This is a genomic window from Vibrio splendidus (assembly GCF_002873455.1).
GTDB lineage: Bacteria > Pseudomonadota > Gammaproteobacteria > Enterobacterales > Vibrionaceae > Vibrio > Vibrio splendidus_J.
The window spans coordinates 346,029-403,699 of record NZ_MCUN01000054.1 but is presented as its reverse complement, the minus strand read 5'-3'; the positions used below and the strand labels follow the sequence as shown (position 1 = coordinate 403,699).

51 protein-coding genes (2 of these 51 cut by a window edge) are annotated in these 57,671 nt (G+C 43.8%); 20 read left to right on the top strand and 31 right to left on the bottom strand.

What is annotated here, in order from left to right; translation table 11 throughout:
• Together BCU75_RS23955 and BCU75_RS23950 are read right to left on the bottom strand one after the other, a co-directional pair.
• Positions 1 to 1,144: the 5' portion of an ATP-dependent DNA helicase gene (locus BCU75_RS23955; RefSeq protein WP_102475282.1), read on the bottom strand. Its footprint begins 785 nt before the window's first position; 1,144 of the gene's 1,929 nt are visible here — the first part of the coding sequence; the start codon lies at positions 1,142 to 1,144; the stop codon falls past the left edge of the window.
• Between the two features lie 156 nt (positions 1,145 to 1,300).
• Positions 1,301 to 1,504 carry a hypothetical protein gene (locus tag BCU75_RS23950; protein WP_102475281.1) on the bottom strand — a complete coding sequence of 68 codons (204 nt, stop codon included), beginning with the start codon at positions 1,502 to 1,504 and terminating at the stop codon, positions 1,301 to 1,303.
• A 282-nt stretch (positions 1,505 to 1,786) separates the two neighbouring features.
• Here BCU75_RS23950 and purU point away from each other — a divergent pair, with 282 nt between their 5' ends.
• Positions 1,787 to 2,620 (top strand): formyltetrahydrofolate deformylase, encoded by an 834-nt coding sequence (gene purU, locus BCU75_RS23945; protein WP_017093523.1) that lies wholly within the window; start codon positions 1,787 to 1,789, stop codon positions 2,618 to 2,620.
• Between the two features lie 308 nt (positions 2,621 to 2,928).
• Here the strand turns inward: purU and BCU75_RS23940 are convergent, their stop codons facing one another.
• On the bottom strand, positions 2,929 to 3,525 hold the full coding sequence (locus BCU75_RS23940; RefSeq protein ID WP_102314876.1) for a VOC family protein: 597 nt from the start codon (positions 3,523 to 3,525) through the stop codon (positions 2,929 to 2,931).
• A 350-nt stretch (positions 3,526 to 3,875) separates the two neighbouring features.
• Between BCU75_RS23940 and argS the strand changes: the two genes are divergently transcribed.
• Both argS and BCU75_RS23930 read left to right on the top strand, forming a co-directional pair.
• The gene (gene argS, locus BCU75_RS23935; RefSeq protein WP_102475280.1) at positions 3,876 to 5,609 is read left to right on the top strand and encodes an arginine--tRNA ligase; all 1,734 of its coding nucleotides are present in this window, start codon (positions 3,876 to 3,878) and stop codon (positions 5,607 to 5,609) included.
• A 110-nt stretch (positions 5,610 to 5,719) separates the two neighbouring features.
• Complete coding sequence (locus BCU75_RS23930; RefSeq protein ID WP_065110960.1) at positions 5,720 to 6,148, top strand: HIT family protein; 429 nt, start codon at positions 5,720 to 5,722, stop codon at positions 6,146 to 6,148.
• A gap of 136 nt (positions 6,149 to 6,284) precedes the next feature.
• Here BCU75_RS23930 and BCU75_RS23925 read toward each other — a convergent pair whose 3' ends face one another.
• The 5 genes from BCU75_RS23925 to znuA form a co-directional block, all read right to left on the bottom strand.
• The gene (locus BCU75_RS23925; RefSeq protein WP_102475279.1) at positions 6,285 to 6,515 is read right to left on the bottom strand and encodes a FeoC-like transcriptional regulator; all 231 of its coding nucleotides are present in this window, start codon (positions 6,513 to 6,515) and stop codon (positions 6,285 to 6,287) included.
• Positions 6,512 to 8,785, bottom strand: a complete 2,274-nt coding sequence (gene feoB, locus BCU75_RS23920; protein ID WP_102475278.1) for a Fe(2+) transporter permease subunit FeoB — start codon at positions 8,783 to 8,785, stop codon at positions 6,512 to 6,514. Before feoB ends, BCU75_RS23925 begins: the two co-directional genes overlap by 4 nt.
• Entirely contained in the window at positions 8,786 to 9,007 is a 222-nt protein-coding gene (locus tag BCU75_RS23915; RefSeq protein ID WP_004734203.1) for a FeoA family protein, read from the bottom strand.
• A 595-nt stretch (positions 9,008 to 9,602) separates the two neighbouring features.
• Positions 9,603 to 12,965 (bottom strand): helix-turn-helix domain-containing protein, encoded by a 3,363-nt coding sequence (locus tag BCU75_RS23910; protein ID WP_241905405.1) that lies wholly within the window; start codon positions 12,963 to 12,965, stop codon positions 9,603 to 9,605.
• A gap of 268 nt (positions 12,966 to 13,233) precedes the next feature.
• A complete protein-coding gene (gene znuA, locus BCU75_RS23905) occupies positions 13,234 to 14,118 on the bottom strand; it encodes a zinc ABC transporter substrate-binding protein ZnuA (RefSeq protein WP_076674355.1) in 885 nt (294 codons plus the stop codon).
• An 83-nt stretch (positions 14,119 to 14,201) separates the two neighbouring features.
• On the opposite strand from znuA, the gene znuC reads away from it, so the two are divergent.
• The gene (gene znuC, locus BCU75_RS23900; protein ID WP_102464437.1) at positions 14,202 to 14,981 is read left to right on the top strand and encodes a zinc ABC transporter ATP-binding protein ZnuC; all 780 of its coding nucleotides are present in this window, start codon (positions 14,202 to 14,204) and stop codon (positions 14,979 to 14,981) included.
• On the top strand, positions 14,981 to 15,766 hold the full coding sequence (znuB, locus tag BCU75_RS23895; protein ID WP_102475276.1) for a zinc ABC transporter permease subunit ZnuB: 786 nt from the start codon (positions 14,981 to 14,983) through the stop codon (positions 15,764 to 15,766). Before znuC ends, znuB begins: the two co-directional genes overlap by 1 nt.
• A gap of 174 nt (positions 15,767 to 15,940) precedes the next feature.
• On the opposite strand, the gene sucD is transcribed toward znuB, so the two are convergent.
• The 8 genes from sucD to sdhC form a co-directional block, all read right to left on the bottom strand.
• Positions 15,941 to 16,813 carry a succinate--CoA ligase subunit alpha gene (gene sucD, locus BCU75_RS23890; protein ID WP_004734209.1) on the bottom strand — a complete coding sequence of 291 codons (873 nt, stop codon included), beginning with the start codon at positions 16,811 to 16,813 and terminating at the stop codon, positions 15,941 to 15,943.
• Entirely contained in the window at positions 16,813 to 17,979 is a 1,167-nt protein-coding gene (gene sucC / locus BCU75_RS23885; protein WP_004734210.1) for an ADP-forming succinate--CoA ligase subunit beta, read from the bottom strand. The genes sucD and sucC overlap by 1 nt, the downstream gene beginning before the upstream one ends.
• Positions 17,980 to 18,185: 206 nt before the next feature.
• The gene (odhB, locus tag BCU75_RS23880) at positions 18,186 to 19,394 is read right to left on the bottom strand and encodes a 2-oxoglutarate dehydrogenase complex dihydrolipoyllysine-residue succinyltransferase (protein WP_102475275.1); all 1,209 of its coding nucleotides are present in this window, start codon (positions 19,392 to 19,394) and stop codon (positions 18,186 to 18,188) included.
• A gap of 21 nt (positions 19,395 to 19,415) precedes the next feature.
• A complete protein-coding gene (sucA, locus tag BCU75_RS23875) occupies positions 19,416 to 22,235 on the bottom strand; it encodes a 2-oxoglutarate dehydrogenase E1 component (protein ID WP_102464435.1) in 2,820 nt (939 codons plus the stop codon).
• Between the two features lie 97 nt (positions 22,236 to 22,332).
• On the bottom strand, positions 22,333 to 23,046 hold the full coding sequence (locus BCU75_RS23870) for a succinate dehydrogenase iron-sulfur subunit (protein ID WP_004734213.1): 714 nt from the start codon (positions 23,044 to 23,046) through the stop codon (positions 22,333 to 22,335).
• A 12-nt stretch (positions 23,047 to 23,058) separates the two neighbouring features.
• Positions 23,059 to 24,825 carry a succinate dehydrogenase flavoprotein subunit gene (gene sdhA / locus BCU75_RS23865; RefSeq protein WP_102464434.1) on the bottom strand — a complete coding sequence of 589 codons (1,767 nt, stop codon included), beginning with the start codon at positions 24,823 to 24,825 and terminating at the stop codon, positions 23,059 to 23,061.
• Positions 24,826 to 25,173 (bottom strand): succinate dehydrogenase, hydrophobic membrane anchor protein, encoded by a 348-nt coding sequence (sdhD, locus tag BCU75_RS23860; protein WP_004734215.1) that lies wholly within the window; start codon positions 25,171 to 25,173, stop codon positions 24,826 to 24,828.
• Positions 25,167 to 25,559, bottom strand: a complete 393-nt coding sequence (sdhC, locus tag BCU75_RS23855) for a succinate dehydrogenase cytochrome b556 subunit (protein WP_012604532.1) — start codon at positions 25,557 to 25,559, stop codon at positions 25,167 to 25,169. The genes sdhD and sdhC overlap by 7 nt, the downstream gene beginning before the upstream one ends.
• 417 nt (positions 25,560 to 25,976) lie before the next feature.
• On the opposite strand from sdhC, the gene BCU75_RS23850 reads away from it, so the two are divergent.
• Positions 25,977 to 27,266 carry a citrate synthase gene (locus BCU75_RS23850; RefSeq protein ID WP_017073143.1) on the top strand — a complete coding sequence of 430 codons (1,290 nt, stop codon included), beginning with the start codon at positions 25,977 to 25,979 and terminating at the stop codon, positions 27,264 to 27,266.
• A gap of 137 nt (positions 27,267 to 27,403) precedes the next feature.
• On the opposite strand, the gene BCU75_RS23845 is transcribed toward BCU75_RS23850, so the two are convergent.
• A complete protein-coding gene (locus tag BCU75_RS23845; protein ID WP_102475274.1) occupies positions 27,404 to 28,162 on the bottom strand; it encodes a Nif3-like dinuclear metal center hexameric protein in 759 nt (252 codons plus the stop codon).
• Positions 28,163 to 28,328: 166 nt separating this feature from the next.
• Between BCU75_RS23845 and BCU75_RS23840 the strand changes: the two genes are divergently transcribed.
• On the top strand, positions 28,329 to 29,087 hold the full coding sequence (locus BCU75_RS23840) for a DUF1853 family protein (protein ID WP_102475273.1): 759 nt from the start codon (positions 28,329 to 28,331) through the stop codon (positions 29,085 to 29,087).
• A 139-nt stretch (positions 29,088 to 29,226) separates the two neighbouring features.
• On the opposite strand, the gene pgm is transcribed toward BCU75_RS23840, so the two are convergent.
• Both pgm and seqA read right to left on the bottom strand, forming a co-directional pair.
• Positions 29,227 to 30,873, bottom strand: coding sequence for a phosphoglucomutase (alpha-D-glucose-1,6-bisphosphate-dependent) (gene pgm / locus BCU75_RS23835; protein WP_102464431.1), 1,647 nt, complete (start codon positions 30,871 to 30,873; stop codon positions 29,227 to 29,229).
• Positions 30,874 to 30,965: 92 nt separating this feature from the next.
• On the bottom strand, positions 30,966 to 31,505 hold the full coding sequence (gene seqA, locus BCU75_RS23830) for a replication initiation negative regulator SeqA (protein WP_004734221.1): 540 nt from the start codon (positions 31,503 to 31,505) through the stop codon (positions 30,966 to 30,968).
• A gap of 93 nt (positions 31,506 to 31,598) precedes the next feature.
• Between seqA and BCU75_RS23825 the strand changes: the two genes are divergently transcribed.
• From BCU75_RS23825 to fldA, 3 genes are all read left to right on the top strand, one after another.
• Positions 31,599 to 32,360 carry an alpha/beta fold hydrolase gene (locus tag BCU75_RS23825; protein WP_102464429.1) on the top strand — a complete coding sequence of 254 codons (762 nt, stop codon included), beginning with the start codon at positions 31,599 to 31,601 and terminating at the stop codon, positions 32,358 to 32,360.
• A 108-nt stretch (positions 32,361 to 32,468) separates the two neighbouring features.
• The gene (locus tag BCU75_RS23820) at positions 32,469 to 32,687 is read left to right on the top strand and encodes a DUF2788 domain-containing protein (RefSeq protein WP_017106123.1); all 219 of its coding nucleotides are present in this window, start codon (positions 32,469 to 32,471) and stop codon (positions 32,685 to 32,687) included.
• Between the two features lie 57 nt (positions 32,688 to 32,744).
• Positions 32,745 to 33,278: a flavodoxin FldA gene (gene fldA, locus BCU75_RS23815; RefSeq protein ID WP_009847329.1), complete on the top strand. Its 534-nt coding sequence runs from the start codon at positions 32,745 to 32,747 to the stop codon at positions 33,276 to 33,278.
• A 95-nt stretch (positions 33,279 to 33,373) separates the two neighbouring features.
• On the opposite strand, the gene BCU75_RS23810 is transcribed toward fldA, so the two are convergent.
• Complete coding sequence (locus BCU75_RS23810; protein WP_102475272.1) at positions 33,374 to 33,880, bottom strand: DUF4442 domain-containing protein; 507 nt, start codon at positions 33,878 to 33,880, stop codon at positions 33,374 to 33,376.
• A 207-nt stretch (positions 33,881 to 34,087) separates the two neighbouring features.
• Between BCU75_RS23810 and fcrX the strand changes: the two genes are divergently transcribed.
• Positions 34,088 to 34,537 (top strand): ferric iron uptake transcriptional regulator FcrX, encoded by a 450-nt coding sequence (gene fcrX, locus BCU75_RS23805; RefSeq protein ID WP_102475271.1) that lies wholly within the window; start codon positions 34,088 to 34,090, stop codon positions 34,535 to 34,537.
• Positions 34,538 to 34,736: 199 nt separating this feature from the next.
• Here fcrX and glnS read toward each other — a convergent pair whose 3' ends face one another.
• Positions 34,737 to 36,404 (bottom strand): glutamine--tRNA ligase, encoded by a 1,668-nt coding sequence (glnS, locus tag BCU75_RS23800; protein ID WP_102475270.1) that lies wholly within the window; start codon positions 36,402 to 36,404, stop codon positions 34,737 to 34,739.
• Between the two features lie 302 nt (positions 36,405 to 36,706).
• Positions 36,707 to 38,266: an N-acetylglucosamine-specific PTS transporter subunit IIBC gene (gene nagE / locus BCU75_RS23795; protein WP_102464427.1), complete on the bottom strand. Its 1,560-nt coding sequence runs from the start codon at positions 38,264 to 38,266 to the stop codon at positions 36,707 to 36,709.
• A gap of 475 nt (positions 38,267 to 38,741) precedes the next feature.
• Between nagE and nagA the strand changes: the two genes are divergently transcribed.
• The 4 genes from nagA (at position 38,742) to asnB (ending at position 44,671) form a co-directional block, all read left to right on the top strand.
• Entirely contained in the window at positions 38,742 to 39,878 is a 1,137-nt protein-coding gene (gene nagA, locus BCU75_RS23790) for an N-acetylglucosamine-6-phosphate deacetylase (RefSeq protein ID WP_102475269.1), read from the top strand.
• A 2-nt stretch (positions 39,879 to 39,880) separates the two neighbouring features.
• The gene (gene nagC / locus BCU75_RS23785) at positions 39,881 to 41,095 is read left to right on the top strand and encodes a DNA-binding transcriptional regulator NagC (RefSeq protein ID WP_076674333.1); all 1,215 of its coding nucleotides are present in this window, start codon (positions 39,881 to 39,883) and stop codon (positions 41,093 to 41,095) included.
• 84 nt (positions 41,096 to 41,179) lie between these two features.
• The gene (locus BCU75_RS23780; RefSeq protein ID WP_102475268.1) at positions 41,180 to 42,766 is read left to right on the top strand and encodes a cation:proton antiporter family protein; all 1,587 of its coding nucleotides are present in this window, start codon (positions 41,180 to 41,182) and stop codon (positions 42,764 to 42,766) included.
• A gap of 234 nt (positions 42,767 to 43,000) precedes the next feature.
• Entirely contained in the window at positions 43,001 to 44,671 is a 1,671-nt protein-coding gene (gene asnB, locus BCU75_RS23775; RefSeq protein WP_076674330.1) for an asparagine synthase B, read from the top strand.
• Positions 44,672 to 44,761: 90 nt separating this feature from the next.
• Here the strand turns inward: asnB and rfaH are convergent, their stop codons facing one another.
• Positions 44,762 to 45,268: a transcription/translation regulatory transformer protein RfaH gene (gene rfaH, locus BCU75_RS23770; RefSeq protein WP_076674329.1), complete on the bottom strand. Its 507-nt coding sequence runs from the start codon at positions 45,266 to 45,268 to the stop codon at positions 44,762 to 44,764.
• Positions 45,269 to 45,770: 502 nt separating this feature from the next.
• Here rfaH and BCU75_RS23765 point away from each other — a divergent pair.
• On the top strand, positions 45,771 to 47,168 hold the full coding sequence (locus tag BCU75_RS23765; protein ID WP_076674327.1) for a peptide MFS transporter: 1,398 nt from the start codon (positions 45,771 to 45,773) through the stop codon (positions 47,166 to 47,168).
• 92 nt (positions 47,169 to 47,260) lie between these two features.
• Here the strand turns inward: BCU75_RS23765 and hemH are convergent, their stop codons facing one another.
• From hemH to htpG, 3 genes are all read right to left on the bottom strand, one after another.
• The gene (gene hemH / locus BCU75_RS23760; protein ID WP_102475267.1) at positions 47,261 to 48,223 is read right to left on the bottom strand and encodes a ferrochelatase; all 963 of its coding nucleotides are present in this window, start codon (positions 48,221 to 48,223) and stop codon (positions 47,261 to 47,263) included.
• A gap of 277 nt (positions 48,224 to 48,500) precedes the next feature.
• Entirely contained in the window at positions 48,501 to 49,145 is a 645-nt protein-coding gene (adk, locus tag BCU75_RS23755; RefSeq protein WP_009847341.1) for an adenylate kinase, read from the bottom strand.
• Positions 49,146 to 49,533: 388 nt separating this feature from the next.
• Positions 49,534 to 51,438, bottom strand: a complete 1,905-nt coding sequence (gene htpG, locus BCU75_RS23750; RefSeq protein ID WP_102475266.1) for a molecular chaperone HtpG — start codon at positions 51,436 to 51,438, stop codon at positions 49,534 to 49,536.
• 270 nt (positions 51,439 to 51,708) lie between these two features.
• Here htpG and BCU75_RS23745 point away from each other — a divergent pair, with 270 nt between their 5' ends.
• The 3 genes from BCU75_RS23745 to BCU75_RS23735 all read left to right on the top strand — a co-directional run bounded on the left by BCU75_RS23745 (position 51,709) and on the right by BCU75_RS23735 (position 53,637).
• Entirely contained in the window at positions 51,709 to 52,644 is a 936-nt protein-coding gene (locus BCU75_RS23745) for a winged helix-turn-helix domain-containing protein (RefSeq protein ID WP_102475265.1), read from the top strand.
• A gap of 1 nt (position 52,645) precedes the next feature.
• Positions 52,646 to 53,161, top strand: a complete 516-nt coding sequence (locus BCU75_RS23740) for a regulatory protein ToxS (RefSeq protein ID WP_076674321.1) — start codon at positions 52,646 to 52,648, stop codon at positions 53,159 to 53,161.
• Positions 53,162 to 53,310: 149 nt separating this feature from the next.
• Complete coding sequence (locus BCU75_RS23735; RefSeq protein ID WP_076674319.1) at positions 53,311 to 53,637, top strand: SelT/SelW/SelH family protein; 327 nt, start codon at positions 53,311 to 53,313, stop codon at positions 53,635 to 53,637.
• Positions 53,638 to 53,709: 72 nt separating this feature from the next.
• Here the strand turns inward: BCU75_RS23735 and yfcE are convergent, their stop codons facing one another.
• Genes yfcE through BCU75_RS23710 form a run of 5 tightly spaced genes read right to left on the bottom strand, consistent with a single transcriptional unit; the run spans position 53,710 to position 56,572 of the window.
• Positions 53,710 to 54,255 carry a phosphodiesterase gene (gene yfcE, locus BCU75_RS23730; protein WP_076674318.1) on the bottom strand — a complete coding sequence of 182 codons (546 nt, stop codon included), beginning with the start codon at positions 54,253 to 54,255 and terminating at the stop codon, positions 53,710 to 53,712.
• 47 nt (positions 54,256 to 54,302) lie between these two features.
• Complete coding sequence (locus BCU75_RS23725; protein WP_076674316.1) at positions 54,303 to 54,710, bottom strand: CBS domain-containing protein; 408 nt, start codon at positions 54,708 to 54,710, stop codon at positions 54,303 to 54,305.
• A complete protein-coding gene (locus BCU75_RS23720) occupies positions 54,707 to 55,057 on the bottom strand; it encodes a P-II family nitrogen regulator (RefSeq protein WP_054547637.1) in 351 nt (116 codons plus the stop codon). The genes BCU75_RS23725 and BCU75_RS23720 overlap by 4 nt, the downstream gene beginning before the upstream one ends.
• The gene (locus BCU75_RS23715) at positions 55,047 to 55,841 is read right to left on the bottom strand and encodes a DUF1538 domain-containing protein (protein WP_102467362.1); all 795 of its coding nucleotides are present in this window, start codon (positions 55,839 to 55,841) and stop codon (positions 55,047 to 55,049) included. The genes BCU75_RS23720 and BCU75_RS23715 overlap by 11 nt, the downstream gene beginning before the upstream one ends.
• A complete protein-coding gene (locus BCU75_RS23710) occupies positions 55,838 to 56,572 on the bottom strand; it encodes a DUF1538 domain-containing protein (RefSeq protein ID WP_102475264.1) in 735 nt (244 codons plus the stop codon). Before BCU75_RS23710 ends, BCU75_RS23715 begins: the two co-directional genes overlap by 4 nt.
• 300 nt (positions 56,573 to 56,872) lie before the next feature.
• On the opposite strand from BCU75_RS23710, the gene BCU75_RS23705 reads away from it, so the two are divergent.
• Positions 56,873 to 57,671: the 5' portion of a TIGR01777 family oxidoreductase gene (locus BCU75_RS23705; RefSeq protein ID WP_102475263.1), read on the top strand. Its footprint extends 116 nt past the window's final position; 799 of the gene's 915 nt are visible here — the first part of the coding sequence; its start codon is at positions 56,873 to 56,875; its stop codon lies beyond the right edge, outside the window.

The window sequence follows — 57,671 nt, the reverse complement described above, 5'->3', positions numbered from 1 at the left end:
CGGCAACCGAAAGAGGCGTGATGTGCAAAGCAAATTGTCGTGGCGTTGTGTCATACCAATAGGAATAACCGGTAATCGACACATCACACACACGTTCGATACGCGACTTAATCATGGTTGCACGTTCGAAAGCCGTGTCTAACAACTGGCTTCGACCCAATGCTAATTTCAATACATCGACGGCCAGTTGCAACGCATCTTGTAAACGAACCAACTCTCTCGCGATCGACTCTGACTTCAACGCTTCACGCCAATTACCGCGAAACCCTGTGTCGCCGAGAACAATACGTAGGTCAGCAGCTGATTGAATTAGCCTCTCACCAACTTTTTGCAACTGACGCATGTCTTTGGCTTCAGTGCGGTAAGCAATTTCAATGTCTTTAGCTAGTTCTTGGATTTGTCGGCTTGATACTGATTGTCCAAAGTACTGACTGGCGATATCTGGAAGTTGATGCGCTTCATCGAAGATAAACACATCAGCCTCTGGAATAAGCTCACCAAACCCGGTTTCTTTAATCGCTAAATCAGCTAAGAACAAGTGGTGGTTTACTACGACAACATCGGAATCCATCGCTTTTTTACGCGCTTTCAGCACAAAGCAATCCGTGTAGCTTGGGCATTCTTTACCTAAGCAGTTGTCGTTAGTTGAGGTAATGGTTGGAATAACCGGACTATCTTCAGCAATATCATCGCAATCGCCTAAGTCACCAGTTTGAGTCGCCGAAGACCAGCTGCGCACTTTCACCAACTGAGCTAACAATGTTGGATCAGTATGAGTGCCATGACTTTCGATCATCTGGCGGCTCAAGCGGTCTAAACACAAATAGTTTGAACGACCTTTCAGCAGAGCAACCTGACCATAAAAACCAAGCGCATCGACCATTAATGGTAAATCACGATGAAATAGCTGCTCTTGAAGGTTTTTTGACCCCGTACTGATGATGGTTTTCTTGCCACTCAGCAGCGCTGGCACGAGGTAAGCAAACGTCTTACCGGTACCCGTCCCTGCCTCAACAACCAATTGGCTTTGTTGCTGGATAGCTTGTGAGACCGCTTCAGCCATGTCCAATTGAGCTTGTCGTGGTTGAAATCCTGGGATCGCTTTACCCAGAGCACCATCAGCAGAAAACGTTTTAGATATCATAGAGTACGTGGTTTAGAAAAATAGAAGGCGAATTATGGCAGGTTTAGAGAGCCGGTGCGAATCAGAAATGACTGCACACCGGAGGTGTCTATCGAATAGAACATGGTAGGCTAAGCCTTATTAACCAGCCTAGCCCGAAACAAATCAAAGGGTTGTTTAACTACTGCGATTCAAATACCGAGATAACCAAGGCGCACCAGAAAAACCGGAATCACTTGGTTGCATAGCTTTAGCAGCATCAGTCGGCGAAGCTTTGCTTTCCCACATTTCATCAAGAACGTTGCCGTCCACCTGAACATCACCAACTAATGAATTTACACGCTTACAATACAACTTTTTCGCTAGTAACTCTTTATCCATAAATGATCACCTATGCATGGCTGAAATGTTGGCTCGCTCTAGTGGAACTTGACCGAGAATATCGGTTAAAACCGTCAGAAATCTAACCTCTACCTAAATTTATTAAGCCTCTCTATTTATTAATCCCCTAAATGAACGGTAGATTTTGTTGAAACCAAATTGATAATAGATTAATTATAACGGTGATATTGCGGCTCAGTTCACCGTTCGACGGCCTGCATTAAATTTGAAGAATCCCGATTGCATATAAAAAAGTGCAACATTCATGGAAGTAAGATGCAAATGGAAAGAAAAACTTTATTAACACATTGTACTGACGCCCCAGGCCTCATCTCAAAGATCACCAACATTTGTTACAAGCACCAACTCAATATTATTCACAACAATGAGTTCGTTGATAACACTAGTGGTCACTTCTTTATGCGTACCGAGCTAGAGGGTTACTTCAATGACGAAACCTTGCTTGCCGATTTAGACCAAGCATTGCCAGAGAATGCGAAACGTAAGCTGATGGGCTCTTCTCGTAAGCGTGTCGTGATACTCGTGACTAAAGAAGCTCACTGCCTCGGCGATATTCTGATGAAGAACTTTGATGGCAGCTTAGATGTCGAAATCGCAGCGGTGGTTGGCAACTACGATACTCTGCAAAGCTTAACCGAGCGTTTTGATATTCCTTATCATCATGTTTCTCACGAAGGATTAAACCGTGAAGAACATGAGAAGAAGATGCTTGAAGTGATTGACCAGTACGAGGCGGACTATCTGGTGCTTGCTAAATACATGCGAGTGCTGACTCCGGGGTTTGTTGAGAAGTACAACCACAAAATTATCAACATTCACCACAGCTTCTTACCAGCATTCATTGGTGCTAAACCATACCAGCAAGCTTATGAGCGCGGCGTAAAAATCATTGGTGCAACCGCGCACTTCGTGACAAACGATCTCGATGAAGGCCCAATCATCAAGCAAGACGTGATTCCAGTGGATCACAACTTCAGCGCAAAAGACATGGCTCAAGCCGGTCGTGACGTAGAGAAAAACGTATTGAGTAAGGCTCTAAACAAAGTGATCAACGATCATGTGTTTGTTTACGGCAACAAGACTGTAATTCTGTAAGTCGGGGATTCGATTTACAGTAAGACTTTCAGTTAGAACCCAATAAAAAACGCGCAACAGGGTTAACCCGTTGCGCGTTTTTTGTATCTGGTTATTAGACTAGCTTTTAAAGATTCCCAACTACACTCCTTCGTCGCTATCGGGAATGACGAATTTGGCAAGAACCCTCTAACTGTAGACTCTGACATACGCCCTCGAACGCTCAGTTAGCCTCTAAAACTCGACTCTGGCAAACACCATCAAACACCCCGTCATTCCGACGAGCCTAGGCGAGATCAGGAATCTATCCCAGCAATTATCTACTCAAATTAAGCTTGTTCAGACTCTACAATCTTCTTCAAAGAGTGTGGATGCAACTTGATGCAAATCCCTTGATGCTTAAAAGCTACCGTTGGGTTATTCAAACGCTCACCCTCACCTTTTGGGCTCGAGAGTTTTATCTTAACGCCTTGCTCAGCCAAGGTTTCAAACTTAGCAGCAAACTGCGGGTACGTTTCTTTGAGGTCCGCTAGATACTCATCAGCCGTTTGCGCGTGAGAAGGAATCACAAACTCGACATGTTCCCAATCTTGGCTTGGGTAAATTTTGCCTTCTGCAGGGTACGGAAGCTCTAAACACTCAATCTTCCAACCAAGACTTTGCAATGGTTCATCGAAAGCCAACACAACAATTGGACGACCGTTAATCATCGCTTCTGAAATCGTAGAACCGTATTCAGACCATGCTTGATGTGCTGATTTCGCAAGCTCAGTTTCATTGATTCTTAATGCAATATGATCCGCTTGAGCAAAGCTTAAATCTAAACCCAATGTATTTCCTAGGTTCTCAATTTTCGCCATAAACGTATCAAGGCGCGCAATCATTTGTTGTGGTTCTAGTTCAGCTTGCTTCAGGCTCATGGTCATTGTCTATGTTCTCCAAATAATGGCTGCATGGTATCAGTTTTACTTTCAGCAACAAGCGTTGCTTTTACAAAAAAACGTTCAAAAAGTACGGTGTCTTACTTTCCTAAATAGACAAACCTGGCTTGGTCAAAGTCGATTGTCAAAAACCCCTTAGGAAATGTTAATTTTCTATCAATTCGACCTATAAGAAACCCCACAAAATTGGTATGATTAACGCCATTTTTGTGAACTTAAACAGAGTCTGTTGTTCATTTCGGCATTAAATCGTTAACTCGAAGCATAATTAACCAAATTTAATACCCACGAAATAACGGCCACTCTTATTCATCCTTGAATTGAAGGAAACGCGTGTGAATATCCAAGCACTGATTAATGACAAAGTATCTCAGGCTCTAGAAGCCGCTGGCGCACCTGCAGGCTCTCCTGCGGCTGTTCGCCAATCTGCAAAACCACAATTTGGTGACTACCAAGCAAACGGCGTTATGGGCGTTGCTAAACGACTAGGCACTAACCCTCGAGAATTTGCTCAAAAAGTATTGGACGTTCTAAACCTAGACGGTATCGCTTCTAAAGTTGAAATCGCAGGTCCAGGTTTCCTAAACATCTTCCTAGATGAAGCATTCCTAGCACAACAAGCAGACGCAGCATTGGCTGACTCTCGTCTTGGTGTTACAGCGGCTGAAGCACAAACAATTGTTGCTGACTACTCAGCACCGAACGTTGCAAAAGAAATGCACGTTGGTCACCTACGTTCAACGATCATCGGTGATGCTGTTGTTCGTACATTAGAGTTCTTAGGCCACAAAGTTATCCGTGCTAACCACATTGGTGACTGGGGTACTCAATTCGGTATGCTTATCGCAAACCTTGAGCGCATCCAAGCTGAAACTGGCGAAGTTTCAATGGAACTTTCAGATCTTGAGCAGTTCTACCGTGAATCTAAAAAGCTTTACGACGAAGACGAAGAATTCGCAGTGAAAGCACGTGGCTACGTAGTGAAACTGCAAAGCGGTGACGAATACTGCGCTGAAATGTGGAAAAAGCTGGTTGACGTAACCATGGTTCAAAACCAACGTAACTACGATCGCCTGAACGTATCACTGACACGTGATGATATAATGGGTGAAAGTATGTACAACCATATGCTTTCAAACATCGTTTCTGACCTGCAAGCACAAGGCCTAGCAAAAGAGTCTGACGGCGCACAAGTTGTATTCCTAGACGAATACAAAAACAAAGATGGCGACCCGATGGGCGTTATCGTGCAAAAACGTGACGGTGGCTTCCTATACACCACCACCGATATTGCCTGTGCTAAATACCGTTTTGAAGAGTTGGGCGCAGACCGCGTACTTTACTTCATTGACTCTCGTCAGCACCAACACCTAATGCAAGCTTGGACTATTGTCCGTAAAGCGGGTTATGTTCCTGAGTCTGTATCTCTTGAGCACCACGCGTTCGGCATGATGCTAGGTAAAGATGGTAAGCCATTTAAAACTCGTGCAGGCGGTACAGTACGTCTTGCTGATCTTCTGGACGAAGCAGAAGTACGCGCAACTCAGCTGATTGAATCTAAAAACCCTGAGCTAGCAGAAGACGAGAAGAAAACCATCGCGAACACAGTTGCAATGGCGGCTGTTAAATACGCAGATCTTTCTAAACACCGTACAACTGATTACGTGTTCGATTGGGAAAACATGCTAGCATTTGAAGGCAACACAGCACCGTACATGCAGTACGCGTACACTCGTGTTGCTTCAATCTTTGCTAAAGCAGGGATTTCTATGGACTCTCTTGAAGGTGAAATCAAAATCACTGAAGAGAAAGAAAAAGCACTTATCGCAAAACTTCTACAATTTGAAGAAGCGGTACAGTCTGTTGCTCGTGAAGGTCAACCGCACATCATGTGTAGCTACCTGTTCGAACTTGCTGGTCAATTTTCTAGCTTCTACGAAGCATGCCCTATTCTTGTGGCTGAAGATGAAACCGTTAAACAGAGCCGCCTGAAGCTTGCTGCACTAACAGCGAAGACAATCAAGCAAGGTCTGTCGCTTCTAGGTATCGAAACTCTAGAGCGCATGTAAGCGATTCGAGATTCGAGATTCGAGATAATTAGAAAGGTTGATGTGAGAGCATCAACCTTTTGTTTTATCTAACGTATACTGAATTCAAGAAATCGAAATGGATAATAATAATGAGCTTTGAACTTCACCCACAGTTAGCAAAAGACACCACGCTTATCGGCGAATTTCCACTAAGCTTGGCGCTGCTAAGCAAAGACAGCGCAGTGCCTTGGGTTATCTTGGTACCAAAACGTGCCAACCTAAAAGAACTGCACCATCTACCAATGAAAGAACAACAGCAGTTCTTGCTTGAGTCTCAAGCGGTAAGCCAAGCATTAGAAGCTACGTTTCAACCAGACAAGTTAAACCTAGGCGCATTGGGTAACATGGTGCCACAGCTGCACATTCACCATATTGCAAGGTTCAAAGACGACATCGCGTGGCCAGGCCCAGTATGGGGCAACACCAAAGGCGAACAACGAACTGAAGAAGAACAAGCAGCAATTCATACTCGTATTCAAAACGTATTATCGCTGAGCTCTATCTTCAAGAAAGCGTAATTCGAGTTCATCTCATTGAGTTTTCAAGCAAGGCTGTCCGGAAAAGACACATAACAAAAAGCCGCTCACCTAAAATAGGTGAACGGCTTTTTTATTGTCTATCTCGCCGTTTTCAACGAGAGTATGAAGCTCTGAACTACATCATCACATTGAGTGACAGGCCATCTTGTTTACTGATGGTGTAACGAATACGTGTTGTATGACCCTGCTTGTTGGTGTCGACCAAGCGAGATATCTTACCTTTCTTGACCCACACTCCCAGCATCGCATCGACACCGTCTTCACTCATTCCAAACTTAGAGGCGAGTTCACTACGAGCAGCAACACCTTCGTTATCAATATATTGATGAAGTTCAGTTAAAATCATACGACTTGCACCTCTAGCGCTTTTTGCTTGCTGCCGATTTTCTTGAAGATGCGATACGTCACCACAAAACCACCGGCAATTGCCACCATCCACACAGCACTACTCACTGGGTGTACCGCGAAGTTTGCTGCTTGGTAATAGAAGGTTGCACCGAAGTAGCCAAGAGCCATTGTCCATACCGCAATGAAGCGGGCAAACGTCTGACCAAACTCACGTACATAAGCGCCCATCGCAGCAACACAAGGTGTGTAAAGCAGGATAAGAATCAAGTAAGCAAACGCAGCGTGGCCTGATACAAACTTGTCTTTCAAGTTACCAAAGATCGAAGTATCAACCTCTTGTTCTGCAGCCACAGAGCTTGAGTCAGACAAATCGCCCACTTCAATACCTAATGGATCTGAATAGCTCAAACCCGCTAGATTTTCAGGGATGGTCATGACGGCTTCTTGCAAACTTGCTGCTAAATCAAATTCAGCCGCTTCTTCGTCTGATGGCGTTGTGTACAAGCTGTTTAATGTACCAACAACTGCTTCTTTAGCGAAGATACCCGTAATAATACCAACCGTTGCAGGCCAGTTTTCTTCAGTAATGCCAATCGGTTGGAACACTGGAGTTACAACTTGAGCCGCTTTAGATAGCACTGAGCTTTCGCTGTCTTCGTTACCAAAACTGCCGTCCATACCTAAAGAGTTCAAGAAACTCAGAATTGCCACAACCATTACGATGGTTTTACCTGCGCCAAGCACGAAACGTTTCAGCTTCTGCCAAGTTTTCAGCATCACGTTTTGCACGGTCGGCAACTCGTAATCCGGCATTTCCATAACCAAGCTATCACTGCTACCAGGATAGATAGTATTTTTAAGGAATAAACCCGTAAATACAGAAGCGACAATACCCATGATGTACAGAGCGAAGACTACATTTTGCCCAGCACCTGGGAAGAACGCAGCTGCGAACAGTGCATATACTGGTAGACGAGCACCACATGACATAAACGGCGCCATTGATGCAGCCAGTTTACGCTCACGCTCTTGGTCAAGAGTACGTGTTGCCATAATTGAGGGAACGTTACAGCCAAAACCAAGTACCAACGGAACAAACGCTTTGCCCGGTAAACCAATCTTCTGCATCACTTTATCAAGTACAAATGCAGCACGAGCCATGTAACCTGAGCTTTCTAGTACCGCTAAGAATAGGTAAAGCGCGGCAATAACCGGAATAAAGGTCGCTACCGTTTGAATACCACCGCCGATACCATCGGCAAGAATGGTTACTAGCCAAACAGGCAAATGGTCATCTAATAAGTGGTGTCCACCATCAACTAATATAGCTCCAACACCAATATCAAAGAAGTCGATAAACGCACTACCGATATTGATAGAGAACATGAACATTAGGTACATGATGACGAAGAAGAAAGGAATGCCGACCCATTTATTCAAAATGAATTGGTCTGCTTTCTCAGTAAAGTTACGGCTGAGTTTACCTTCGCTGCGACGAACACGTTTACAAAGGTCATGTAAGAAAGTGTATTTGGCGTCAGCAACAGCAAGGTCAATATCGAAATCAGCACCAAGACGCACACTGTCAATTTGAGTGCGAGTTTGTGGAGCCAGTCCATTCAATACCAAATAATCATTTTCTAAAGCACGAATCGCTAGTGCTCTATGCGACACATCAGCATCATCAAATTGTGACTCAACAGAAGGGATAAGAGTTTCTAACGCGGCATCGTAATCAATAGAGATAGGGTCAAGACTCACACCTTGAACAAGGAGTTTATGCAGACGCTCTTTAAAGCGTGCAACTTGGTCTTTGTCGTTTGCAGACAAGCTTAAAACTGGACAGCCAAGCTCTTTCTCTAGCGCTTTAAGGTTAATCACCTGACGCTCACGCTTTAATACATCCATCTTGTTCAATACAACGATCATTGGGCGACCCAACTCTCGTAATTGTAATGTCATGTATAAGCTTCGTTCTAGACAGCTCGCATCGACAACATTGATGATGACATCTGCAGGGTGAGTTAGCACAGCACGAGACGCGATAGATTCATCAATGCTGTTCGCATCATTACCACTGTCTAGTGCGTAGATACCCGGTAAATCCGTTAGCTGAAACTGATCACCAGCGTGCGAATACAAACCCGTCTTCTTTTCTACGGTTACACCAACCCAGTTACCAACGTGCTGCTTGGCACCAGTTAATGCGTTAAATAATGTTGTTTTACCACTATTTGGGTTACCAACAGTAAGAACTTGATAATCCATTTAGATAACCTCGATTTGTTCTGCAATGCTTTCACGAATGGCGATAGAAACACCTCTCACCTCAACTTGAAGGGGGTCACCCATAGGTGCACGGCGGATAAGCGTTACCTCGGTTTTTGGCAACATACCCATAACCATAAGTTTTTTTCTTACGTCTGGTGTTAAGCCTGTTAGTGCAACAATAGAAGCCGCCTTTCCTTGCTCTAGTTGTGAGAGTTTCATAAGTACCCGATTCGTGACTGATAATGAGAAAGATTGTTATTACCGCCATGATACACATACATTCCCACAATTCCATTGTGTGAAATCAATGTTTTCGAAAATATATACTCGTAAATTTCGTTAAAAACGTTTACGTCAAAAACGTTACTTTCAACAAGCAACGAGAACTACCTCACTAGTACCAATCAAGAGATATGGAAATAAATCTCTATATATCAATAAGTTGAAATAATGTCGGTTTTCTAATGGCTATCTGTCGTTAATTTTATAAGTAAAATAAGTGGGCAAACGTATAGTTACTCCATCGAAGAGAAACTACTTCTCTTTAATTTTATTCCAGAGGTGGTGTGGCTTGCCATATCACTCCGGCAGCAAGCGAAGGTGTCCTTGGCACCCGTGGTATAGTCCCCCCGGCTATACCACGATATTTTTTTCTTCCTTTTGTTTATCCCCAAATATTGTCAAACTCTCAAAGCAGCCATATCAATCTCGCATCTCGTATCTCGTATCTCGTAGAAGCATAAAAAAGCCCCGACACGAATGTCGAGGCTAAACTATCTTTATTTATGTGGAAGTAGAGTAAATCCGCAGCTAGCTACTCTTCGCTGTTTTCAGCAAACTTAGATGGTGACATACCAAAATGGTGCTTAAACCTTTGACTGAAATAGGAAGGGTCATTGAAACCAGAATCAAACGCGACGTCTGAGATCTTCTCTCCCGCAAGTAACCGCTCGCACGCATGCTCTAAGCGAACTTCATTCAAATGCTCTTTAAAGGTCTTGTCATAAGCCGATTTAAAGCGTCTCTGTAAGCTTCTCTCAGACATGAACAAGTACTTAGCAGCAGTTGCAGTGCTAAACTCTGCGTCAGCGTAGTTTTCACTCACAAGCTGCGACACTCTGTTTTTCCACTCTTGTTCAGCACTCAATCTTTGCTGCTCTGGCGTTGAGGCGGCAAGCTTAATGGTTTCAATCTGCTCAATTGTGCTGGCTTCCAGATTATCCAGTACTTGGTATTCAATCGGCCACGAAAGCTGAACCTTATTTTGATAGTCAGAAACAAAGGCGTTCAGCTCACCACCATTCTGATTCATCAATAGAGGTAATTTTTCGATGTTTAGATCAGTCGATTTTCCGGTGTTGTCACTCATGCTTGATGCCAGTTTAGGGAAAGGCATCCCATGATCTCGAATCGTAACTACAAGGTGTTCCTTCACTTCTTCAACCAGAACTACCATGTTTTGTGACTTAAAGTTTCTCTTTATGATGCTCGCGACCAAATTGTTCAAAATAATATCGAGATTAAAATACAGTAATGATACGTGTCGTTGTTTAGTATCAACTCTAATATCCAGTTCGATACCAGCTTTGGCTAAATCATCTTGCCAAGCTTTGAGTACCGCTTCCAAGATCAAAATTATATCGTAACAGACCTTCCCCTCTCCTTGAGGTGTATTGCTCAACTGAGCCAAGCCCTTTTTCAACGTTAAGATTGGCGACTTGCCTTGCTCATCATTCCAATTCGGGAGCATCACAGCAATATGATTCACTTCAGAAGAGAGTTCATTTGCTGTGTGAGACACAAGCGCATTCTTAACGAGTAGCTGCTTTTTAAGCTGTTGATTGGTCGTCAACAGAATGCGACTTTGATGCCTCAGTTGATCCGTTTTTAATGCAACTTGCGCTTTTAGGTGTCTGTTGGCAAAAGTGACATAACGAGAACGCCAAAAGACCAAGATAGTCACAACACCAATCAACAACATCAGAGAGCTTGCTGCAGCCCAACTGGTAAGATACCAAGGCTCCGCGATTGAGAAGCTTTGATTCGTTGACACAAAGCGATAATGCGAGTCCTTAATGGGTTTAACTTCCAGTGTGTAGTCTCCAGGAAGAAGGTGGTCGAGCGTTAACAAACCGCCTTCAAATTCACTCCAAGATTCATCGTCGTTCAGGCGGTACTCCATCGCAGGGGCAAAAGTCGCAGGTAGGATACCCAACTTAAAACTCATAGATGAACCATAAGGGATTTCATCTAAATCAGCTGTCTTACCACCAAGTGATACCGTTTGCTGATCGACACTGATCTTACTCAACAATGCGCGACTATGAGGTGTTGTTGATACCAATAACTCATCAGATAACGCACTGACTACACCATACTTTGAACCAAAAATAAGCCTCGTAGATTGGCTCTCTTCACTGTAAAACAGAGCACATGCACCTGCCGCCAGTTCATTGGTGATCAAGCCAAATGGTGAACCGATGTGTTTATGCAGCTGTCCATCCAGTCCGTAATAGCTGATACCCTTCGAAGAACCTAACCACACACCATTGTCATCGCTTATTAAGCAATTTGGGCTAATATTATCTTCAACAAGTGTGATCTCTTGAATAACAGAGCTGTCATAAGAGATTCGATACACGCCATAACTGCTCGCAAACCATTGAGCCCCATCCTTCGCATTTTCAATATCGACCACTTTGCCAAATCGTTCGCTTGAGCGACTAAAGCTAATTCGTTTATCGCTAAAAGAGTAGAAACCGTGGTCGGTGCCTATATAAATACGACCTTGTAATCCTATATTGAGAGCGGTGATTTTTGCTGGCAAAAACTTATCAACTAACCAATCTGTACCGTACCCTGTCAGCTTCATGGTTTCGATAGATAACGAATAAAGGTTTTGCCCCGATGTTATCCAAAGCACGTTATCAGCTTGAAGCGCAAAGTTCTCAACGTGAACCCCCTTAATCGGCCTTGGTAAACCGAGAGCTTCAGGCTCTAATGTACTGGTATTAAAGCTAATAATACCTTCTTTAGTAGCCAACCAAATGGAAGAGCCAAAGATCTCAAAGTCCAGTACCGAGTTAGAGTAAACACGAATTGGATTCTCTTTGCTTTGAGTGTCGACCAAATAGAGACCCATTGAGGAAGCAACCCAAGATAATTGTTCACTAACAGGCTGTACTTTGTTTATCACCACACTACTCGAGTGCATACCCATTCCCGTCAATGGCGTTCTTGAGAATGTCTTACTGAACAGTGAGAAATATCGGATACCGTTATTTGTCGCGACCCACATCCCCCCAGCATGGTCGTTGATTAACGAATATATTTTCTCTCCCGGTAACGAGAAATCTTGATTAGCGGCTTGTTCGAATCGTGTAATTTGACCCGTAATGAAGTTATAACTGATGAGCCCATGCTCTGTGCCAATCCAATATTGATCTGAAGTTTCAGCAAGCGAGAGAACGTGCGACCCTTTTATTTTGTTTTCTTTATCTGGATTCGCGAGATCAACAATTACCGCCCCATTTAAAGTACCAATCACTAACTCTCGTCTAGCATTAGAAAAATAAACCGTCTCAATATGGTGCTTATCTGATGCTGCGATGTGGGTAAACTCTTTCTCCTCGGAAAGGTAAGCACCAGAACTGGTCGCGAGTACCCATTTCGACAATACCCACTCCGCATCGTTAATCGTAATATCGCTGCTATTGTTGTATCGATACAGTTTGAGTAGTGAGTAAGTTGCAAACTCTAAAGAATGAGTATTGTATGTATAAAAATTACTACCATCGGTGACCCAAATATAATCACCTGATGAGCCGATATTCGCGATCTCAGCGCCAGGGCTTAAGCTAAACGCAAGCTCATTGCCAATACCTGGGCTATGTCGGTAAACCTCATTATCAAAAAATGTCCAAAACTCATCGTTAAGAAACGCAACTTTTTCTGAAGAAAATTGCAGAAGGCTACCCTTTCGCGGAAATAGGGTCCGGCCATCATAAAAGAGTACTTTTCCATGGACATCATGAACCCAGAGCCCACCGCCGGCACCTAAGTACAAGTTTTTAGCCGCAAGAAAGTTTCCTTGCGCTTGAACGGGCAAAGGATAAAAAACGGAGGGTGATGTATTTACCGCGAGAGCGCTAAATGAAATGCTCATTAACATGAACATTTTGAAGATAATTCGATACAACTTTTCATCCTGAACAGCAACAACACATAAAATTTTGGTATCTACAACGTCTTATCGCTGCTTAACCAAAAGCTGAGTTTTTTTGTGCTTATTATTATCTTTCTATTTTAGCTGAAATTAACAAAGGAGAAAGGAGGTTTGCTATTTGTTGAAAGGTTTTATCTTAGCGGTCACGAAAATGCCGCAAAAAGCGGCATAATTCATAAATTAACGAGAGCAAAGTGTCGTTAGGAATACTGGTTATTAATTACTTAGCACTCAAACAGCTTGTGTAGCTATCCGTAAGTTGCTGAAGAAAATCGAAATAACTTCCACTCTTCACTTCAACCTGTGAACCGATAGGATCAAGTTGCCCTTGTTTCACGTTGCTTCCGCGAGTCACTGATTCAATCACAGCCGGTGTAAATTGAGGCTCTGCAAATACACATTGAACATTTTCACTGACCAAAGTTTTCTTGATAGCTATCAGGCTTTTTGCACCCGGTTTACGCTCTGGGCTCACCGTAAAGTGACCTAAGTTATTTAACTCAAACTCTTGTTCGAAGTAGCCATACGCATCATGGAATACGTAATAGCCTTTGTCTTTCACTGGCGCAAGTTGTTCATTAATTGATTTCTGCTTTTCTTTCAAAGCAATCAAGAATGAATCTAGGTTCTCTTGATACGCCATTGCGTTATCAGGATCAGATTCAATCAGCTTAGCTGAAATGTATTTTGCCGCTACTTCAACTTGGTCGATACCCAACCAAAAGTGTGGGTCATGGCTACCATGATGGTGTCCTTCATGAGCATCGTGGTCTTCATGTCCAAACTCTCTCAAGTTGATTCCAGGAATCTCACTGATCTTGATAACGTTTTCCTTTGAACCAATCACCTTAGTCAAAAATGCTTCTAGGTCAGGACCGAACCAAATAACCATATCAGCACTATGAACTTTTTTGACATCCGATGGTTTGAGGGCATAGTCATGCGGCGAAGCATTACTGTTCATCAAAACATCTGGCTCACTAACGCCTTGCGTTAATTCTGTCACAATCATTTGAATCGGTTTAAAGCTTGTTAGAATAGTATTGGCACTTGCGACACTTGGCGCTAAAAGCAAAGTAGCAAGTATAAAAGATGAACGTGACATAATCCCTCGATAATAGAAAAGTAGCTTAGGCTTGAGGTAAATGTTACATTATAACATTAGCGAATTGCAAATGAGTTCTATTCATGGATAACTTAATCCAACTAGATTCTGTGAGCGTCGAATTTGACGGTCGGAAAGTTCTAGACAACATCTCTCTAAATATAGAGCGCGGCAGAATCACCACCCTCATTGGGCCAAACGGTGCAGGAAAGTCGACATTAGTAAAAGTGGTACTGGGTTTACAAACCAAATTTTCAGGCACAATAAAAAAATCAAAAAAACTGAGAATTGGCTATGTACCACAAAAATTAAAGCTCAATGATTCACTGCCTCTCAACGTAGAACGCTTTCTCAAGCTCACTGGCAAATTTAGCCAACAAGAGATCCTTGAAGCCTTGAAGCTCGTTGGTGCTGAACATCTGCAAAAGAGCAACATGCACCAGCTGTCTGGTGGTGAAAACCAACGTGTACTGATTGCCCGTTCATTACTAAGAAGACCTGATCTATTGGTTCTTGATGAACCCGCTCAAGGCGTTGACGTGCAAGGCCAAATAGACTTGTATGATCTGATTGATAACATTCGTCACCGCTTCAGCTGTGCTGTATTCATGGTTTCACACGATCTGCACTTGGTTATGGCAAAAACAGACGATGTAATCTGCTTGCACCACCATATCTGCTGTTCAGGTGCACCTGCAGACATAAAACATCACCCTTCGTATATTGCACTCTTTGGCACCGCGACCCAAGAAACACTAGCGTTTTACCATCACCAACATGATCATCACCATCATGATCTCGCTGGCGAGCCTGTCACTGGCGGCGCGCATGAATGTTCAAACCACAAACACGGGCACCACTAATGATTGAGTTTCTTCTTCCCTCTATTTTGGCGGGTTTGGGTATTGCGCTAATTGCAGGTCCATTAGGGTCTTTCGTGGTGTGGCGCAAGATGGCTTACTTTGGTGACACGCTTGCTCACGCTTCTTTGATGGGTTTGGCTCTAGGTTTTCTATTCAACATCAACTTGTATTTTGCTCTGCTGATTTGTTGTTTAATGCTGGCCGTGTTGCTAGTAACGTTACAAAAGCAAAAACTTGTCGCGACCGATACCCTACTCGGTATATTGGCGCACAGTGCACTCTCTTTAGGTCTTGTTGCTGTCAGCTTCTTAGACAATATTCGTGTCGACCTAATGAGCTATTTATTTGGTGACTTGCTTGCAGTGTCTCCGACTGATTTGGTATTCATCTATGCAGGTGCTGCCGTGATTGGACTTGTGCTTACTATCTTTTGGCGACCGCTATTATCAACGACCGTTAACGAAGACCTCGCGGCGGTTGATGGCATCAACATTGATTTGATGCGTCTTATTTTGATGTTGCTTGTGGGTATTGTAATTGCGGTGGGTATGAAATTTGTTGGTGCATTAATCATGACATCACTACTTATCATTCCGGCAGCGACGGCAAGAAAGTTCGCCAATACACCAGAACAAATGGCATTCCTCGCCTCAGTAATTGGTTCTATCGCTGTATTCGGGGGATTGAGCTTGTCTTGGTTCTATGACACACCAGCCGGCCCTTCTGTTGTTATCAGCGCCGCAGCAATGTTTATGCTATCTCAAATGTATAGAACCCGCGCCTAAAGTAAAAAGTCGGAATTCATTCTGGCTTTTAACAACACAACCGTTGATGTGGCAGTCGTTTATAAAAGAATCGTTTACAAACAAATCGGTCACAAAAGAAAAAGGCTTGGTCAATGACCAAGCCTTTCTTATATCGTTCAGTTAGCTTCTATCCGTTAGATAAAAGCCAGCTGATTACCAACCCGTGATTTCACGTAGGCCTTTACCGATGTCAGCAAGAGACTTAACAGTCTTAACGCCTGCTGCTTCTAGTGCTGCGAATTTATCTTCAGCAGTACCTTTACCGCCAGAGATGATTGCGCCAGCGTGGCCCATACGTTTGCCCGGAGGAGCAGTAACACCAGCGATGTAAGATACTACTGGCTTAGTTACGTTTGCTTTGATGAACTCAGCAGCTTCTTCTTCCGCAGTACCACCGATCTCACCAATCATTACGATTGCTTCAGTTTCTGGGTCTTCTTGGAAAAGTTTTAGGATATCAATGAAGTTTGAACCTGGGATAGGGTCACCACCGATACCAACACATGTAGACTGACCAAAGCCTTCATCTGTTGTTTGCTTAACAGCTTCATACGTCAGAGTACCTGAGCGAGATACGATACCTACTTTACCCTTCTTGTGGATATGGCCAGGCATGATACCAATCTTACACTCGTCTGGAGTGATAAGACCTGGACAGTTAGGACCGATCATGCGAACGCCAGTTTCTTCTAGCTTCACTTTAACGTCGATCATATCTGTAGTAGGGATACCTTCTGTGATCGTTACGATCAGTTCGATACCTGCATCAATCGCTTCTAGGATTGCGTCTTTACAGAAAGGTGCTGGTACGTAGATAACTGTTGCTGTTGCGCCAGTCACTTCTACTGCTTCACGTACTGTGTTGAATACTGGAAGGCCTAGGTGAGTTTGACCACCTTTACCAGGTGAAACACCACCAACCATTTGCGTACCGTATGCGATAGCTTGGTCTGAGTGGAATGTACCTTGACCGCCAGTGAAACCCTGACAGATTACTTTAGTGTCTTTGTTAATTAATACAGACATTATTTAGCCTCCGCAGCAGCAACAACTTTCTGAGCAGCATCTGTTAGAGATACAGCAGCAATGATATCAACATCAGAATTAGCAAGTACTTCGCGACCTAGGTCTGCGTTTGTACCTTCTAGACGAACAACAACAGGAACTGTTACGCCAACTTCTTTAACTGCACCAATAATACCTTCAGCGATCATGTCACAACGAACGATGCCACCGAAGATGTTTACTAGTACTGCTTTAACATTGTCATCAGAAAGGATGATCTTGAATGCTTCAGCTACACGCTCTTTTGTTGCGCCGCCGCCTACATCAAGGAAGTTTGCTGGCTTGCCGCCGTGTAGGTTTACGATATCCATCGTACCCATAGCAAGGCCTGCACCGTTAACCATACAGCCAACGTTGCCATCAAGTGCTACGTAGTTCAGTTCCCATTGAGCTGCGTGCGCTTCGCGCTCGTCTTCTTGTGAAGGATCGTGCATTTCACGAAGCTTTGGCTGACGGTACATTGCGTTTGAGTCAATGTTGATCTTGCCGTCTAGACAAAGAAGGTTACCTTCATTTGTAATAACAAGCGGGTTAATTTCTAGTAGAGCTAGGTCGTACTGAGCGAACATTTCACCAAGACCCATGAAGATCTTAACGAACTGTTTAATTTGATCGCCAGCTAGGCCAAGTTTGAATGCCAGTTCACGGCCTTGGTAAGCTTGAGGGCCAACTAGAGGATCGATCGCAGATTGGTGAATCAACTCTGGAGTTTCTTCAGCGATTTTCTCAATGTCCACACCGCCTTCAGTTGACGCCATGAATACAATTTTGCGCGTTGCACGGTCAACAACAGCACCTAGGTAAAGCTCGTTAGCAATGTTCGATGCTTCTTCAACTAGGATCTTTGTTACAGGCTGACCATTAGCGTCTGTTTGGTAAGTCACTAGGTTTTTACCTAGCCACTTTTGTGCAAACTCTTTAACGCCTTCTTTAGTGTCATGTAGCTCTACGCCGCCCGCTTTACCGCGACCACCAGCGTGTACTTGACACTTAACAACTTTCTTGGCTGTACTAATACGGCCTGCAGCTTCGAAAGCTTCTTGTGCTGTGTCACACGCGAAACCTTCAGGTACAGGCAAACCGAATTCTGCAAACAGCTGTTTGGCTTGGTATTCATGCAAATTCATTTTGATATTCCGTTTATTTTCCCTTAAGGGATTATTATTTCCATAACGACACAGTTTCCTGTGGTACGTCTGTAGGGTCTTCTCAAATCAACTGCTGTCCATTTTCTAATGGCTTTACAGTTCAAGTGAAGGCCAGACGTTGAGCAGCCTAGCCTTTGAAACTTTTTACGTCTAGCTAACGGGGTTAACTAGACGTTTTAGAGATACTAAACGTCTAATAGCAGACGTGCAGGATCTTCTAGAAGCTCTTTGATTGTCACTAGGAAGCCAACTGATTCACGGCCATCGATTAGACGGTGATCGTAAGAAAGCGCTAGGTACATCATTGGTAGAATTTCTACCTTGCCATCAACAGCCATTGGACGATCTTGGATTTTATGCATACCCAAAATTGCCGCTTGAGGCGGGTTGATGATTGGCGTAGACATTAGAGAACCAAATACACCACCGTTTGTGATAGTGAAGTTACCGCCCATCAGCTCATCAACGGTTAGCTTGCCGTCACGGCCTTTGATTGCTAGCTCTTTGATGCCTTTTTCGATGTCAGCAAAACCTAGTGTGTCGCAGTCTTTCAGTACTGGAGTCACTAGACCACGTGGCGTAGATACCGCCATGCTGATGTCGAAGTAGTTGTGGTAAATGATATCTGTACCATCAATCGAAGCGTTAACTTCAGGGAAACGCTTCAGCGCTTCTGTTACTGCTTTCACATAGAAAGACATGAAACCAAGACGCGTATCGTGACGCTTCTCGAATTGGTCTTTGTACTGCTTACGAAGGTCCATGATTGGCTTCATGTTCACTTCATTGAAAGTAGTCAGCATCGCTGTGCTGTTCTTCGCTTCTAGAAGACGGTTTGCAACTGTCTTACGTAGGCGAGTCATTGGCACGCGCTTTTGGCTACGAGCCGCTGCTGGCGCTTCAACTGCAGGTGCAGATGCTGCTGCCGGAGCCGCTTTCGCTGCTGCTAGGTGTGCGTCGATGTCTTCACGAGTAATACGACCACCAACACCAGTGCCTTTAACGTCAGCTGGTTGTAGGTTGTGCTCTGCAAGAAGACGACGAACAGCAGGGCTTAGTGCGTCATTGCTTTCTTCTGTAAGTGCCGCTTTGTGGCGCTTATCAGGAGAAGCTTCTGTATCTTCAGTGGTATCTTTCGTTGGTTCACCAGCGACAGCACCAGGTTTGATCTTTGCAAGAAGCTGCTTAGAAAGTACCGTAGCACCCTCTTCTTCTAGGATAGCTTCCAGAACACCCGCTTCAGGAGCCGGTACTTCTAGAACTACTTTATCTGTTTCGATGTCTACAATGACTTCATCACGTGCAACGGCTTCGCCTGGTTTTTTGTGCCAAGTCGCCACTGTTGCATCAGCCACAGATTCAGGTAAATCTGGAACCAGAATTTCAATTGTCATGTGCGTATTTTCCTTTTACTTCTAGTTCTTAAGTAGGGTCAAAGCGTCGTCAACTAACGCTTTTTGTTGTTTCAAGTGTACCGACATATAGCCAACAGCTGGTGATGCTGATGCAGGACGACCTGCATATTGAATATCAGCACCCACTGGGATAGCAGCTCGGAAATTATGTTGGCTACTGTACCAAGCACCTTGGTTTTGTGGCTCTTCTTGACACCAAACGTAATCGACTACATTTGTGTACTGTGCGATTGCAGCTCTCACGTCCTCGTAAGGGAACGGGTAAAGTTGCTCAATACGTACAATAGCGACATCGTCTTGCTCGTTCTTACGTCTTTGATCAAGCAGGTCAAAGTAAACCTTACCCGAACAGAACACGACGCGTTTTACGTTCTCAGGAGCCAGATCATCAATTTCTGCGATAGCTGGTTGGAACGTACCTTCTGCTAAATCTTCCATAGAAGACGTACACAGAGGGTGACGAAGCAATGACTTAGGTGACATTACGATCAGTGGACGACGCATTGGTCGAACAACCTGACGGCGAATCATGTGATAAACCTGTGCCGGCGTTGAAGGAACAACAACCTGCATGTTTTGTTCAGCACACAACTGAAGGTAACGCTCCAGACGCGCAGACGAGTGCTCTGGGCCTTGGCCTTCATAACCGTGAGGAAGCAGCATAGTTAGACCACATAAACGTGCCCACTTTTGCTCACCTGACGAAATGAATTGGTCGATAACAACTTGAGCACCGTTTGCGAAGTCACCAAATTGTGCTTCCCAAAGGGTTAGACCGCTTGGTTCTGCCGTTGCATAACCATACTCAAATGCGAGTACCGCTTCTTCAGATAACACGGAGTCAAACACTTGGAATGGCCCTTGCTTATCATGAATGTTCGCAAGAGGAACATACGTGCTTGCATCTGATTGGTTGTGCAGTACTGAGTGACGGTGGAAGAAGGTACCACGACCAGAGTCTTGGCCTGAAATACGAATACGCTTACCGTCATCAACAAGTGTTGCGTAAGCCAGAGTCTCGGCCATACCCCAATCGACTTGTTTCTCACCATTCACCATGGCAGTACGATCGTTGTACAGTTTGTTTACTCGGCTTTGCAGCTTATGGCTGTCTGGGTATTGACAAAGTTTGCTACCAAGCTCTTTCAGGCGCTCGATATCAATCTTGTTGTCCCATTCGATGTTCCAGTCGTGACCTAGGTAAGGTGACCAGTCCACTGAGTGAAGTGCCATTGGGCGCCACTCTTTAACCACAACTTCACCGTGATCAAGTGCATCACGATATTCGTTAACGAGTTGAGTTGCCGTATCAATACCAAACTCACCGCGTTCCATTAGCACGTCAGCATAAAGCTTACGTGGCGTTGGATGCTTCTTGATTTTTTGGTACATCAAAGGCTGCGTTGCATTCGGCTCATCGGCTTCATTGTGACCGTGGCGACGGTAACAAACCAAATCAATAACAACATCACGCTTAAACGTATTACGGTAATCTAATGCAAGACGCGCTACGAAAGCGACAGCTTCTGGATCATCCGAGTTAACGTGGAAAATCGGAGCCTGAACCATCTTCGCGATATCTGTACAGTACATCGTAGAACGAGTATCGCGAGGGTTAGACGTTGTAAAACCAACTTGGTTATTTACAACAATACGAACCGTACCACCAACACAGAAACCACGAGCTTGAGACATGTTGAACGTCTCTTGTACTACACCCTGGCCAGCGATAGCTGAATCACCATGGATAGTAATTGGAAGTACGCGGCTGCCGTCTTTATCGTCTAGACGATCTTGGCGAGCACGTACTGAACCGATAACCACCGGGTTTACAATTTCTAAGTGAGATGGGTTAAACGCAAGTGCTAAGTGAACGTTGCCACCTGGTGTTGCGAAATCCGCAGAGAAACCTTGGTGGTATTTCACATCACCAGTACCCCAGGAGTCATCGCTGTGCTTGCCCGCAAATTCGTCAAACAGGTCTTGTGGCTTTTTACCAAGCACATTGACCAGCATGTTTAGACGACCACGGTGAGCCATACCAACAACAACCTCACGCATGCCTTGTCCACCTGCATGACGAATAATTTCCTTCGTCATTGGGATCAACGCATCACCACCTTCCAACGAGAAGCGTTTTGCGCCTGGGAATTTAGCACCAAGATAGCGCTCAAGACCTTCAGCAGCAGTTAGCTCTTCTAGGAAAGCTTGCTTTTCTTCTTTATCGAAAGAGGGTTGACCAGAAACAGACTCTAAACGTTGTTGGATCCAACGCTTTTGTTCTGTATTCGTCATGTGCATGTATTCAGCACCAATCGAACCACAATAAGTTTGCTTTAAAGATTTGTACAAATCTCGAAGCACCATCGTCTCTTGGCCAATGGCGTAAGAGCCGACGTTAAACGTCTCATTGAGGTCATCTTCGGTAAGAGTGTGGAAAGAAGGATCCAGTTCAGCGACTGTATCTCTTTCCCATAAACCTAGGGGGTCTAGATTTGCTGATTGATGCCCTCGGAATCGATAGGCATTAATAAGTTGCAGAACCTTTACTTGTTTCGCATCGACATCTGGATCACTAACTTGGACACTGTAATGCTTTGTTTCTTGAGCGAGTCGACGGAAGTATTCACGAACACGAGAGTGTGGTTGTTCCACCGTTTCTGAAGCTTGCACAGGCAATTCTTCGAAAACGCTTCTCCATTCGTCACTTACCGAATCGGGGTCACTAAGATACAGTTCATAGAGTTCTTCTACGTACGTTGCATTGGCGCCAGCCAAGTGTGAAGACTCGAGCCATGCCTTCATCACGCCGTTGTGCATATTTTCCCTTAACCAGTAGTTTTCACGTTTGCTGCGGTCTATGCCGAGCTATTAAAAGGCCGCCCCAAAACTTCTAGGGCGGCAATTTTTATATAACTTAAACCGAACGATTTACTAGCATGGTCTTGATGTGACCAATCGCTTTCGTCGGATTTAATCCCTTAGGACAAACACTTACACAATTCATGATGCCATGGCAACGAAAAACGCTAAATGCATCATCAAGATCGGACAGACGTTCGTCTGTCGCCGTATCTCGGCTATCTATTAGCCAACGGTATGCTGCAAGCAGGCCAGCTGGTCCGATGAACTTATCTGGATTCCACCAGAATGATGGGCACGAAGTCGTACAACATGCACACATGATACATTCATACAAACCATCTAAATGAGCACGCTCATCAGGGCTTTGTAGGTTTTCACGAGCCGGTGGCACATTGCCATCAGACACTAAGAACGGCTTAACTTTTTCGTAGTTATCATAGAACTGAGTCATGTCTACGATTAAATCACGCACCACAGGCAAACCTGGAAGTGGGCGAATTACGATTTTATCTTGGCCAGTAAGAGCAGACAGAGGCGTAATACACGCCAATCCGTTTTTACCATTCATGTTCAAGCCATCAGAACCACATACACCTTCACGGCATGAACGACGGAATGAAATCGTTGGATCTTGCTCTTTCAAAAGAATAAGCGCATCCAAAAGCATCATGTCAGAGCCTTCTTCCACCTCTAGGGTGTACTCTTTCATGTAAGGCTTCTGGTCCACATCTGGGTTGTAACGGTATAAAGAGAAATTCAGTTTCATGGTCATATCTCCTTAGTACGTACGTGCTTTCGGCGGGAATGCTTCACGATGGATAGGTTCCATGTTCACGCCACGCTTAGTCATACTTTCTGATTCTGGGTTGTAAAGTGAGTGGCATAGCCATTGCGCATCATCACGATCTGGGAAGTCAAAACGAGCATGAGCTCCACGACTCTCTGTACGGAAGTTTGCTGCAACCGCAGTCGCGAATGCTGTTTCCATCAAGTTTTCAAGCTCTAAACACTCAATACGTTGCGTGTTGAACTCTGTCGACTTGTCAGAAAGATGTGCATTCTTAAGACGCTCACGAATCACTTTAAGCTCTTCTAAGCCATCAGCCATCGCTTTACCTTCACGGAATACAGAGAAGTTGTTCTGCATACATTGCTGAAGATCTTTACGAATTACCGCTGGGTCTTCACCGTCAGTACTGTTTTCCCAACGATTGTAGCGCTCTAGTGAACGTTCAATGTCGGCTTCAGTTGCAGGTTTTGCTTCAGCTTGCTTGTTCAAAGTCTCACCAAGGTGAAGACCTGTCGCACGACCGAATACAACCAAATCAAGTAGCGAGTTACCACCTAGACGGTTTGCACCGTGTACTGATACTGAAGCGATTTCGCCACAAGCGAATAGACCTTGAATTTCAACGTCTGTGCCGTCTTCAGTTTGTTTAATTGCTTGACCAGAAACCTGTGTCGGAACACCACCCATCATGTAGTGACACGTTGGGATTACAGGAATTGGTTCTTTAACAGGATCAACGTGAGCGAACGTACGAGAAAGCTCACATACACCCGGTAGACGAGATTCAAGCGTCTCTTTACCTAGGTGATCAAGTTTCAGCTTGATGTGTGGACCCCATGGACCATCACAACCACGACCTTCACGAATCTCAACCATCATCGAACGAGCTACAACATCACGACCTGCTAAGTCTTTAGCATTCGGAGCATAACGTTCCATGAAACGCTCGCCGTCTTTATTGAGAAGGTAACCACCTTCACCACGACAACCTTCTGTTACCAAAACACCTGCGCCAGCGATACCCGTTGGGTGGAACTGCCACATTTCGATATCTTGCATTGGAACGCCAGCACGAATTGCCATGCCAACACCGTCACCAGTATTAATGTGTGCATTCGTTGTTGATGCATAGATACGACCAGCACCACCAGTAGCAAGGATTGTTGCCTTCGCTTTGAAGTAGCAAACCTCGCCTGTTTCCATACAAAGCGCGGTAGTACCTAAGATTGCACCATCTTCGTTCTTAACAAGATCCAGTGCATACCACTCAGAGAAAACCGTCGTTTTGTGTTTAATGTTTTGTTGATAAAGGGTGTGAAGCAGTGCGTGACCAGTACGGTCGGCTGCAGCTGCGGTACGAGCCGCTTGCTCACCACCAAAATTCTTAGATTGGCCACCAAACGGACGTTGGTAAATACTGCCGTTATCAAAGCGAGAAAATGGAAGGCCCATTTTTTCTAATTCGATAACCGACTCTGGGCCATTTTTACACATGTATTCGATAGCATCTTGGTCGCCGATGTAATCGGAACCTTTCACCGTATCGTACATATGTTGTTCCCAGTGATCTTCATGCGCATTACCAAGAGCAACGGTGATACCACCTTGCGCAGATACGGTATGAGAACGAGTTGGGAAAACTTTAGAAAGCAACGCACAAGATAGGCCTTGCTCCGAAATTTGTAGCGCGGCGCGCATACCAGCACCACCAGCACCGATTACTACAGCATCAAACTCACGAACAGGAATAGTCACTTACGCACCCCACAAAATAAACAGACCAGAGAAGAAATATCCTAGAAGAACCGCAACAACACCAACTTGAAGACCAACGCGCAATTTTGCACATTTGATGTAGTCAGTTAGCACTTGCCACAAGCCGATCCACGCGTGAACCAAAATTGAAGTAAGCGCTAACATGGTGAAGACTTTAGTGAAGGTACCACCAAAGAATTGCGTCCAAGATGCGTAAGAAATATCACCTGAAAAAGCACAGAAGCTCACTAGGTAGATAGTGTAAAGGGTCATAATGATAGCTGTCGCACGAATCAGTAGATAATCATGCACACCATTACGACCAAAAGTAGAAACGTTGTTTACCATACTAAGATCCCCGCTAGTAGAGACAATACCGCTGTTGCTGCGAATGCAACCTTTGCGCTCTTAGCGCCAGATTCCAGCTCTTCAAAGTGACCAAGGTCCATAAGAAGGTGACGAATACCACCAGCAATGTGGTAAGCCAAAGCGGTTAAAATGCCCCACAGAATAAACTTCACGAAGAAACCGTCGACAATGTCGCTAGCTTCCATAAAGCCTACAGGGGAAGAGAGGGAAATGGATAGTAACCAAAGCAGAATTCCAATCGCAACAAAAGTAATCACCCCAGACACACGGTGTAGGATGGATGCTATTGCTGTGATGGGAAAGTGGATGGTCTGTAAATCTAAATTAACAGGTCTTGTCTTTCTTTCTTTCACGGGCTCGCTCACTCAGCTCCATTGAGCATGATGGTCATTAAATAACCTTATGATATTGTTATGGACAAAATTTGATTGTAAACCCTCAAAATTTAACATTAACTTAACAAATAACAGGGGTTGAGCCGTAGATAATTGTAAAATAATTGTTAACAGCAAGATTATTGAAGACACCTCACATTTCTTCTTAGCCTTGCATTTATAAGGTCTTAACCAAACTTTTCAGCGTCACTATACGACTGGCAACATTCTAATACAATTGATGCAACAAATAATGCTACATAGAACAGATTTTTAACGAATTTAATGTAAAAAACACTAACAAGTGCACACAAAGCTTCAGAAAAATTGACTTTCTCACGTAAGACCAGTAAAAAAATGGCACATAAACATCCTGGACGGATAAAATAATAAACAAAGGAGATTGTTATGGCGGATAAGAAAGCTACCCTTCACATTGAAGGTCATGCGCCGATCGAACTGCCGATTACAGAAGGCGTACTTGGTACACCAGTGATCGACGTTCGTACACTAGGTTCTAATGGTTTTTTCACTTTCGATCCTGGTTTTCTTGCCACTGCATCTTGTGAATCGCAAATTACTTATATTGACGGTGGAAAAGGTATTCTTCTACACCGTGGTTATCCAATTGATCAACTGGCCAATAACGCTGATTACTTAGAAGTTTGTTACATTCTTTTATACGGCGAAGCTCCTTCTCGAGCTCAATACGAAGAATTTAAGACGACTGTTACACGTCACACCATGGTTCACGAGCAAATTGCTAGTTTCTTCCACGGCTTCCGTCGTGATGCTCACCCTATGGCTGTTATGTGTGGCGTGGTAGGTGCGCTTGCTGCGTTCTACCATGATTCATTAGATGTTAATAACGACACACACCGTGAAATTGCGGCATACCGCCTAATTTCAAAAATGCCTACACTGGCTGCAATGTGTTACAAATATTCTATCGGTCAACCGTTTATCTACCCGCGCAATGACCTAGGCTACGCAGAAAACTTCCTACACATGATGTATGCAAACCCATGTGAAGAATATGAAGTAAACCCTGTTGTTGCTCGCGCAATGGACAAAATCTTTACGTTACACGCTGATCACGAACAAAATGCGTCAACATCAACGGTTCGTCTAGCTGGTTCTTCGGGTGCAAACCCATTTGCTTGTATTGCTGCTGGTATCGCTTCTTTGTGGGGTCCTGCTCACGGTGGTGCTAACGAAGCTTGCTTAATGATGCTTGAAGAGATCGGTAGCGTAGACAACATTGAAGAATACGTAGCAAAAGCAAAAGACAAAGATGACCCATTCCGCCTAATGGGCTTTGGTCACCGTGTTTACAAGAACTACGATCCACGTGCAACGGTAATGCGTGAAGCGTGTCACGAAGTACTTAAAGAGCTGAACATTCAAGATCCACTACTTGATGTAGCAATGGAACTTGAACGCATCGCTCTTTCTGATGAGTACTTTGTTTCTAAGAAGCTATACCCGAACGTAGATTTCTACTCAGGTATCATTCTGAAAGCGATAGGTATTCCAGTATCTATGTTCACAGTAATCTTTGCGATGTCTCGTACTATCGGTTGGATTGCACACTGGAACGAAATGCACAGCGATCCGACAAACCGTATCGGTCGTCCTCGTCAGTTGTACACTGGTGAAGAACAGCGCGATTTCCAAGCTCTACATGAGCGCGAATAGTAAGATTTAGATTTTTCTAATCGATTAAAATCGAAAAGGGTTGATGTATTAACATCAACCCTTTTTTGCTCTTTCAATATTTTGTACCACTTCAATGAAGGTACAAATATCCAGACAATCATAAACTCTAAGTGTGGCTACACTGGATTATCGATATCGATAAACTCTACGTCTAAGCCGTGCTCTTTCGCTAACCATTCACCTAATGCCTTCACACCATAACGTTCTGTTGCGTGGTGTCCTGCTGCAAAGTAATGAATATCTTGCTCACGTGCTGAGTAAGTAGTGCGCTCTGAAATCTCTCCAGAGATAAACGCATCAATGCCTTGAGAAGCCGCTAACTCAATGTAATCTTGACCACCACCGGTGCACCAACCAACTGTAGTAATCATTTTGTCTTGGTTCTCTGGAGCAATGTGTAATGGCTTGCGGTTTAAAGCTTGGCCAATCTTTTCTGCGAACTCTGCACCTGTCATTGGCGCACTCAACTTGCCAAACATCGCAACAGATTGTGGGTGCCCTTCTAAACCGCCTTCGACTTCGATATCAAACAACTCAGCAAGCTTGGCGTTGTTGCCTAACTCAGGGTGAATATCAAGAGGCAAGTGGTAACCCAAAAGGTTGATGTCGTTTTTAATCAAGGTACGAATACGCTTGCCCTTCATGCCGCGAATCGCTTCTGATTCACCTTTCCAGAAGAAACCGTGATGGACCAATAAAGCGTCTGCGTTCAGTTCTACCGCTTTATCAATTAATGCTTGAGAAGCTGTCACACCAGTAACAATGCGCTTCACTTGAGAAGCACCTTCAACTTGAAGACCATTAGGACAGTAATCTTTAATCTGCTGTGGCTGAAGTTTTTCATTGAGTAGCTTTTCTAATTGTAAGTTATTCATTTTTCTTTCCAGCTTACTTTATAATAACGTCGTTATATCAATTTACGGGTAGAATGTCGAAAGCCCCAGGGCTATGTCTGTAAAGAGCTACGTTTACAAAGAGCTTATGTTTATGACGAACTGATCTGTTGATGAAGAACAGATAACTGAAGTTTATGAGGAACCGATGACAGCACTGCAACGTTTTTACCAATGGGTCATCGACTCACCACCGTTACTGGAAATCAAACCACCCGTTTCTGATCTCAGAGCCTTCTCAAGCCCTCATACCATCGATGCATCACATACATACAGCGGTAATCCGAGGCTAGGTTTCCTCTACCAGCACTTATGTGAGCAAGTCATCGGTGCTTCGGATAATTATGTAATCAAGTACGATGAGATTCAGATTAATGTTGAAGGTAGAACACTAGGTGCTATCGACTTTATTCTTGAAGAAGAGAGCAGCCAAAAGCTGCAACATTGGGAAGTGGCGATTAAGTTTTACCTACTCCATGAAGACACATGGTTTGGTCCGAATTCTCACGACCAATTAGATAAGAAGCTCGATCGAATGTTGGACCACCAACTGGGTATGTCCTCTTCAGCAGCCTTTGTTGAGCAATATCCAGAGATCGATGTCGACTCAAAACATCTCCTCATGCAGGGTCGTCTCTATACCAACCCATTCTTAGACCAAAAAATACCGACTGAATGTTTGGGCTACGACATTAATTCAAGTCAAGTAAACGGTTTTTGGTGCTATCAAAACCAAGCCCATTTAATTACTGATGTGCTCTACCCTCTCACCAAAGAGCAATGGTCAGCTGGCACTGATGACTTCAACTGTGAACCTATAACCGAGTTTGGTGAACGCTTCGTTCATGGACAAACCAAATCAGGGCAGTTTTGGTTTGTAATGCCACAAAGTTGGCCACACGGATAGGATAACCTACTCATTTTCACAGTAATTCAACCACTTAGCCTTAACCGCTTTACCCACAAACTGATAAAATAAAAGGGCTGATGCTTTCACATCAACCCCTTTCATTATTTACTTGATGACACTACTAATCTGTATTCGATTATAGGCCAGCAGCTGCAAATACTTGGTTAACAATCTCTTGAGCTTCTGCTTCGATTGCTTTCAGATGCTCTTCACCTTTAAAGCTTTCACAGTAGATCTTGTAGATGTCTTCTGTACCTGATGGACGAGCAGCAAACCAACCGTTCTCAGTCGTTACTTTAAGGCCACCAATCGCCGCGCCATTGCCTGGAGCATGCGTTAAGCGAGCAGTAATCGAATCACCAGCAAGTGTTTCAGCAGAAACCATCTCTGGAGATAGCTTCTTAAGCACGTCTTTTTGTGCACCATTTGCTACCGCTTGAATACGGTTGTACTTAGATTCGCCGTGTTTAGCAGCAAGCTCTTCGTAGTATTCTTGTGGGTTCTTACCTGTTACAGCTGTGATCTCAGCCGCAAGTAAGCAAAGAATTAGGCCATCTTTATCGGTTGACCAAGGCGTTCCGTCTTTACGTAAGAAAGATGCACCCGCACTCTCTTCGCCACCGAAACCAAATTGACCGTTGTATAAGCCATCAACGAACCATTTGAATCCAACTGGCACTTCGCAAAGTTCACGACCTAAGTCAGCAACAACACGGTCGATTAGTGCGCTTGATACTAGTGTTTTACCCACTGCAACGTCTTTACCCCAACCTTCACGGTTACGGTATAGGTAGTCAATACAAACCGCTAGAAAGTGGTTTGGATTCATCAGGCCCTTTGGCGTAACAATACCGTGGCGATCGTAATCCGGGTCGTTACCAAACGCTAGTTGATAGTCATCTTTAAGCGCCAGTAAGCCTGCCATTGCGTATGGAGAAGAACAGTCCATACGAACCACGCCATCTTTATCTAAAGACATAAATTGGAATGAAGGGTCAACCGCTTCACTTACCAGAGTAAGATCTAGATTGTACGCTTTACCAATTTGACGCCAGTAATCAATACCGCTACCACCCAGTGGATCAACACCAATCTTGATGTTTGCTTTCTGGATCGCTTCCATATCAACGACATTAACCAAGTCAGCAACGTAAGGAGCAACTAAATCAACTTCTTTCACTAGCTCAGACTGTTTAGCCTGTGCGATAGGAGTACGCTTTACACCTTGCATTTGCTCAGCAATGATGACATTCGCACGATCTTCAATCGCTTGAGTTAGCTCAGCTTCAGCAGGGCCACCGTGTGTCGGATTGTATTTAATACCACCGTCTTGTGGTGGGTTATGCGAAGGCGTGATAACAATGCCGTCGGCCTTTTTATCATTCACTAGGTTATGCGTAAGGATCGCGTGCGAGATACCAGGTGTTGGAGTAAAGCCATTGTTTTCTTGAATAATAACTTCAACACCGTTCGCTACAAGGACTTCGATAACGGTAGAAAACGCAGGCTCAGAGAGAGCATGAGTATCTTTACCTAAGAAAAGTGGGCCTGTTGTACCTTGTTCAGCACGAACGTCAGCAACCGCTTGTGCGATCGCTAGGATGTGGTTTTCATTAAATGTTGATTTGTCTGCTGTACCACGGTGACCTGAAGTACCGAACAGTACTTTGTGGTCTGGGTTAGTAGCATCCGGTTGCTGTAAGAAATAGTTAGCAACTAAAGCCGGGATATTATGAAGATCTTCCTGCTGAGCTTTCTGCCCAGCACGAGGGTGCATAGCCATTTTTCGACATCCTTATATATAAAATTTAAAAACAAAAAAACCTCATAATATCTTCTTATCCATGGATATTATGAGGTTTAAATCAGATTTCGTTAAATTGAACCTGTTACTTTTTCTATCAATTCTGCTTGGAAACTCATGCGGCTCATAAGCTGTTCAACCATCTGTCTTTTACGGCTAGTGTTGTTATTAGTTATTACCCAAAAAGGACTTTGTGGAATGGCTTTAGGCTTAGTTGTGTTGCCGTTTGCTAGCAAGGTCTCTTCGTTGTCTGCAAAGTAAACACGCTTGCGGCCTTTTACTTGAGTTGCTTCTGAAAAGCTTAAAGGGTCGATTTTATGCAGTGTCGATAACACAAGCATGAAACGATCAATGGCTTTCTTCAGTGATGCAAACTCGTCTGATATTAGTAGTGAGCGCATTTCTTTAACACCATCGAACTTCTCTGGAGTAAAGCCTACCTCTTTGCTAACAACGATACCTTTTGGCTCAACGATCTCTTCGATCGGAACCATGCCTTGGCTATCAACCTGTAATAAGCGGCGCAGAATATCTGAAGCGCTTTCGCCAATACGTTCTGTCTGACCCGCAATAAAACGGTATAGGTCCTCATCAACCTCAATTGTTTTCATTCGCTTTTCACAATCTCAATGTTTAAACTCAGGGGGATTATAGCGAGATCCGCGCGGATACTCTACGTCAAACCCACCATGAATAAGATAAAAATGTCAGTACAGCTCAACTATAAATTAGAAGGTGCGGGTCACACCATTGTTTTGATCCATGGATTATTCGGTAATCTCGACAACCTTGGCTTGCTGGCTAGGGATCTAAAAGCCGATCACCAGGTACTTAGCATCGATCTACGCAACCACGGTCAATCCTTCCATAGTGACACTCACAGTTATCAAACAATGGCACAAGATGTGGCTCAACTACTGGATGATCTTGAGTTAAATAATGTCACTGTTATTGGTCACTCCATGGGTGGCAAAGTAGCAATGGCGCTGACACAACATCTTACGCTGCATAAATTGATTGTCTTGGATATGGCACCAGTCGCGTACACCCAAAGTCGTCACGACAACGTATTCGCAGGCCTACAAGCCGTGATAGAAGAAAAACCGACATCACGCTCAGACGCGCTTAAGATCCTCGCAAAACATATCGAAATTGATGGGGTTCGCCAGTTCTTGACCAAATCTTTATTCAAAACCGAACAAGGCATCATGGAGTGGCGCTTCAACGTTGCTTCGCTATTGAGCAACTATCCACAAATTATTGGTTGGGAACCGATCGAGAAAACCTCGGTCAAAACCTTGCTTGTAAAAGGTGGGAATTCAGATTACCTCACAGCTGAGCATCAAACTGCCGTTCAACAGCAGTTTTCCAACGCAAAGGCACATGTTATAGCGAACACCGGGCACTGGTTACACGCAGAAAAGCCAGCCGAAGTACTTCGTGCAATAAGAAAATTCATCGCTTAGATAGGTTGATTAGTCGATATAAATGAGAGCTGTGTAATCACAGCAGATTAACTTTATCTCACAAGAGTGATATAGTGCGCCCAAGCAAATTTGGTATATAAGGTTCCCATGCTTTACGACTACATGAACATCATTGAATCTGTTGGTTTAGATCTTCTGTTTGCCGCAATTTTCTTTCTAATCGGAATGGCAATTAAAGACGTTCTAAAGGAAGGAAATGTTCCTGCATTTGGTCGTCGCATCGTATGGTTAGTACTTTTCCTTGGCTGCGCAGGTTTTATCGCAAAAGGGATAATCCAACTGAGCTGGGAAGGAACTGGAATCTAACGATTTCCTCCGAACTTTATTACACCGACAACAGACAAAATGAAAGGTAATGATTCTATGGCAAGTGTAGGTCTCTTCTTTGGTAGCGATACAGGTAACACTGAAGCTGTTGCTAAGATGATTCAAAAGCAATTGGGCAAGCAGCTCGTTCAAGTTCAAGACATTGCAAAAAGCAGCAAAGAAGATATCGATAACTTCGATCTACTGCTGCTTGGTATCCCTACGTGGTACTACGGCGAAGCACAATGTGATTGGGATGACTTTTTCCCTGAGCTAGAAGCTATTGATTTCTCAACAAAGCTTGTTGCTATCTTTGGTTGTGGCGACCAAGAAGATTACGCAGAATACTTCTGTGATGCTATGGGTACTATCCGTGACATCGTTGAAGCGAAAGGCGGTACTATCCTAGGTCACACATCAACTGAAGGCTACGAATTCGAAGCATCGAAAGGTTTAGTTGAAGGCGATGACAGCCAATTTGTTGGTCTATGTATCGATGAAGACCGTCAACCAGAACTAACTGATGAGCGCGTATCTAACTGGGTTAAACAAATCCACGAAGAAATGTGCCTAGCAGAACTAGAAGATTAATTCTCTAGCGATTGTTAATTGTTACAATTAATGACCGTTATTAGATATGAAAAAACCTCCTTATAGGAGGTTTTTTGCTATTTAAAGTTTATCAATCAACACTCAGCTTCTAATGCTTCGCCATCATCTCTAAATTGTGGCTTCTTTCTAACATATAGAGTTCGCTGAATTTCTGAGACTACATTCCCCTGCTTATCTTTAACGTGGATAATAAATTCGGGGAGACACTTCTCACCAAGCTGTGTCTGACGATAGATATCGTCCAGTTGCCCTTGGCTTATCTCAAAATCTGCATACAAGTCGGATTGGCCCGGTTTGATAAAGTTAATACTCGCTTCTTTATCCCAAACATAATATCGCTCCCCTAGAATTCCCATTAACATCAAAGAGTAAACTGGATCGGTAAGAGAAAAGATACTGCCACCATATTGAGTACGATTGGCGTTTTTATTCCACCAGCGCAGTTTTAGTATCGTCTTAACAACCCTAAAGTCAGGGCTAATGTGAGCTATTCTAATTCCCGCCCCCCAAAAAGGAGGCCAAATATTGAGAGCGAATTTTACGATGCTTGGTTTATATATTCTTGCAAGTTGCTTATTCATAACAACATTCCATGTTCATATTAGAATTACCGCCACCTTGACTGGTCGTACCTCCACTATAAGTGAGATACTTCCAATTTACAAAACAGATTGTGATGTCAGTGAGTAACCCTTTGAAGTTCGTGGTTTATTGTTATGCCTGACTAAACTATAATGGTATTAATATTGAATTCTGTTAATTGCTGCAGATCATCAACAGGAAAGTATATGTCAGACAATAATCAAGCGCTAAAAGATGCTGGTCTTAAAGTGACCCTCCCACGGCTCAAAATTTTAGAAGTATTACAACAACCAGACTGCCAACATATTAGTGCTGAAGATTTATATAAAAAGCTGATCGACTTAGGTGAAGAGATCGGTCTTGCGACCGTTTATCGCGTACTGAACCAATTCGATGATGCTGGCATTGTAACTCGCCACCACTTTGAAGGTGGTAAGTCTGTATTTGAACTTTCAACACAGCATCACCACGATCACCTAGTATGTTTAGACTGCGGTGAAGTTATCGAATTCTCTGATGATCTTATCGAAGAAAGACAAAAAGAAATCGCTCAACGCTACAACGTACAGTTAACTAACCACAGTTTATATCTGTATGGTAAAAGCATCACTGGGGATTGCAAAGGCAACCCAGACACACATAAAGCGAAGAAATAACTCAGAACGCTGGCTTAGGCCGGCGTTTTTTATTTGGGCTCATGCGGTATTAAGATTCACATCAGCTTGTCACATAATTTGTTATTTTATCCAGATACAAAAAAACCGGCTCTAGGCCGGTTTTTTATTAAGTATATCTTGAGAAACTAAGCTTTAAGACGCTAAGCTTTAGGGCTCTAAGCTATAGAAAACAAAGCCATTAAGCCTCAGTTTTACCCCAAGTATCTCGTAGACCAACCGTGCGGTTGAATACTAGCGCGTCTGCTTTAGAGTCTTTCGAATCTACACAGAAGTAACCTGTACGTTCAAACTGGTACGCTTGCTCTGCCACACCTTCGGCTAGGCTAGGTTCAACAAAACCGTTTAGCGTAACAAGTGACTCAGAGTTAAGCGTTGCAGCGAAATCATCAGCAGCGGCTGGGTTTGCCACAGTGAATAGACGATCGTACAAACGAATCTCAGCAGGCAATGCTTTATCAGCCGATACCCAGTGGATAACGCCTTTCACTTTACGGCCATCTGCAGGGTTCTTACCGAGTGTTTCATTGTCGTAAGAGCAGAAGATAGTCGTAATATTGCCTTCTGCATCTTTTTCGATACGCTCAGCTTTGATCACGTAAGCACCACGTAGGCGAACTTCTTTACCTAGAACCAAACGCTTGTACTTCTTGTTTGCTTCTTCACGGAAGTCGTCACGTTCAATCCAAACTTCGCGTGTAAATGGAACTTCACGAGTACCCATTTCAGGCTTGTTCGGGTGGTTTGCCACTGTCAGTGTTTCTACTGTATCAGCGTCGTAGTTTTCAATCACGACCTTGATCGGATCAAGAACAGCCATTGCACGAGGTGCATTTTCGTTCAGATCATCACGGATACAAGACTCAAGTGAACCGAACTCAATCATGTTCTCTTGCTTAGTCACACCAATACGTTTACAGAATTCGCGAATCGAGCTTGAAGTGAAACCGCGACGACGTAGACCAGAGATAGTTGGCATACGTGGATCGTCCCAACCTTCAACTAGGTTTTCAACCACAAGTTGGTTCAGCTTACGCTTCGACATTACAGTGTATTCAAGATTCAGACGGCTAAACTCGTATTGACGAGGTTGGCAATCAATCGTGATGTTATCTAGAACCCAGTCATACAAACGACGGTTGTCTTGGAATTCAAGAGTACAGATAGAGTGCGTAATGCCCTCTAGCGCATCAGAGATACAATGAGTGAAGTCGTACATTGGGTAAATGCACCACTTGTCAGCAGTCTGATGGTGGTGAGCAAAACGAACACGGTAGATAACTGGATCGCGCATAACCATGAATGAAGAGCTCATGTCGATCTTAGCACGTAGACATGCTTTGCCTTCTTCGAAGCCACCGTCACGCATTTTTTCAAATAACGCTAGGTTTTCTTCAGGGCTGCGATCACGATATGGGCTCGCTTTACCAGGCTCTTTCAATGTGCCACGGTACTCACGGATTTGATCAGGACTTAGCTCGTCAACGTACGCTAAGCCTTTATTAATTAATTCCACAGCATAAGCGTAAAGCGTATCGAAGTAGTTTGATGAGTAACAAATATCACCAGACCATTCGAAGCCTAACCAGCTTACATCATTCTTAATTGACTCAACGTATTCAACGTCTTCTTTTTCAGGGTTTGTATCATCGAAACGAAGATTACATTGTCCCTGGTAGTCCTGAGCAATACCAAAGTTCAAGCAAATAGATTTAGCGTGACCAATGTGCAGGTAGCCATTTGGCTCCGGCGGGAAACGAGTATGCACGCTACTGTGTGTACCATCCGCTAAATCTTTATCGATAATTTGGCGAATGAAATTCGATGGACGAGCCTCAGCTTCACTCATCTATAGCACCTCTATGTATTTAGTATTGTCAGAGAAAGTTATCTTTCATATCCGAGACAAAGGCCGCTTTTGCTGCCGGTCAAAGATAGAAAGATCATTGTTACTAATCATCCACAATTCTTCGCCTTTGCACAATAAGAACCATCAGTTAATTGTGATTATTTCCGCTATTCGATGAAGAATAGAACGAACCTTGCTCACTGACTCTAAATGACAAGTACAAAAAAGCCTCCCGTGTGGGAGGCTTTCAATTTGAAACTTACTTAAGAGCCGTTGTTACGTCTTAATAAGTACTTCCCTTACTATGGAAGTTTTACATCAGATAGGTCTTCACCTGCACCGATAGCTTTCATTTCGCCAGCGACGATTTCAGCTAATGGGCCAAGGATAACCTGTAGGTTATTCTCACCTAGTTTAACCACACCTTTAGCGCCAAGTTTCTTAAGAACAACTTCATCAGCGATAGAGCGGTCTTTAAGAGTTAGACGTAGACGAGTGATACAAGCATCGATTGAAGTCAGGTTTTCGTGACCACCTAGAGCTTTCAGGTATTGACGAGCAACTTCACCTTTTGGTGCGTCGCCAGCAGGAGCCGCTACAGCTTCATCATCATCTTCACGACCTGGCGATTTCAAGTTGAAAGCGCGGATTGCGAAAGAGAAAGTGAAGAAGTATAGAGCACCGAATGCTAAGCCAATCAATAGCAGAGTGAATGGTTTAGTTGCTAGACCCCAGTTCAATACGAAGTCGATAAGACCAGCAGAGAAACCGAAACCGTGCAGAGTACCAAACATGTTAGCAACAACTAGAGACAGACCAGTAAATACAGCGTGCATTGCGTATAGAGCAGGAGCTAGGAATACGAACATGAATTCTAGCGGCTCTGTGATACCTGTTAGGAATGAACAGAATGCAACAGAGAACAATGCGCCACCAACTTGGCTGCGTTTTTCAGCAGGAGCGGCTAGGTACATTGCAAGTGCTGCACCTGGTAGACCGAACATCATTACTGGGAAGAAACCGTTCATGAATACGCCAGCGCCTTTATCACCACCGAAGAAACGGTGTAGGTCGCCAGATTTAACTGTTTCAGTCACTTCTTTAACTACAGTAGTAATTTCTGGAGTTACTGAGTTAGCGAATGTAAATGTATGCTCTTGACCAACAACTAAAGTTTTAGCCAGTGCAGGGTCAACACAAAGTTGAGTGATGTTAGCGAATGCGCCTTGACCAGCAACGATGATTTCTTGACACGTACCCATACCGAACCAGAAGTATGAGTTCAACACGTGGTGTAGACCTACAGGGATCAGTGCACGGTTAAGAGTACCGTAAACGAATTGACCGACAGCGCCAGACGTTGATACTGCGTGAGCTAGTGAATCTAGACCAGATTGAACACCAGGCCAAACCACACCAGACACAGCACCTGCAACAAGTGCAAATAGACCAGCCATGATAGGGACTAAACGTTTACCCGCAAAGAAGGCCAGCCACTCAGGAAGGCGTGTAGCATGGAAAGCGTTGTAAGAGTGACCTGCGATAATACCTGCGAAGATACCGCCGAAGAATGACATGTTAACGTCTGCGTTAATTGTCGTTGCTGTCGCTGTTAGTACGAAGTAAGCAACTGCACCAGCAAGACCCGCTGCGCCGTTACCGTCTTTAGAAAGACCAATCGCGATACCGAGACCAAATAGCAATGGTAGGTTACCGAAAATAGCACCACCAGCTTCTGCCATGAATGGAATATCAAGTAGATCGCCTTGACCTAAACGTAAAAGAAGCGCCGCAATCGGAAGCGTTGCGATTGGTAGCATTAACGCCTTACCAAGCTTCTGTGCATATCCTAGAATATTCACCAGTTGTTTCCCCCTATAGGATTTTTTAGAATTCGTTTGAGAAACTTATTTTAGTCGCTCAATTTAGTCCTATTCAGTGTATTCAATTAATTTTGCTCCGCAAATTAAAACCTTACCATTTGTGATCGTAATCACCAGTTTTTACCAAATCCAGAGGTTTTTGCTAGCGAGATCATAAAACTTATTTTATCATTCAAAAGAATGAACATTTATAGATAAAATCCAAACTTAATCATTAGGAAAAATGATGGTATCCCTGGGTTTACACTGCCCAACAAACAATCATTAACAATGAGCCTAAATGTATATAAAAAACTAATTGTTCATATATTTTTCAACAACTTAAATTGCTTTACATTTTAAAGCCGTTTGCCCATAAAAGATAAATCGTTACGTAAATGATGCTCGCAAACTAAGTCCACATTTAGGTAACGAATAAATTTTAAAGATCTCACGAAATAAGGATTAGCTGACTATGTACGCGCTAAGTAACTGTAAAATTTACACTGGTAGTGATGTTCTATCCGATCATGCTGTTGTAATCGAAAACGAACTGATCAAAAAAGTCTGTCCTATCTCTGAATTACCAGAAAGAATCGAGGTTCTCGACCTAAACGGAGCAAACCTAAGCCCAGGCTTCATTGACCTACAATTGAATGGTTGTGGCGGTGTAATGCTTAACGATGAGATCACTGCAGACACAATGCAGATCATGCACAAAGCAAACCTTAAATCTGGCTGTACTAGCTTCTTGCCAACGCTAATCACTTCTTCTGACGAAGATATGCGTGAGGTTATTGCTGCAGCTCGTGAATACCACAACCAATATCAAAACCAATCTCTAGGCCTACACCTTGAAGGTCCATACTTAAACGTTGCGAAAAAAGGCATTCACAGCGTCGATCACATTCGTAAATCTGACAACGAAATGATTGAACTTATCTGTAAGAACAATGATCTTGTTGCAAAAGTAACATTGGCTCCAGAACTCAACGACCCAGAGCATATTGAGCGTCTACGCAAAGCCGGTGTGGTTGTTTCGATTGGCCACACTAATGCGACGTACGCAGAAGCTCGTCAAGGTTTCGAATCAGGAATCACTTTCGCCACTCATCTGTTTAATGCAATGACTCCTATGGTTGGTCGTGAGCCTGGCGTTGTTGGTGCGATTTACGATACTCCTGATGTTTATGCTGGCATTATTGCCGATGGCTTCCACGTTGATTACGCAAACATCAGAATTGCGCATAAAATCAAGGGAGAAAAGTTGGTATTAGTGACGGACGCCACAGCTCCTGCAGGTGCTAACATGGAATACTTTATTTTTGTCGGTAAGAAAGTATATTACCGTGATGGTAAGTGTGTTGATGAAAACGGCACACTGGGCGGCTCAGCTCTGACTATGATTGAAGCAGTTCAGAATACAGTTGAGCACGCTGGTATCGCTTTAGACGAAGCTCTCCGCATGGCTACGCTATACCCAGCTACGGCTATCGGTGTAGAAAGTAAGCTAGGTCGAATCAAAAAAGGTATGGTTGCAAACCTAGCTGTATTTGACCGAGACTTTAACGTTAAAGCGACTGTTGTTAACGGACAATACGAGCACAATTAAGTATGAATGGCGGACAAATAGGTAACGTAGACTTAGTTAAACAACTAAACAGTGCGGCAGTATACCGACTAATAGACCAACAAGGGCCTATCAGTCGTATACAAGTGGCTGATGTAAGCCAACTCGCACCGGCAAGTGTTACAAAAATTACCCGCCAACTTTTAGAGCGCGGCCTAATTAAAGAGGTTGCGCAGCAAGCGTCTACTGGCGGTAGACGCGCGATCTCCCTAACCACAGAAGTAGAGCCCTTTCACTCTGTCGCTGTGCGCTTGGGCCGAGACTACATTCAAATAAGCCTGCATGACCTTGGCGGTCGTGAGTTGGCTTTCCAACAGCAAGACCTGAATTACTCAGACCAATCAGACCTCACCCAAGGCTTGGTCAATAACTTGAAGGCTTTCATTGCTGAACACCAATCAAAGATCGACCAGCTGATTGCCATTGGGATCACCCTCCCTGGCTTGGTTAACCCAACGACAGGTGTCGTTGAGTACATGCCAAATACAGACATCGATAACCTTGCGTTAAGCGACATTATTCGCGACACATTCCATGTTGCTTGCTTTGTTGGTAATGACGTTCGCGGAATGGCACTTGCTGAGCACTACTTCGGGGCAAGTAAAGACAGCCAAGATTCTATTTTGGTTAGTGTCCACCGTGGTACTGGTGCTGGTATTATTGTGAATGGTCAGGTTTTCCTTGGCCACAACCGCAACGTAGGTGAAATTGGTCATATCCAAATAGATCCACTTGGCGAACAATGCCAATGCGGTAATTTCGGTTGTCTTGAAACCGTAGCTGCGAACCCTGCCATTGTTGATCGTGTCCAAAAATTAATTAAGCAAGGCTATGAGTCGTCTCTAACAGAGATTGAACACATTACCATTCAAGATGTATGTGACCATGCTATCAATGGCGACGAACTTGCCAAGCAGAGTTTAGTTCGAGTGGGCAATCAACTGGGTAAAGCTATCGCAATGACGATTAATTTGTTTAACCCTCAGAAAGTGATCATTGCTGGTGATATTACAAAGGCACAAGAGATTGTTTTCCCTGCAATTAAGCGCAATGTAGAGAATCAGTCGTTAACGGCTTTCCATAGCGGCCTGCCTATTGTAGCATCACAGATCGATAAACATCCTACGATGGGAGCTTTTGCCATGATTAAGCGCGCCATGCTCAATGGTGTGTTACTTCAAAAGCTTCTTGAAGACTAAAGAAAAACAACTCTGATTTTCCGCGGGCCGTGTTTGTATAAACACGGCCCGTTTTTTTAAGCTAGGGAACTACTACTACAAGTTATGGAACTTATATTAATATCCACTGCGTTTATCGCAGGATTTATTGCTTTAAAGTGTCACCTTCCCCCATTGGTTGGCTTTTTGGTCGCAGGCTTTGGGCTCTTTGCTCTGGGTTTTGAAACCAATGACACCATCATTACCTTGGCTGACCTTGGTGTTACCCTACTTCTATTTACGATTGGCTTAAAGCTCGATATCAAAACCCTACTCTCTAAAGAGATCTGGGCTGGCGCAACAATCCACAACCTTTTATCTACTCTGTTTTTTGCCGTCGCGCTGTTTGGTTTTAAATTCCTAGGTATTTCATCGCTTGCAGCTATGTCGATGGAACAGATCGTCCTTCTCGGTTTTGCCCTCTCATTCTCTAGCACTGTATTCGCGGTCAAATCTCTGCAAGAAAAAGGGGAAATGAATGCAACCTATGGCACGCTAGCGATTGGCATTCTGGTCATGCAAGACATCTTTGCCGTGGTATTTTTAACCGCATCGACAGGCAAGATCCCAGAATGGTACGCCATCGCACTGTTCGCTTTGCCATTCTGTCGTCCGTTGTTCTACAAAGTCCTCGATTGGGTTGGTCACGGCGAGATGTTGGTGCTGTTCGGCATTTTCTTCGCATTGGTCGTCGGTGCAGGCTTGTTCCAATTTGTAGGGGTTAAACCCGACCTAGGCGCTCTGATCTTAGGTATGTTGCTAGCAGGTCACCCAAAAGCTTCAGAGCTGTCGAAATCGCTGTTTAACCTCAAAGAGCTTTTCCTTGTCTGCTTCTTTTTGAATATTGGATTATCCGAGCAACCGACTATTCAAGGCTTTATGCTCGCCATTTTATTCTTGTTGTTGCTGCCAGTGAAAGGCGTGCTTTACTTCTTGGTACTCAATCGCTTCAAATTCCGTGTTCGGACCTCTCTACTCGCCTCTCTATCATTGTTTAACTACAGTGAATTTGGCCTCATCGTTGGCGGCCTTGCCTTTAAGATGGGTTGGATGTCTGGTGACATCTTGGTTGCAGTAGCGATTGCAGTGTCACTCTCGTTCTTAATCGCAGCGCCTCTAAACAAAGCGGGCCACAAACTTTATCAACAATCGGGTAAGTGGCTAAAAGAGCACGCTGCTGAGAAGCTCCACCAACGCGACAAACGAATTGATCCAGGTCGTGCTCAAGTGCTTATTCTTGGTATGGGCCGTATTGGTACTGGTGCATACGACGAGCTACGTTCACGCTACGGTAAAGTGAGTTTAGGTGTCGAAGTTCGCGAAGACGCGGCACATAACCACAGAAGCCATGGAAGAAACGTTATTTCTGGCGATGCCACTGACCCAGATTTCTGGGAGCGTATCTTAGATACAGCAAACGTGAAGTTAGTGATCTTGGCTATGCCTCACCACCAAGGTAATCAAACCGCTTTAGAGCAATTAAAGTCGCGTAACTTTAAAGGCCAAATTGCCGCGATTGCTGAATACCCAGATCAACTAGAAACATTAAAAGAAAACGGTGTCGATGCTGCTTTTAACATTTATAGCGAAGCCGGTAGCGGTTTTGCTCGCCACGTTTGTGAGCAGCTAAACCCAAACATCAGTAAAATCTAGTCCTAAACATTTGCTGATTAACCTCTCAAAATTGCTGTTCTTTTGCTCTTTTGAGAGGTTTTTGTTTAAAAAACCAACCGTAATTAGACACCACTCACCAAAACAACCTTAAAATTAGATAATTTCTAACAGAAGTCCCTTTATATTATTTTTTTGCTCACATTCGGTTGCTTTTTTTAGCCAGAATGGCAAATTGAATACAGTTGATTTAGAAATTATTTAAAAGGAAGTTCTATGTGTTCAGTATTTGGCATTCTCGACATTAAAAGTGATGCCGCAGCACTTCGCCCTATTGCTTTAGAAATGTCTAAAAAGCTTCGTCACCGTGGCCCAGATTGGTCTGGTATCTATGCCGGTGAAAAAGCCATTCTTGCTCACGAGCGTTTGGCTATCGTTGGTCTTAACAGTGGTGCACAACCACTATACAGCCAAGATAAAAAGCACATTCTTGCGGTGAACGGCGAAATTTATAACCACAAAGAACTTCGTGCACGCTATGAAGATAAGTACCAGTTCCAGACTGATTCTGACTGTGAAGTTATCCTAGCTCTATACCAAGAAATGGGCGCGGACCTTCTAGAAGAACTTAACGGTATTTTCGCATTCGTTTTATACGACGAAGAGAAAGACGAGTACCTAGTCGGCCGCGACCATATTGGTATCATTCCGCTTTACCAAGGCTACGATGCACACGGTAACTACTACGTTGCTTCAGAGATGAAAGCACTCGTTGAAGTATGTAAGACTATTAGCGAGTTCCCTCCTGGTAGTTTCTACTCTTCGAAAGATGCAGAGCCTCAACGTTACTACATCCGCGATTGGAACGAATACGCTGCGGTACAAGGTAACAGCACAAGTAAAGAAGAACTAACTGAAGCGCTAGAAGCTGCAGTTAAACGCCAACTAATGACTGATGTGCCTTATGGTGTACTTCTATCTGGTGGTCTTGATTCTTCGATCACTTCAGCAGTCGCTAAACGTTTTGCTGCAATGCGTATCGAAGATGATGAGCAATCAGAAGCTTGGTGGCCACAACTACACTCATTCGCAGTAGGTCTAGAAAATGCGCCTGATCTGATTGCTGCTCGTGAAGTCGCTGATAAAATCGGTACAGTACACCACGAGATGACTTACACCATTCAGGAAGGCCTAGACGCAATCCGTGATGTTATTTACCACATTGAAACTTATGATGTAACGACCATCCGTGCTTCAACGCCGATGTACTTGCTTGCTCGTAAGATCAAGGCAATGGGTATCAAAATGGTACTGTCTGGTGAGGGCGCTGATGAAATCTTCGGTGGTTACCTGTACTTCCACAAAGCACCAAACGCGAAAGAGTTCCACGAAGAAACGGTGCGTAAACTTCTTGCTCTAAGCATGTTTGATTGTGCTCGTGCGAACAAATCACTAGCGGCATGGGGTGTAGAAGGCCGAGTACCATTCTTGGACAAAGAGTTTATCGATGTCGCTATGCGTCTGAACCCTGAAGACAAGATGTGTGGCAACGGTAAGATGGAAAAACACATCCTACGTGAGTGTTTTGAAGACTACCTGCCAGATTCAATCGCATGGCGCCAAAAAGAGCAGTTCTCTGATGGTGTTGGCTACGACTGGATTGACACATTGAAAGCAACGGCTGAAGAAAAAGTAACGGATCAACAAATGGAAGCTGCTAAGTTCCGTTTCCCTTACAACACGCCAACAACCAAAGAAGGTTATGCTTACCGTGAAATCTTTGAGGAGCTATTCCCTCTAGAGTCAGCGGCAGAGTGTGTACCTGGTGGACCTTCAGTTGCTTGTTCATCAGCGAAAGCGATTGAGTGGGATGAGTCATTCAAAAACTGTGTCGACCCATCAGGTCGTGCAGTACAAGCCGTTCACAACGATGCCTACAACGCTTAACGCGTTTTGAACAAACCTTATTAAAGACTAAAAAAGGCGCATGATGCGCCTTTTTTTTTAAGCCTGTTTTTTTGCTTTGTATTGCTGCATTTATGCGTGAGCTTGTAGTGCTTCATTTTCAATACTGATCGGAACCACTTGGCTGATCATTTTTACTAGCATAATAGATCGAGCTTCACCATCTTTCTGATGGAAAATAGCCTCAACCCCAGCAAACTGGCCACTTTGAATCTTAACCACCTGCCCAGATTCAAACTCAACACAACAATCTTCAACTTCGTTAGTGCAGTACTTCTCGAACTCTTTGAGTTCAAAAACCAAGTCTCCTTGAACCTCATGTGGTCTTGCACCGAACTTAATAAAATCCACAACGCCACGGGTCGAACGAACTGTCGTAAAGCTAGGGCCTTGCTCATAATCAAAGCGAACAAAAATGTAAGACGGGAACAGTGGTTCTTTGACCTGTTTCTCTTTCCCTCTCACTACCTTTTCGACTTCTATTTGAGGGTAAAAGCACTCTACCCCCTGATTTTCTAGGTGCTGTTGAGCGCGTTTTTGATCACCACGCTTACAGTAAAGTAAATACCAACGTTTCATTTAACTAGCCATTTTCTATTTTTAGATATTTTACCACATGCCTAAAACGGTTGAATCGCCATTAATAAAATGAATCGTTACGAGCAAGAAATATTGCGTAGTAGACCAATTTATCAACAAAAAGTTATAGGAGCTGAACTTGGTTAAGCATTGTACAGAGATCATTTAGAGATAAAAAGGCTCATTGTTGTAAGCATATGTACGCCACCTGTAATGAGGATTCCATCCTATTTAACCTAAAACCAATACACCAGATAAATGCATCTAAGCATTTTTATTCAATGCTGCTTTAAAAAAGCTCATTTACCAACCAGCTCAAATCTGGAAAGTTAGTTTGCAGCACACTCCAAATGGTCAACATCAAAAACAAAGAGTTTTAATATCAATAACTTAACAAAACTCAGTTATCGTAACCATAAAATACACCTATTGCAGATTTTTATCCTACTGTGTATACATGAGTAACTATAAAATCTTTTAATACCTAAAATTAGTAAAACTTATGCCAAGCAATCACAACATCTTTGGCCACCCCAGAGGCCTATTTCTACTCTTTAGCACCGAGCTATGGGAACGTTTCTCCTATTATGCAATGCGTGCAATTCTTGTTTTATTTCTTACCGATACCACTATCAATGGTGGTCTTGGTTGGTCAACAAAAGATGCCCTCGATCTTTATGGTATCTACACAGGTTTAGTCTATATCACACCATTGATTGGTGGCTGGATTGCCGATAACTACCTAGGACAACGTAAATCGATTCTGATCGGTGGCCTATTAATGGCACTAGGTCAATTTACACTGGCTTTACCTAACGGCTTTATTGGCTTAGACCAAGTGAACGCTCTTTACCTTGGTTTAGCACTGCTTATCAGTGGTAATGGTATGTTTAAACCAAACATCTCGACCATGGTTGGCGACCTATACCAAGAAGGCGATAATCGACGTGACGGCGCTTTCACCATTTTCTACATGGGCATCAACTTAGGTGCACTACTGGGTGGCTTAATTTCAGGTGCTGCAGTCGAATCTTTCGGCTGGAAAGCAGGCTTCCTAGCCGCCGGTATTGGTATGGTTATTAGCTTGATCATGCAAATGACAATGGCTCAATCTTGGTTAGGTAACATTGGTTCAGTGCCAGCGGCTGCGAGAGCAAGGGCATTGAACAAATCTAAAGAGAAAACACCACTGACTAAAGAAGAGTTCGACAGACTAAAAGTTATTCTGGTTATGGGTCTGTTCGTGATTGTTTTCTGGGCAGGCTTTGAGCAAGCTGGCGGTCTGATGAACATCTACACTCAACAATATACTGACCGTATGGTTGGTGGTTTTGAAGTTCCGGCTGCATGGTTCCAATCTCTCAACCCATTCTTTATCATTACTCTCGCACCTATCATTGCGGCATTTTGGGTCAAGCTTGGTAAGCGCGAACCAAACTCTCCAGTGAAATTTGCGATGGCTTTATTCTTCTTAGCTCTAGGTTTTGTCTGCATGATGGGCGCAGTAATGGAGCAAGGCGGCGACCTAACAGTGAAAACATCAATGCTATGGCTTGTGGGTGCTTTCTTCTTCCACACCCTTGGTGAGCTTTGTCTATCTCCTATTGGCCTGTCGTTGGTCACTAAGTTAGCTCCGCTTCGTCTAGCATCGTTAATGATGGGTGCATGGTTTGGTTTCAACGCTATTGCAAACTACGTAGCTGGCCTTGTGGGTTCACACGTTGGTGAGCTTGGCGCAATGTCTATCTTCAGTGGCATTGCGATTACCGCAACGATTAGTGGCATATTACTGCTGCTATGCGCTGGTAAACTCGTATCATGGATGCACGGTGTAGAAACCAACATGATGCTTGAATCAGAACCAAAAGCAGACCAAGCTACAGAAACTTCTGTTGCTTAATGTCTAAATCTGTTTAAGTAAGAAATATCAAGATCAAAAAAGGGCAGCTCAATGAGCTGCCCTTTTTATTGATTGTAAAATCTACACAGCAGTTAGCGATAAAGCGCCACTAGCTCAGCCATCATATCGATATGCGAGTCTCTGTCGTTCAGGCACATGATATAACTAAAACCAGATCCACCAGCATCAATGAACGTATCTTTACACTGGTCTGAAATCTCTTCTAACGTTTCCAAGCAATCCACAGAGAATGCAGGCGCCATAATATCGATCTTCTTGATACCTTTGCCTGGAAGCGTTTCAAGCGTCTCATCAGTATAAGGCTTTAACCACTCCTCGCGGCCAAATCGAGATTGATATGTCATGGTGATATCTTCCGAAGATAACCCTAACTCAGCGGCAAGCAGTTTGGTTGTCGCTTCACAATGTTTAGGGTAGATATCGCCTTCATCGGCTAACCTTTTAGGGATGCCGTGGAATGAACAAACCAAGTGATCACCCCTACCATTCTCTTCCCAATGGCTGCGAACACTTTCGGCCAGTGCTTTCGCATAGCTGGGGTGAGAGTAATAGTCTCGAATAAAACGATAGCTTGGGATAACCGGCATTTGTTTGAAGGCTTTGGTTAAACCATCAGAAACGGCCGCTGTCGTTGTACCGGAGTATTGAGGATACAAAGGCAATACGATAATGTCTTCAACGCCCTGTTCCATCAACTGCTCAACACCCGTTTTAAGGCTTGGGTTACCATAGGTCATCCCCAAAGCAACAGGCATCTGTAATTTTGCTTGTAGCTTTTCGGCTTGTCTCTGCGAGTAAACAAGTAATGGTGAGCCTTCATCCATCCAAACAGACTGATAAAGCTTAGCCACTTTAGGTGCTCGGATCGGTAAAATCACCCCATGTAAAATAGGACACCAAAGCCAGCGAGTTAGGTTTACCACTCGTTTGTCGTGTAAAAATTCACTTAAAAATCGGCGAACGCCAGCCGGAGTTGCGGTATCTGGTGTTCCTAGGTTGACCAGTAAAACGCCCTGCTTTTTATTATTTTCCATAGCTACCTGAGACCAATGTGTGATTTTCCGGAACGTAATATACTAATCGGCATCAGTTTAAGATCATTGTTACGCAACTAAATTTAAGAATAATCGTTCTTAATCTGGGTTACCGCAACATCACTTTGATCGTTAGCCGCGCGAATCTAAGCCGTACCGCGGAAACAGTGCTCAATCGAGTTTATCTAGATTAGTATATTATTAAAAATTGAAACAAAAAAAGCGACCTTAAAGGTCGCTTCCAATATATCAAATTCTAAAACTGGCTGTTAGCCAATTATGCTAGTGCTTTCTCAAGTTCTGCACTAACTTCAGCAACTTGCTTAGTACCATCAAATTTAAGGTACTTAGTGTTGCCTGCTTCAGCTTCTTTACCGTAGTAAGAGATAAGCGGAGCTGTTTGGTCGTGGTATACGCCTAGACGTGCACGAACTGTTTCTTCTTTGTCGTCATCACGTACAACAAGCTCTTCGCCAGTGATGTCATCTTTACCTTCTTCTTTAGGTGGGTTGTACACATTGTGGTATGTACGACCAGAAGGAAGGTGAGCACGACGGCCAGCCATACGCTCAACAATCACATCGTCAGCTACGTCGAATTCAACAACGTAATCAACAGCGATGCCCATTTCTTTTAGGCCATCAGCTTGAGGGATTGTGCGTGGGAAACCGTCTAGTAGGAAACCTTTCTCACAGTCATCTTGAGCGATACGCTCTTTGATAAGACCAAGGATAATTTCATCAGAAACTAGCTGACCCGCGTCGATTACTGATTTAGCTTGCTTACCAAGCTCAGTACCCGCTTTGATAGCAGCACGTAGCATGTCACCAGTTGAAATTTGAGGGATACCAAATTTGTTCATGATGAAGTTAGCTTGAGTACCTTTACCCGCGCCAGGAGCACCTAGAAGAATGATGCGCATGTTTAATCCTCTTATAAAAATTATGATTTATACCGAAGCTCACTATCCCGCCTTTCTGGTTCAATTTAAGTCAAACAAGAGAGGTTAGGTAACAACTGAGGCTAAGCACAACTGTAAACAGAAGCAAAACGGTAAGTTTCGGTATAACGTTTAAAAATCATACAGCTGGAGATGATAGGTTCATAGTCCCAGCTGATTAGGTCGAGCATTCTATCACATTAATATTCAATTTGGCTGAAATTAAGACTAAAGAATGTATCGATAGCGTTTGCGTTCGTCTTGTTAGCGATTTTAGCTACATTTCGATGAAGTTAAGCGACGTTCATAAAAAAAGCCCGCATTCGCGAGCTTTTATTCGTAATTATGGGCTTAGCCCAAAGTCGAAAGACTAACGTTTTGTCAGTAGTTCGTTAATTGCACCTAAGAATTGTGACGGATCTTCCATTGAGCCTTTTTCAGCCAGCATAGCTTGGCCAAGTAGTAACTCAACCCAACGGCCGAATGCTTGCTCATCCGCTTCATCAGCCATTTGTTTCACCAGTGCGTGCTCAGGGTTAATCTCAAAGATGTACTTCACCTCAGGAGCAGCTTGACCCGCAGCTTCTAGAAGTTTAGCCATTTGAGTACCCATCTCGAAATCATCGGTAACAACAACAGCAGGTGTAGTTGCTAGCTTAAATGTCGTGCGAACCTCTTTAACACGATCACCTAGGTAAGATTGAGTGCGCTCAACAACAGATTTGAACTCTTCTTCTGCCTCTTTTTGCTTCTCTTTCTCTTCTTCGCCTTCGAACTTGCTTAGGTCTAACCCCGCTTTGGTAATCGATTGGAACTGCTTACCATCAAAATCAGTCAGGTAGTTCATTACGTACTCATCAATACGATCGTACATTAGAACCACTTCGATACCTTTTGCTTTGAACTGCTCCAAATGCGGGCTGTTCTTAGCGGCAGTGTAGTTATCTGCTGTTAGGTAATAAATCTTATCTTGACCTTCCTTCATACGTTCAACGTAAGACACTAGGCTGATAGCTTGGTCAGCAGAGTCAACTTCCGTTGATGAGAAGCGAAGTAAACCAGCGATTTTTTCTTTGTTCGCCATGTCTTCCGCTGGGCCTTCTTTCAGTACCAGGCCGAACTCTTTCCAGAACTCTAGGTATTTATCATTGTCATTCTTCGCCATGCGCTCAAGCATAGTCAGAACACGTTTGGTACATGCGCTACGAAGAGACTGAGTTACCTTATTATCTTGCAGGATTTCACGAGACACGTTGAGTGGTAGATCGTTTGAGTCAATCAAGCCGCGAACGAAACGCATGTAAGATGGCATGAACTGCTCTGCATCATCCATGATGAATACTCGCTGTACATAAAGCTTAAGGCCGCTCTTATGGTCACGGTTCATCATGTCCCAAGGAGCTTTAGCTGGGATGTAAAGGAGGCTGGTGTAGTCGTTCTTACCTTCAACTTTATTGTGGCTCCACGTTAGTGGATCAGCAAAGTCGTGAGATACGTGCTTGTAAAACTCTTGGTACTCTTCTTTCTCGATATCAGACTTGTTACGAGTCCAAAGTGCTTGAGCCTTGTTAATCTGTTCCCAATGTTTCTCTTCGGTGTCTTTACCTTCGTCATCTTTAACCGCAGTTAAGATTGAAACAGGGATACCGATGTGATCAGAGTATTTACCAATGACTTCACGCAGACGCCATTCATTTAGGAATTCTTTACCGTCTTCGCGCATATGAAGAATGATATCAGTACCACGAGACTCTTTAGTGATGTCTTCGATGGTGTAATCACCTTCCCCCGCAGAGTGCCACTGAACAGCTTCATTACTCGCTAGACCTGCTGCACGTGTGCGAACCGTTACCGTGTCTGCAACGATGAATGCAGAATAGAAACCAACACCAAATTGACCAATCAATTGAGAGTCTTTGCTTTGGTCTTCAGACAGCTTTGAGAAAAAGTCTGCAGTACCCGATTTAGCAATCGTACCTAAATGCTCAATAACGTTGTCGCGGCTCATGCCGATGCCGTTATCAGAAATCGTTAAAGTATTCGTTTCAGCGCTAAAAGATAATTTTACGCCCAGGTCTGCATCACCTTGGTAAAGGTCACCGTTTGACAAGGCTTGGAAACGAAGCTTATCAGCTGCGTCAGATGCGTTAGAGATCAGCTCACGTAGGAAGATTTCTTTATTTGAATACAGTGAGTGAATCATTAGGTGAAGTAGTTGTTTTACTTCAGATTGAAAGCCACGAGTCTCTTTATTTTGCGTTGCTGTTTCGCTCATTTTTACTCCAAAACATCTATACTTTATGTTGAATAACCATAGGGGCGTAACACTTGATGCCTCTCTTATGTTCATTAACATGAGGATGACAAATGTAAATTCAAGGTCAAAAATCATAAAAACACTGTTTTTTTGATCTGTTTTTATTATCCTTGAGTCTGATAAATATAAAAGAACATAAAAGAAGCCATGATTTGGTGAAGAATTAACGGAACTTCACCTGAGATTTGTCTATTTCGCACTCAAAATCATCCAAAATAGAAGAATTCAATGAGCAATATCGGCACAAAGTTTATTCTCGCACAGCGGTTCGTATTCGACCCAAATAGCAATTCACTTGTTGACCAAATGAGCGACGGCGAAGTCGTGCGCCTTGGCAGCAATGAAAGCCGCATTCTCCTGATGCTGTCAGAAAGACCCAATGAAGTTATCACTCGTAATGAATTGCACGAGTATGTTTGGCGAGATCAAGGCTTTGAGGTTGATGACTCAAGCTTAACGCAAGCAGTATCTACCCTGAGAAAAATGCTCAAGGACTCGACTAAATCTCCAGAATTCGTAAAAACGGTACCTAAACGCGGTTACCAATTTATTGCATCCGTTGAACGCTCTGCACCACTGTCATCAAATGATCAGCCAGCAGCGGCTGAAATTTCAGAAAGTGACGTAGAACCTATCTTAACGTTTGCAACGCCTGCAACGCCTGCAACGCCTGCAACGCCTGCAACGACCGAAGAAACAATTACTGAAGCCGTCGAGCCCGAGTCAATTACAAAGTTTCAAGAAACCAAAGTTGAAGTGGAACCAACAACACCAACTGCAACCCCGATAAAAAGCACCAATAAGTGGTTAACGTTTTCGTTATTGCTTGTAACTTTCATCATGCCAATTCTGGTTTTAACGTTTACTAACCCAGCCGAGTCCGAGTTCAGAACACTGGCTGAAGTGGATGGTGTAAAGATTCAAACTCCAATTAATCACCCTGATCTCAGCAGTTGGCTACCAGCGATAGAGAAGTGTGTATTGCGCTACAACACTAATCACACTGGTATGCTGAAGCCGACAGAGGTGATTGCAACGGGTGGACAAACCAACAACCTAGCCCTCAACTACATTCACCCGCAAGATTACTCTAGTGAAAATGTAACCCTAAGAATTTACGCAAACCAGTCGGATGTAAACGACATTTGTAACGGTGGTCAGTAACATGAAATTAAAAGTATCGATTATTTTACTGGTTCTATCTGCATTTTTAAGTGGTTGGTTATATTGGGGCAGCGATGCAAAAGTAGAGCGTTTGCTCACTCAGCATGAATGGCAATCGAAAATGGTGACTCTGATTAGCGATAACAAGCAAGCTGATTCAATCGGCCCGCTTCGTAAAGTTGAATTGTCATCGAATGCGAAATACCTACCCAATGGTACGTACCTGAGAATGTCAGTGGTTAGGCTGTACAGCACTCAAACTGCACCTGCGAATGTGATCAACATATCCGAGACAGGTCAGTGGGATATTAACGATAACTATTTACTGATTTTGCCAACGGAGTTTAAAGATGTAACTTCTGCTGAGCGCCAAGACTTTTCGGAAGAGCAACTCGAACTGATCACTCAGGTTATTAAAATGGATGCGGAGCAAAGCCGACGCATAGATATCGTTAACCCGAAAGCACTGTTACTAACTAGCTTGAACCATGGTTCTACCGTGTTGTTTTCAAACTAAAACTGGTTCAAGCTAAAACTCGGCAGTTGTTTAATTTATATCAATAGCTGAATAGCATTAAACGGTATATCAATAGAAAGGGGCGTGGTGCCCCTTTTTTGTTCACCGTTGGCATAAAACTACTGGTATAGAATTTAAAGGGATTAACTATGAATACGGAATCGAATCAGCCCAATCCAGCGCAAGCGAAAGAAACCGCAACGAAAGCAGTAATCTCAATACACTATTGCCGTCAATGCAATTGGATGCTTCGTTCTAGTTGGTTATGCCAAGAGTTGCTACACACCTTCAGCGAAGAGGTTGAACAAGTGAGCTTACACCCAGACACCGGAGGTAGGTTCGAAATCTTCTGTAATGGCGTGCAAATTTGGGAAAGAAAAGCAGACGGTGGTTTTCCAGAGGCGAAAGTGCTGAAGCAAAGAGTGCGAAACATCATTGCTCCAGACAGAGATCTCGGCCACGTAGATTCAAAGTAAGCCTTTTCGCAGAAGTGATCAATTCAGCTCCGTCACTCTATGTAATGTTGATGGAACTGACTACGAGAATACTTATAGTTGGCCGCTCACAAGTTCATCCCCTTCAAGGCTAATTACTTTGAACGTATTGTTTTCATATACACCGTAGCTAGGCGCGTGGCCATCTCTTGGGAATGTCACCGAGCTAGGGTTAAAGATAAAGATATCATCTTGGTATTCGGCAACTGGAATATGAGTATGGCCATGCGCAATAACATCGCCCGCTTTCAGTGTTGGTCGTTTATTGGTGTTGTACAAATGACCATGGGTTAGAAAGATACGCTGACCCGATTCCAATAACACCCATGAGTAATCCATCATCATTGGAAAAGACAACAGCATTTGATCCACTTCACTGTCGCAGTTACCACGAACGGCAATGATCTCTTGAGAAAACGCATTCAACTTCTCTGCAACCGCCGGCGGATTGTACCCTTCAGGAATCGGGTTTCTTGGACCATGATTCAGAATGTCACCCAAAAGCACTAAATATTGGGCACCAGACGCTCGGTACAGTTCTAATACTTTTTCTGTAGCGGGTAGCGAACCATGTAGGTCTGAAGCAAAAAATAATTTCACACGTACTTCTCCATAAAATTTATGAGTCTATTGTACGTATCTAAATGCTAAACGTCATCTCTCGCCATACCGTTGATCACAATATTATTGTAACTCACCATACCAACTATCTTATTATCACTGACCACCGGAGCACGACTGATACCAAAGCGTTCAAACAGACGAGCACAATACTTGACGTTCATATCAGCAGACACACTTAAAGCCGGTTTGGTCATAATTTCATAAACATTGGTTCGCTTTGGAGAACGGTTCTTAGCCAGTACTTTTTTGGCAATGTCATTCATCAACACGATACCGTACTCATCATCCTCGTGGCGTTTATCAACAATGATCGCTTTCACTTTGTGCTTTTTCGCCATCTCTATCGCTTCCAACACCGTGGTTAGCCCATCAATAATCACATAAGTATTGGCCATTACATCGGCCACACGGATCTTTTCATTGGTACTCATAGTTCATCCTCCACAACCTTTGTTAACGTCTCAACTTGGTGCGCAACGCCTACTGCATCTTCCACATCTATCTGTACCGCAATACCCTGTCCCGATTCTTGGTCAAACTCTCCCACTTCACTAATTCTTTCGAGAATATGCCTTGCTAGATGCTCCTCGACGACAAACAACAGCACATCTTTTTGCACTTCTAACGTCAATCCGAAAAAGGTGCGCTTCTGGTTTAAGCCCTGCCCTCTGGCATTGTTAATCACGGTTGCTCCGGTTGCGCCTGCATCACGCGCGGCATCGAGCACAGTATCGGTCTTACTCTCTTCTACAAACGCTAAGATAAGTTTAAAGCGCATCTTTGCTCTCCTTAGAGGTGTGTAAACGGTTTAGCCATTGGGTTATTTGGGCGTAGCTCATCACCGAAATAATGGGAAACAAGCTAGCAAAAGCAATGAGCCCGAAGCCGTCTATTACTGGGTTTCGCCCCGGTACGGTTGAGGCAAGTCCGAGCCCGAGCGCCGTCACTAAGGGCACAGTTACAGTTGATGTCGTAACTCCGCCTGAATCGTAGGCCAATGGAATAATCAATTTGGGGGCGTAAAAGGTTTGAATAACAACAATGACATAACCACAAACAATGTAGTAATGGATAGGATCGCCCGCAACGATACGATAGCTGCCCAGCGAGATACCGATGGCGACACCTAATGCCACGGCGATTCTCAGTCCGTTAACACTGATACTGCCACCCGATACTTGATTTGCTTTAATCGCGACGGCTATTAAAGAGGGCTCAGCTATCGTAGTACTAAAACCAATACAAAACGCAAAAAGGTAGACCCAATAATAATCAAACCAAGCTAATGCAAGACCAGAACTGATCTTAAACTCAGTCAAAAAGCTTGGTTCGGTGAGTTGCATTGCCATCGTCTCCCCTAGAGGAAACAGCGCGAGCTCCAACCCCATCAAAAAGAGTGATAAGCCAAGGATGACGTAAAAGAAACCGATGAGCACTTTGGCTAAATTATTGACTGGCTTACGCAATACCGCCAACTGAAAACCAAAGATGATCACTGCAATCGGGATCACATCCATCACGGTGCCGAGAAAGGTGTCGATAAATTGCTGAGCACTGATCATGTCACCACCATCCCATAGACCATCACAAACATCATTGGCAGCAGTGAGGCAAAGGCGATCAATCCGAAGCCATCAATCATCGGGTTTCGTCCTTTAATCGCAGAGGCTAAACCCACGCCTAATGCTGTCACTAACGGAACGGTGATCGTCGATGTTGTGACACCACCAGAGTCATACGCAATCCCAATAATATTTTCTGGGGCAAATGCAGTGAGCACCACGACTCCAATATAACCACCGATGATCATGTATTGAATTGGCCAACCTTTTAAGATCCGAAGTACCCCTAATAGAATGGCAATACCGACCGATAACGCCACGGTAAAGCGCAGTCCATTGGCATATTGCTCCATTTCATCTAAAGAGTTGGGAATAACACCACCTTCAGCTGCCACTTCTGCCGCTTCAGCAGCCACTGCGGTTAACGCGGGTTCGGCAATAGTGGTGCCAAACCCTAAACAGAAAGCAAAGGTCAATAACCAAAACACACTCCCCTTACGAGCAAATGCTTGCGCCATTGATTCGCCAATAGGGAACAACCCCATTTCAAGGCCAAAGATAAAGAAAGTCAGCCCTAAAACCACCAGCACTAAGCCAGTTAGAATAGACAAAAGATGAGGGAGTTGCTCTTGCAGAACAGCAAGCTGGAAGAAAGCAATCACCGCCACGATCGGCAATAGATCCCTTAGGCTACCTAACATGGCTCGAAACAAAGCAAGCACTGCCGTCATCGCCTCTCCTTATAACTGAAATTATGTCTGGTTATTAATTACTAATAATCATGGCAAATCCTTATCATTCCTTATGTGACAAATATTACGCAGTTGGTAACATATCGGAGTAAAGTGCATAAATGTGATAGCGGTATACATACAAGCTAATTGAATTTAATTTCATCTTGAGTAAATTGAACAAGACGTAATTTAGGTATCACACGATTGAAACCAACTGATCGTTATAGTGATTTTTTCGTATTGATTGGCGATTAAAAACAAGCCATGTCTATAATTATGTTTAATAGGGAGATTGGTATGAAGATATTGTTAACGGGTGGTACGGGGTTTATTGGCTCTGAATTGGTCAAAAGTTGGAACACTGACGACGTGACATTATTGACGCGGAGTCCTGAAAAAGCGAAGCAAAACCTAAATCACCTCAACCAAAACAACCTTCATTACATTCAATCTCTTGATGAACTCAGCGATCTCAACGACTTCGATGTAGTGGTCAACCTTGCTGGCGAACCTATCGCTGACAAGCGTTGGAGTGCAGAGCAAAAAGAGAGGATCTGTAATAGCCGTTGGCACATTACTGAAAAGCTGGTCGAGTTAATTCATGCAAGTAGCAACCCACCGGAGGCTTTCATTAGCGGTTCGGCTGTAGGTTACTATGGCGATCAACAGCAACACCCATTTGATGAATCACTACAAGTAGAAGACGACAGTTTTCCTCATAAAGTCTGTGCGCACTGGGAAGAGATAGCCAAGAGAGCGCAATCAGAAAGCACACGTGTGATACTACTGCGAACGGGGATTGTACTCGGTGAAAATGGCGGCGCACTCAAGAAGATGCTTATGCCGTACAAACTCGGTGTTGGCGGACCGCTAGGTTCAGGCGAACAGTACATGCCATGGATTCACATGCTTGATATGGTGAGAGCCATTAACCATTTATTGTCGATTCCTCATGCTCAAGGAGAATTTAATCTATGCGCCCCGCACCCTGTCACCAACAAACTGTTCAGCAGCACACTAGCCAAGCAACTACGCCGACCGCATTTCTTGTTCACGCCGAAATGGGCAATGTCGCTTCTGATGGGTGAATCATCTT

Coding starts and splice junctions, on each gene's coding strand:
- BCU75_RS23950 (WP_102475281.1), bottom strand. CDS start 1,504: ATGGATAAAGAGTTACTAGCGAAAAAGTTGTATTGTAAGCGTGTAAAT.
- purU (WP_017093523.1), top strand. CDS start 1,787: ATGGAAAGAAAAACTTTATTAACACATTGTACTGACGCCCCAGGCCTC.
- BCU75_RS23940 (WP_102314876.1), bottom strand. CDS start 3,525: ATGACCATGAGCCTGAAGCAAGCTGAACTAGAACCACAACAAATGATT.
- BCU75_RS23930 (WP_065110960.1), top strand. CDS start 5,720: ATGAGCTTTGAACTTCACCCACAGTTAGCAAAAGACACCACGCTTATC.
- BCU75_RS23925 (WP_102475279.1), bottom strand. CDS start 6,515: ATGATTTTAACTGAACTTCATCAATATATTGATAACGAAGGTGTTGCT.
- feoB (WP_102475278.1), bottom strand. CDS start 8,785: ATGGATTATCAAGTTCTTACTGTTGGTAACCCAAATAGTGGTAAAACA.
- BCU75_RS23915 (WP_004734203.1), bottom strand. CDS start 9,007: ATGAAACTCTCACAACTAGAGCAAGGAAAGGCGGCTTCTATTGTTGCA.
- BCU75_RS23910 (WP_241905405.1), bottom strand. CDS start 12,965: ATGTTCATGTTAATGAGCATTTCATTTAGCGCTCTCGCGGTAAATACA.
- znuA (WP_076674355.1), bottom strand. CDS start 14,118: ATGTCACGTTCATCTTTTATACTTGCTACTTTGCTTTTAGCGCCAAGT.
- znuC (WP_102464437.1), top strand. CDS start 14,202: ATGGATAACTTAATCCAACTAGATTCTGTGAGCGTCGAATTTGACGGT.
- znuB (WP_102475276.1), top strand. CDS start 14,981: ATGATTGAGTTTCTTCTTCCCTCTATTTTGGCGGGTTTGGGTATTGCG.
- sucD (WP_004734209.1), bottom strand. CDS start 16,813: ATGTCTGTATTAATTAACAAAGACACTAAAGTAATCTGTCAGGGTTTC.
- sucC (WP_004734210.1), bottom strand. CDS start 17,979: ATGAATTTGCATGAATACCAAGCCAAACAGCTGTTTGCAGAATTCGGT.
- odhB (WP_102475275.1), bottom strand. CDS start 19,394: ATGACAATTGAAATTCTGGTTCCAGATTTACCTGAATCTGTGGCTGAT.
- sucA (WP_102464435.1), bottom strand. CDS start 22,235: ATGCACAACGGCGTGATGAAGGCATGGCTCGAGTCTTCACACTTGGCT.
- BCU75_RS23870 (WP_004734213.1), bottom strand. CDS start 23,046: ATGAAACTGAATTTCTCTTTATACCGTTACAACCCAGATGTGGACCAG.
- sdhD (WP_004734215.1), bottom strand. CDS start 25,173: ATGGTAAACAACGTTTCTACTTTTGGTCGTAATGGTGTGCATGATTAT.
- BCU75_RS23850 (WP_017073143.1), top strand. CDS start 25,977: ATGGCGGATAAGAAAGCTACCCTTCACATTGAAGGTCATGCGCCGATC.
- BCU75_RS23845 (WP_102475274.1), bottom strand. CDS start 28,162: ATGAATAACTTACAATTAGAAAAGCTACTCAATGAAAAACTTCAGCCA.
- BCU75_RS23840 (WP_102475273.1), top strand. CDS start 28,329: ATGACAGCACTGCAACGTTTTTACCAATGGGTCATCGACTCACCACCG.
- pgm (WP_102464431.1), bottom strand. CDS start 30,873: ATGGCTATGCACCCTCGTGCTGGGCAGAAAGCTCAGCAGGAAGATCTT.
- seqA (WP_004734221.1), bottom strand. CDS start 31,505: ATGAAAACAATTGAGGTTGATGAGGACCTATACCGTTTTATTGCGGGT.
- BCU75_RS23825 (WP_102464429.1), top strand. CDS start 31,599: ATGTCAGTACAGCTCAACTATAAATTAGAAGGTGCGGGTCACACCATT.
- BCU75_RS23820 (WP_017106123.1), top strand. CDS start 32,469: ATGCTTTACGACTACATGAACATCATTGAATCTGTTGGTTTAGATCTT.
- fldA (WP_009847329.1), top strand. CDS start 32,745: ATGGCAAGTGTAGGTCTCTTCTTTGGTAGCGATACAGGTAACACTGAA.
- BCU75_RS23810 (WP_102475272.1), bottom strand. CDS start 33,880: ATGAATAAGCAACTTGCAAGAATATATAAACCAAGCATCGTAAAATTC.
- fcrX (WP_102475271.1), top strand. CDS start 34,088: ATGTCAGACAATAATCAAGCGCTAAAAGATGCTGGTCTTAAAGTGACC.
- glnS (WP_102475270.1), bottom strand. CDS start 36,404: ATGAGTGAAGCTGAGGCTCGTCCATCGAATTTCATTCGCCAAATTATC.
- nagA (WP_102475269.1), top strand. CDS start 38,742: ATGTACGCGCTAAGTAACTGTAAAATTTACACTGGTAGTGATGTTCTA.
- nagC (WP_076674333.1), top strand. CDS start 39,881: ATGAATGGCGGACAAATAGGTAACGTAGACTTAGTTAAACAACTAAAC.
- BCU75_RS23780 (WP_102475268.1), top strand. CDS start 41,180: ATGGAACTTATATTAATATCCACTGCGTTTATCGCAGGATTTATTGCT.
- asnB (WP_076674330.1), top strand. CDS start 43,001: ATGTGTTCAGTATTTGGCATTCTCGACATTAAAAGTGATGCCGCAGCA.
- rfaH (WP_076674329.1), bottom strand. CDS start 45,268: ATGAAACGTTGGTATTTACTTTACTGTAAGCGTGGTGATCAAAAACGC.
- BCU75_RS23765 (WP_076674327.1), top strand. CDS start 45,771: ATGCCAAGCAATCACAACATCTTTGGCCACCCCAGAGGCCTATTTCTA.
- hemH (WP_102475267.1), bottom strand. CDS start 48,223: ATGGAAAATAATAAAAAGCAGGGCGTTTTACTGGTCAACCTAGGAACA.
- adk (WP_009847341.1), bottom strand. CDS start 49,145: ATGCGCATCATTCTTCTAGGTGCTCCTGGCGCGGGTAAAGGTACTCAA.
- htpG (WP_102475266.1), bottom strand. CDS start 51,438: ATGAGCGAAACAGCAACGCAAAATAAAGAGACTCGTGGCTTTCAATCT.
- BCU75_RS23745 (WP_102475265.1), top strand. CDS start 51,709: ATGAGCAATATCGGCACAAAGTTTATTCTCGCACAGCGGTTCGTATTC.
- BCU75_RS23740 (WP_076674321.1), top strand. CDS start 52,646: ATGAAATTAAAAGTATCGATTATTTTACTGGTTCTATCTGCATTTTTA.
- BCU75_RS23735 (WP_076674319.1), top strand. CDS start 53,311: ATGAATACGGAATCGAATCAGCCCAATCCAGCGCAAGCGAAAGAAACC.
- BCU75_RS23725 (WP_076674316.1), bottom strand. CDS start 54,710: ATGAGTACCAATGAAAAGATCCGTGTGGCCGATGTAATGGCCAATACT.
- BCU75_RS23720 (WP_054547637.1), bottom strand. CDS start 55,057: ATGCGCTTTAAACTTATCTTAGCGTTTGTAGAAGAGAGTAAGACCGAT.
- BCU75_RS23715 (WP_102467362.1), bottom strand. CDS start 55,841: ATGATCAGTGCTCAGCAATTTATCGACACCTTTCTCGGCACCGTGATG.
- BCU75_RS23710 (WP_102475264.1), bottom strand. CDS start 56,572: ATGACGGCAGTGCTTGCTTTGTTTCGAGCCATGTTAGGTAGCCTAAGG.